The organism is Streptomyces sp. NPDC085460, assembly GCF_044541975.1.
GTDB lineage: Bacteria > Actinomycetota > Actinomycetes > Streptomycetales > Streptomycetaceae > Streptomyces.
Map to the genome: position 1 here is coordinate 453,463 of NZ_JBITTO010000008.1, position 43,584 is coordinate 497,046.

42 protein-coding genes and 1 pseudogene (1 of these 43 only partly in view) are annotated in these 43,584 nt (G+C 72.8%); 23 read left to right on the forward strand and 20 right to left on the reverse strand.

Features of this window, described 5'->3' with window-relative positions:
- Both ACIGHB_RS23235 and ACIGHB_RS23240 read left to right on the forward strand, forming a co-directional pair.
- On the forward strand, nt 1-410 hold the 3' portion of the coding sequence (locus tag ACIGHB_RS23235) for a hypothetical protein (RefSeq protein ID WP_399915561.1). It extends 964 nt beyond the left edge of the window; 410 of the gene's 1,374 nt are visible here — the last part of the coding sequence; the start codon falls outside the window, past its left edge; the stop codon is at nt 408-410.
- 106 nt (nt 411-516) lie between these two features.
- Nucleotides 517-1,563 carry a phosphotransferase gene (locus ACIGHB_RS23240; RefSeq protein WP_399915563.1) on the forward strand — a complete coding sequence of 349 codons (1,047 nt, stop codon included), beginning with the start codon at nt 517-519 and terminating at the stop codon, nt 1,561-1,563.
- On the opposite strand, the gene ACIGHB_RS23245 is transcribed toward ACIGHB_RS23240, so the two are convergent.
- From ACIGHB_RS23245 to ACIGHB_RS23290, 10 genes are all read right to left on the reverse strand, one after another.
- On the reverse strand, nt 1,560-2,597 hold the full coding sequence (locus ACIGHB_RS23245) for a glycosyltransferase (protein WP_399915565.1): 1,038 nt from the start codon (nt 2,595-2,597) through the stop codon (nt 1,560-1,562). The genes ACIGHB_RS23240 and ACIGHB_RS23245 overlap by 4 nt on opposite strands.
- Nucleotides 2,598-2,603: 6 nt before the next feature.
- Entirely contained in the window at nt 2,604-3,218 is a 615-nt protein-coding gene (locus ACIGHB_RS23250) for a hypothetical protein (protein WP_399915567.1), read from the reverse strand.
- Nucleotides 3,212-4,138 (reverse strand): PIG-L deacetylase family protein, encoded by a 927-nt coding sequence (locus tag ACIGHB_RS23255; protein WP_399915568.1) that lies wholly within the window; start codon nt 4,136-4,138, stop codon nt 3,212-3,214. The genes ACIGHB_RS23250 and ACIGHB_RS23255 overlap by 7 nt, the downstream gene beginning before the upstream one ends.
- The gene (locus tag ACIGHB_RS23260) at nt 4,135-4,866 is read right to left on the reverse strand and encodes a glycosyltransferase (protein ID WP_399915570.1); all 732 of its coding nucleotides are present in this window, start codon (nt 4,864-4,866) and stop codon (nt 4,135-4,137) included. The genes ACIGHB_RS23255 and ACIGHB_RS23260 overlap by 4 nt, the downstream gene beginning before the upstream one ends.
- On the reverse strand, nt 4,863-5,747 hold the full coding sequence (locus ACIGHB_RS23265) for a phosphotransferase enzyme family protein (RefSeq protein ID WP_399915572.1): 885 nt from the start codon (nt 5,745-5,747) through the stop codon (nt 4,863-4,865). The genes ACIGHB_RS23260 and ACIGHB_RS23265 overlap by 4 nt, the downstream gene beginning before the upstream one ends.
- Nucleotides 5,741-6,628, reverse strand: coding sequence for a glycosyltransferase family 8 protein (locus ACIGHB_RS23270; protein ID WP_399915574.1), 888 nt, complete (start codon nt 6,626-6,628; stop codon nt 5,741-5,743). The genes ACIGHB_RS23265 and ACIGHB_RS23270 overlap by 7 nt, the downstream gene beginning before the upstream one ends.
- A gap of 89 nt (nt 6,629-6,717) precedes the next feature.
- Complete coding sequence (locus tag ACIGHB_RS23275) at nt 6,718-6,912, reverse strand: hypothetical protein (protein WP_399915576.1); 195 nt, start codon at nt 6,910-6,912, stop codon at nt 6,718-6,720.
- The gene (locus tag ACIGHB_RS23280) at nt 6,909-7,355 is read right to left on the reverse strand and encodes a hypothetical protein (RefSeq protein WP_399915578.1); all 447 of its coding nucleotides are present in this window, start codon (nt 7,353-7,355) and stop codon (nt 6,909-6,911) included. The genes ACIGHB_RS23275 and ACIGHB_RS23280 overlap by 4 nt, the downstream gene beginning before the upstream one ends.
- Nucleotides 7,356-7,560: 205 nt before the next feature.
- Nucleotides 7,561-8,763, reverse strand: coding sequence for a helix-turn-helix domain-containing protein (locus ACIGHB_RS23285; RefSeq protein WP_399915580.1), 1,203 nt, complete (start codon nt 8,761-8,763; stop codon nt 7,561-7,563).
- Nucleotides 8,764-8,852: 89 nt separating this feature from the next.
- Nucleotides 8,853-9,512: an HAD-IA family hydrolase gene (locus tag ACIGHB_RS23290; protein WP_399915582.1), complete on the reverse strand. Its 660-nt coding sequence runs from the start codon at nt 9,510-9,512 to the stop codon at nt 8,853-8,855.
- A gap of 402 nt (nt 9,513-9,914) precedes the next feature.
- Between ACIGHB_RS23290 and ACIGHB_RS23295 the strand changes: the two genes are divergently transcribed.
- The 17 genes from ACIGHB_RS23295 (at nt 9,915) to ACIGHB_RS23375 (ending at nt 27,621) form a co-directional block, all read left to right on the forward strand.
- On the forward strand, nt 9,915-10,511 hold the full coding sequence (locus ACIGHB_RS23295; protein ID WP_399915584.1) for a hypothetical protein: 597 nt from the start codon (nt 9,915-9,917) through the stop codon (nt 10,509-10,511).
- Nucleotides 10,508-11,209 carry a hypothetical protein gene (locus tag ACIGHB_RS23300; RefSeq protein ID WP_399915586.1) on the forward strand — a complete coding sequence of 234 codons (702 nt, stop codon included), beginning with the start codon at nt 10,508-10,510 and terminating at the stop codon, nt 11,207-11,209. Before ACIGHB_RS23295 ends, ACIGHB_RS23300 begins: the two co-directional genes overlap by 4 nt.
- Before the next feature lie 1,358 nt (nt 11,210-12,567).
- A complete protein-coding gene (locus tag ACIGHB_RS23305) occupies nt 12,568-13,401 on the forward strand; it encodes a methyltransferase (RefSeq protein WP_360309528.1) in 834 nt (277 codons plus the stop codon).
- Nucleotides 13,402-13,453: 52 nt separating this feature from the next.
- Entirely contained in the window at nt 13,454-14,245 is a 792-nt protein-coding gene (locus ACIGHB_RS23310) for a hypothetical protein (protein ID WP_399915588.1), read from the forward strand.
- A 31-nt stretch (nt 14,246-14,276) separates the two neighbouring features.
- A complete protein-coding gene (locus ACIGHB_RS23315; protein ID WP_360309532.1) occupies nt 14,277-15,413 on the forward strand; it encodes a fatty acid desaturase in 1,137 nt (378 codons plus the stop codon).
- Nucleotides 15,410-16,849 carry a phosphoribosylamine--glycine ligase gene (gene purD, locus ACIGHB_RS23320; protein ID WP_399915591.1) on the forward strand — a complete coding sequence of 480 codons (1,440 nt, stop codon included), beginning with the start codon at nt 15,410-15,412 and terminating at the stop codon, nt 16,847-16,849. Before ACIGHB_RS23315 ends, purD begins: the two co-directional genes overlap by 4 nt.
- 7 nt (nt 16,850-16,856) lie before the next feature.
- Nucleotides 16,857-18,176 carry an acetyl-CoA carboxylase biotin carboxylase subunit family protein gene (locus ACIGHB_RS23325; RefSeq protein ID WP_399915593.1) on the forward strand — a complete coding sequence of 440 codons (1,320 nt, stop codon included), beginning with the start codon at nt 16,857-16,859 and terminating at the stop codon, nt 18,174-18,176.
- Nucleotides 18,177-18,214: 38 nt separating this feature from the next.
- Nucleotides 18,215-19,525 carry an aspartate aminotransferase family protein gene (locus ACIGHB_RS23330; protein WP_399915595.1) on the forward strand — a complete coding sequence of 437 codons (1,311 nt, stop codon included), beginning with the start codon at nt 18,215-18,217 and terminating at the stop codon, nt 19,523-19,525.
- Nucleotides 19,526-19,667: 142 nt separating this feature from the next.
- Nucleotides 19,668-20,903: an ATP-grasp domain-containing protein gene (locus ACIGHB_RS23335; RefSeq protein ID WP_399915597.1), complete on the forward strand. Its 1,236-nt coding sequence runs from the start codon at nt 19,668-19,670 to the stop codon at nt 20,901-20,903.
- Between the two features lie 64 nt (nt 20,904-20,967).
- Nucleotides 20,968-22,332: an MFS transporter gene (locus tag ACIGHB_RS23340; protein WP_399915599.1), complete on the forward strand. Its 1,365-nt coding sequence runs from the start codon at nt 20,968-20,970 to the stop codon at nt 22,330-22,332.
- A gap of 11 nt (nt 22,333-22,343) precedes the next feature.
- Nucleotides 22,344-23,579: an acetyl-CoA carboxylase biotin carboxylase subunit family protein gene (locus tag ACIGHB_RS23345; RefSeq protein ID WP_399915601.1), complete on the forward strand. Its 1,236-nt coding sequence runs from the start codon at nt 22,344-22,346 to the stop codon at nt 23,577-23,579.
- A 23-nt stretch (nt 23,580-23,602) separates the two neighbouring features.
- Nucleotides 23,603-23,926 (forward strand): hypothetical protein, encoded by a 324-nt coding sequence (locus tag ACIGHB_RS23350; protein ID WP_360309546.1) that lies wholly within the window; start codon nt 23,603-23,605, stop codon nt 23,924-23,926.
- 59 nt (nt 23,927-23,985) lie between these two features.
- Nucleotides 23,986-24,945 (forward strand): NAD(+) diphosphatase, encoded by a 960-nt coding sequence (gene nudC / locus ACIGHB_RS23355; protein ID WP_399915603.1) that lies wholly within the window; start codon nt 23,986-23,988, stop codon nt 24,943-24,945.
- Between the two features lie 16 nt (nt 24,946-24,961).
- Nucleotides 24,962-25,369: a rhodanese-like domain-containing protein gene (locus ACIGHB_RS23360; protein WP_399915605.1), complete on the forward strand. Its 408-nt coding sequence runs from the start codon at nt 24,962-24,964 to the stop codon at nt 25,367-25,369.
- 2 nt (nt 25,370-25,371) lie between these two features.
- On the forward strand, nt 25,372-26,529 hold the full coding sequence (locus tag ACIGHB_RS23365; protein ID WP_399915607.1) for a DUF6421 family protein: 1,158 nt from the start codon (nt 25,372-25,374) through the stop codon (nt 26,527-26,529).
- A gap of 51 nt (nt 26,530-26,580) precedes the next feature.
- On the forward strand, nt 26,581-27,108 hold the full coding sequence (locus ACIGHB_RS23370; protein ID WP_399915609.1) for a GPP34 family phosphoprotein: 528 nt from the start codon (nt 26,581-26,583) through the stop codon (nt 27,106-27,108).
- A 108-nt stretch (nt 27,109-27,216) separates the two neighbouring features.
- A complete protein-coding gene (locus tag ACIGHB_RS23375) occupies nt 27,217-27,621 on the forward strand; it encodes a BlaI/MecI/CopY family transcriptional regulator (RefSeq protein ID WP_360309556.1) in 405 nt (134 codons plus the stop codon).
- Nucleotides 27,622-27,675: 54 nt separating this feature from the next.
- On the opposite strand, the gene ACIGHB_RS23380 is transcribed toward ACIGHB_RS23375, so the two are convergent.
- The 4 genes and pseudogenes from ACIGHB_RS23380 to ACIGHB_RS23395 form a co-directional block, all read right to left on the reverse strand.
- The gene (locus tag ACIGHB_RS23380) at nt 27,676-28,698 is read right to left on the reverse strand and encodes a hemolysin family protein (protein ID WP_399915611.1); all 1,023 of its coding nucleotides are present in this window, start codon (nt 28,696-28,698) and stop codon (nt 27,676-27,678) included.
- Nucleotides 28,695-30,011 (reverse strand): hemolysin family protein, encoded by a 1,317-nt coding sequence (locus ACIGHB_RS23385; protein ID WP_399915613.1) that lies wholly within the window; start codon nt 30,009-30,011, stop codon nt 28,695-28,697. The genes ACIGHB_RS23380 and ACIGHB_RS23385 overlap by 4 nt, the downstream gene beginning before the upstream one ends.
- 344 nt (nt 30,012-30,355) lie before the next feature.
- A pseudogene (locus tag ACIGHB_RS23390) lies at nt 30,356-30,728 on the reverse strand (hypothetical protein); the annotation flags it as partial.
- A 102-nt stretch (nt 30,729-30,830) separates the two neighbouring features.
- Nucleotides 30,831-32,354: a serine hydrolase domain-containing protein gene (locus ACIGHB_RS23395; RefSeq protein ID WP_399915615.1), complete on the reverse strand. Its 1,524-nt coding sequence runs from the start codon at nt 32,352-32,354 to the stop codon at nt 30,831-30,833.
- A gap of 79 nt (nt 32,355-32,433) precedes the next feature.
- Here ACIGHB_RS23395 and ACIGHB_RS23400 point away from each other — a divergent pair, with 79 nt between their 5' ends.
- Nucleotides 32,434-33,075 (forward strand): TetR/AcrR family transcriptional regulator, encoded by a 642-nt coding sequence (locus tag ACIGHB_RS23400; protein WP_399915617.1) that lies wholly within the window; start codon nt 32,434-32,436, stop codon nt 33,073-33,075.
- A 63-nt stretch (nt 33,076-33,138) separates the two neighbouring features.
- On the opposite strand, the gene ACIGHB_RS23405 is transcribed toward ACIGHB_RS23400, so the two are convergent.
- The gene (locus ACIGHB_RS23405) at nt 33,139-34,239 is read right to left on the reverse strand and encodes an ABC transporter substrate-binding protein (protein ID WP_399915619.1); all 1,101 of its coding nucleotides are present in this window, start codon (nt 34,237-34,239) and stop codon (nt 33,139-33,141) included.
- Nucleotides 34,240-34,374: 135 nt separating this feature from the next.
- Here ACIGHB_RS23405 and ACIGHB_RS23410 point away from each other — a divergent pair, with 135 nt between their 5' ends.
- Nucleotides 34,375-35,553: a winged helix DNA-binding domain-containing protein gene (locus tag ACIGHB_RS23410; RefSeq protein ID WP_399915621.1), complete on the forward strand. Its 1,179-nt coding sequence runs from the start codon at nt 34,375-34,377 to the stop codon at nt 35,551-35,553.
- Between the two features lie 222 nt (nt 35,554-35,775).
- Nucleotides 35,776-36,696, forward strand: coding sequence for a factor-independent urate hydroxylase (pucL, locus tag ACIGHB_RS23415; protein ID WP_399915623.1), 921 nt, complete (start codon nt 35,776-35,778; stop codon nt 36,694-36,696).
- A gap of 21 nt (nt 36,697-36,717) precedes the next feature.
- Here pucL and crcB read toward each other — a convergent pair whose 3' ends face one another.
- On the reverse strand, nt 36,718-37,065 hold the full coding sequence (gene crcB / locus ACIGHB_RS23420) for a fluoride efflux transporter CrcB (protein ID WP_399915625.1): 348 nt from the start codon (nt 37,063-37,065) through the stop codon (nt 36,718-36,720).
- Nucleotides 37,062-37,484: a CrcB family protein gene (locus ACIGHB_RS23425; protein WP_360309582.1), complete on the reverse strand. Its 423-nt coding sequence runs from the start codon at nt 37,482-37,484 to the stop codon at nt 37,062-37,064. Before ACIGHB_RS23425 ends, crcB begins: the two co-directional genes overlap by 4 nt.
- 540 nt (nt 37,485-38,024) lie before the next feature.
- On the opposite strand from ACIGHB_RS23425, the gene ACIGHB_RS23430 reads away from it, so the two are divergent.
- Nucleotides 38,025-39,296, forward strand: a complete 1,272-nt coding sequence (locus ACIGHB_RS23430) for an IS701 family transposase (RefSeq protein ID WP_399915627.1) — start codon at nt 38,025-38,027, stop codon at nt 39,294-39,296.
- Nucleotides 39,297-39,437: 141 nt separating this feature from the next.
- On the opposite strand, the gene ACIGHB_RS23435 is transcribed toward ACIGHB_RS23430, so the two are convergent.
- From ACIGHB_RS23435 to ACIGHB_RS23445, 3 genes are all read right to left on the reverse strand, one after another.
- The gene (locus ACIGHB_RS23435) at nt 39,438-41,489 is read right to left on the reverse strand and encodes a helix-turn-helix domain-containing protein (protein ID WP_360309586.1); all 2,052 of its coding nucleotides are present in this window, start codon (nt 41,487-41,489) and stop codon (nt 39,438-39,440) included.
- Between the two features lie 157 nt (nt 41,490-41,646).
- Entirely contained in the window at nt 41,647-42,642 is a 996-nt protein-coding gene (locus ACIGHB_RS23440) for a BTAD domain-containing putative transcriptional regulator (RefSeq protein WP_399915629.1), read from the reverse strand.
- A 320-nt stretch (nt 42,643-42,962) separates the two neighbouring features.
- Nucleotides 42,963-43,430 (reverse strand): anthrone oxygenase family protein, encoded by a 468-nt coding sequence (locus ACIGHB_RS23445; protein WP_360309590.1) that lies wholly within the window; start codon nt 43,428-43,430, stop codon nt 42,963-42,965.
- Between the last annotated feature and the right edge of the window lie 154 nt (nt 43,431-43,584).

A 43,584-nucleotide genomic window follows, 5' to 3' on the forward strand; every position in this document is an offset into this window, starting at 1 on the left:
CACACACCACCGCGGCGAGCCTCATGGCTTTCACCGGCTCCGGCCATGCCACCGCCCGCCACCTGACCGAACGGCAGGGCCACAAGCGCTTCACCGGCTTCGAGCACGCGGCCAGCACGAGTGTGCGGGACGCCGACAACACGCTCCTGGGCACCGAGTACACCGGCACCGACCACGTCTTCCGCCTGAACGGCCCTCGCGTCGAGGCGTTCTCCGGCGTGGACCAGGCCCTCTTCCAGCTCCTCGCCAGAGGCGACATCGAGGAGTACCGCGCCGTCGTCCACGCCGGTCGCGACACCCGCCCCCGGCTCATCTTCGACAAGGACTGGGGAGGCCCTGTCTCCGTCCACGCCGACGGCTCCGTCTTCGCCCTGCGGTTGCTGCCGGGACAGGATTGGGAGCCCCGGTAGGTCCGGGGGCCGCCGTCGGGGCCGACTCACCTCGAAGCCCCGAGCTCTGCCGCTGTTCCGGTGATCCTCGTCCGCGTGGGTGCCCACCTCCCGTATCGTCGCCCAGGTGAGCGACGCGTATGCGGAGGGCAGGATCCAGGTCTCCACCGAGGATCTTGGCGAGCTGATCAAGGAGTTCGGCCTCGGCGAGATCGTGGCCAGGCGGCATCTGACCGACGGCCTGATGAATGTGAACTGGCGGCTGGACACCGCGGCAGGGGTCTTCGTGCTCAAGCGGGTCACGGACGTTCCGCTCGACCGGCTGCGCCGCAATCTCGCCACACTGCCCGCCCTCGCCAAGGCCGGTGTCCCTGTGGTTCCGCCCGTGGAGGCTCCTTCGGGTGGCGTCGTGGTCGAGGTGGGCGGGAGCGGGTATTGCCTGTTCCCCTGGGTGCGGGGAGCGCACGTTCGGGGGGTGGACCTTCCTCTTGCTCAGGTGAGACGGCTCGGAGCAGAGCTGGCCACGCTCCATCTGGCGCTGCGGCGGGCTGCTGGCAACGGAGTCCTGCCGACTCTCCCCGAAGCCATGACAGCGGACGTCGTCACGCCGGGGCGGGCGATGGAGAAGGCCGACCGACTCGCGGCGGCTGCGCGGGCTCGCGGTGTGGGTGACTCGTTCGACGCGGTCGCGCTCGACGCCCTCGCCAAGCGGCAGACCCTGCTCGACCGGTACGCGCCTCTGCGCCCTGAGGACGACGTACCCGCAGGACCTCACGGCTGGACGCACGGCGATTTCCAGTACAGGAACCTTCTCTGGGCCGACGGCGAGTTGGCCGCGGTCCTGGACTGGGACCGGCTGGCCGTCCGCCCGTACGCGGAAGAGGTCGTCCGCACGGCGCAGGTGCAGTTCGGGGTGCGGGGCGTCTTCGACCTGGAACGTGTATCGGCCTTCGTCAGGGGCTACCGGTCGGTGGTGCCGCTCGAACCGGATGAACTGCTCGACGCCGCGCGCCGACTGTGGTGGAAGCGGATGACGGACTTCTGGCAGCTGGAGTTCCACTACGACCGGAACGACCACTCCTGCGACGAGCTGTTCATCGCCGACGAGGCGCTTCTGCACTGGTGGACGGAGCGGCTCGACGAGGTGGAGCGAGCGTTCGGCGGGGCTTCCTAGATCCCCAGGTCCCGTAGCTCGGGCAGGCACGGACGGGCGAATCGCGCGGCGCGGATCCGGGCTCGCTCCCCCATGGCTCCGTGGTCGACGTCCCGAATCGCACGCACCCACGCCTCGGGGTCGGCGGTGACGGGCAGGACCACGCCTCCACCGCCGATGGCTTCGGGAATGCCGCCCCGGTCGGTCCCGATGGCCGGGACGCCGTGGAGAGCGGCCTCGACGATCACACGAGGGAAAGCGTCTTCGACGGTGGACGGGACCAGTAGCAGCCGATGGCTGCGGTACAGCGGCTCCATGTCGTAGACGCGAGGTATGTACGCGACGTTCGGGTAGGCCGCGAAGTCGGCCGAGGTGTCCCACCAGCCTTCGACGAGGGTGAAGCGCTGCTCCGGCATGCGGCGGATGAGCCGGTGCAGCAGCTCGGCTCCCTTGGCGGGGATGGGGTTGACCATGAGCACGGCGGCGGTGCGGGCGGTGTCCGTGTCCGCGGCGGGGCCGGGGCGTACGAACGGCGGGTACATGACGGCGAGGCGGGTGTCGGTCGCCGTGCGCGCACGGGTCCGGACGAACTCCGACACGGCCAGCCCGTAGTGGGGGCGGCCGGTGAGGACGCCCAGGCCGGTGGCGGAGACGGAGTGCAGCAGACCCGCTACCAGCGCCTTGGGCCGCGCCAGCACGACCAGCTCGGCCGAGCCTTCCTGCGACGTGAAGACGACATCGGGGCGTAGCCGTCCCAGCAGGCGGCGCAGCTCCGGCTCCAGCCGTTCCTGTGGAAGGGAGAGGCAGTCCATCCCCTGCCAGCGGTAGCTCAGCGTCTTGCCGCTCTCCTCGTACGGGCATCGCTGGGATGCCAGATGTGTGCGCATCTCTGCGAGCTGGTCGTCTCCGTTCCAGGGCGGCTCGTGCGAGCCGAGGTAGGTCACGTGCCATCCGGCGGCGGCGAGTTCCTCGGCGAGGAGCTGCTGGGTGACTTCGGCGCCTCCGATGAGGAACGGAGGCGTGGTGCGGCGCCAGGCGAAGAGTGCGGTGGGCATCGGCGGTCACCTCGTCCAGAAGCCGACGAGGGCCTCCACGGCCCGGGCGACTTCGTCCGGGCAGGTGTCGGCGGCCAGGACGGTGAGTTCTCGCGTCATGGGGTGCCGGGGCGTGTGGACGAAGTAGTCGCGAGCGTGGTGGAGGAAGCCGGGCTCGTGAAGGAAGTACTCGGATTCGGCGGCGGTGTGGCCGGCGGTCTTGCGGCGGAGGTGGAGCGTCTCGGCCGGTACGTCAAGGTAGAGAGTGTGGTCCGGGCGGAGGAACGGGAGCGTCTTGAGGCGGTCGCGGAGCTGGTGGTGGACGCCGTACCCGAGCAGGGCGTCCAGGGCGTAGGCGTGAGCGAGGAGGGTGTCCACGGAGCGGTCGAGGACGACGAACCGCCTGCCGCTCGCAGCGGCCTCGGCTACTCGGGCGGCCTCGATCTCCATGAACCGTTCGAAGGCGGCGAGCTGGGCAGCAGCGGAGTCCGTGCGGGCCGGCGGGATGTCGTCGCGGTGGGCGATGTGTCTGACGTAGCAGTCGGAGACGAAGGCCCGAGAACCGAGGGCGGTGCGCCGGAGGTGGCGTATCGCCGTGGACTTGCCGGCGTAGGAGGGTCCTTCCAGGGCGATGATCAGCACGCCGGCGCCTTCGTCCGGTAGAAGCGCTCGGCGTAGCGGCCGACCCCGTCGACGAGGTCGGCGGCCGTGGTGAAGGCGTGCCGGATCGGCCGGTACATCTTCCGGGCCGGATGCATCTGCGAGCCGTGCATCCGCAGGACGGTGACCTTGTCCAGGACGACGTCGGTGATGTCGACCAGCTCGGGTCTCATCGTCGCCCCCGTGCGCGTACGGAACAGGTGCTGGTCGCAGCCGGCGAGCGCGTACGTCGCCCAGAAGGCCAGGTCCTCCCAGAACCAGGTGCAGCCGAGGCGGACGGCGGCCTCGTGGACGAGGAGGTGGTCGGGGTGGCGGGTGACGGCGGCGGGCGCGAGGAGCTCGGCATCGGGGTGGGCCGCGACGACCCGGCGGAGTTCCTCCGTGACCTGTTCGAGTGCCCGCGGATCGTAGGGCCGGTACGGCGGCTCGGCGTTTTTGTGCCCGAGGAGCCGTCGACGGGCACCGAACGGCGCGAGCGCGGCGGCCCCCTCTCGGTCGCGCAGCTCGGAGACGGCGTGGATGGTGGGGTACGTGGTCTCCAGGGCGGGGTGGACGCTCCGGGACCGGGTGAAGACCGTGATCACGGTCAGCGGTCGCGGGCGGGCGAGGAACGCACCGGAGGCGGAGAGGGCGAAGTCGTCGTGGTGGGGTTCGATGACGAGGACCGGTCGGCCGGCGGAGGTGCGGGTCTCGATGTAGTACGGGACGCGGGTGTGGGGCGCCGTCACTTCCAGAACGTGGTGGTCGTGGGTCCGGTAGCGGGTGGCGAGCCGCCGGGTGTGCGTCTGATGGGCGCGGTGGAGGTCGTCGGGGAAGGTGTAGATGCCGTGGCCGTCCGGAACCGGCAGGTCGGCCGGAGACCGGGGCTGAGTTCGAACCTGCACAGGAGTCTCCTTCGTCATCGCACGGTCGTCTCGTACCAGTGGCGCCACATCCGGGGTGACCGGAGGCGCAGGCGGGCGGTCACCGGGTTCTGCCACCAGAGCATCCGGAGGCTCGACCACTGGTCATAGCGGCGGGTCGACGGGCGTACGCGCAGCTCGTCGAGGATGGCCACGGGCCGGTCGGTGGCCTGGCCGTGCGCGGTGAGGCGGGCGAAGAACTCCACGTCCTCGCTCATGAACAGGTCGTCCCGGTACCCGCCGACGTGGTGGAAGGCGTCGGCGGTGCAGAACTGGTTGACGCCCTGGGCTCCGCCGCGCCGGGTGCGGTGGTGGTCCCAGTAGGCGCACAGCAGGCGGGCGCCGAGCCGTTCTGGGGTGTAGAGCGGCGGGATGGCGCCGCCGACGGCCCCGGCGTCCATGGCGGCAGCGGCGGCGCCGACCGCCTCCAGGGGCAGAGCAACGTCCGCGTCGGTGAAGAAGAGCCGGCCGCTGCGAGCGGCGACGGCTCCGGTGTTGCGAACCCGGCCGATGTTGCGGACGGTCTCGGTGACGACGCGGACGCCGAAGGAGGCGGCCATGTCGGCGGTGGCGTCGGTGCTGGCGTTGTCGACGACGATCACCTCTCCGGTGCGGCCGGTGGTCTCCTCCCAGCGGGCGAGGGAGGAGAGGACGGAGGGCAGGTAGCGGGGCAGGTAGGCGGCCTCGTTGAAGGCCGGAATCACCACCGACAGGGCAGGGGGGGTCATCGGTACGTCCTTTCCGGGCGGGGTACGCGGAAGAGGTGTGGGGTCCGTCGGTTCAGCTCGTCCAGTCGGTCGGCCCACCGGGTGCGGTCGTCGCCGGTTTCCGAGTGGGCCCAGCAGCGCAGCGTGTGGAAGACGGCCCAGGCGGCCAGCTGGTGGTGGTTGAGGACGAGTGGATAGGCGTCGGTGACGGTGCGGGTCCGGGCGGAGGCGAAGGCACCGGTCATGACCAGGGTCTGGGCGACATCCGATTCGCGGGGTCCGATCGCGGCATCGGTGAAGTCGACCAGGTGCCGCACCGCCCGGGGGCCGGCGATCACGACGTTGTCCCCGTGCAGGTCGCCGTGGCACCACACCGGGGCCGCGGCAGGAGCATCTGTCACGGCTGCCAAGGCAGGGGCGATGCGGTCCAGGGCGCTTGGCGGGCAGCGTCGGCCGAGGGAGGTGACCTGCTCGTGGAGCGGCCGGCGGGGCGCCCACGGCTGCACGGGCGCCCGGTGAAGGCGGCCGAGCAGGCCGGCGAGATCCCGTAGCGCCCGCTCGTCGCTCAATCGCCCGGAGCGCACGGCGGCGCCGAGGGTGAGCGGGCCGAGGTCGGCGGTGACGAGAGCGGTGGCCTGGTGCCCGGGGACATGTCCGTACGCGAGGACGGTCGGTACGGGGACGTGGGGGCCTGCTGTTCTCATCGCCGCGGCCTCGCTGATCGCGTCGCGGCGGGCGGTGGCCGCGTACAGCTTGATCACCACGCTCCGGCCGTCGGCCAGGCCCGCCCGGTACACGACCGACCTCGACCGCGCGGACAGGCGATGTGCGGCACGGACCGGCACGCCGACCAGTCCGACGGCGGCCCGCAGCACTGCGGCGGGTACGTCGCCGTTCACCATGCACCCGCCGGCTCCGTACCGACGGCGCCCAACCGGCGGACGTGCCGGAGGGTGCGCGACATGTGCCGCCGGTACTCGGCCACGTCCTCGGTGCCGGGACAGTCGGCACGCCAAGGCTTCTCGGGCCCGACGAAGTGCACGAGGGCCGCGTTCCGGTCCGGCCTGAGCGACCGGGTGACGACTCGGCGCACCCAGTTCCCCCGTTCCAGGAAGCGGGAGGTCTCGAACCGGTTGAAGCCCGCGCCGACCGGCCGCACTCGGCCGGAGTGCAGAAGCCACAGGTTCAGGGCGTCCTGGTCGTTGTGGAGGATGTGGCGGCGTCCATGGACCAGTGCCTGCTCGACGCCTTTACGGACGGTGGGCAGGCGGCTGGTGTGCGTCCAGAGGACGCCTGCGTTGTAGTAGGGACGGCCGCGCAGCTGGGGCCAGCGTTCGGCGGCCCCGGGCAGAGCCGGGCACGCGCCGACGGCCGGATTGAACTCGTCGCGGACCGCACCGGTCTCGTCGGGCTCCAAGGGATCGAGCGGGTCGGAGATGTCTCCGCGCACGAGCACGTCCGCGTCCACGTAGATCAGGTACGGCCGGCGGACGAAGCCCGGCGTGAACTCGAACCGCAGGTACGTGGTGACGGTGATGTACGAGGCGTCCGCCATCCGGGAAGTGCGCATCGGGGAGCAGTGACGGAGGTCGAAGGAGCCGAAGCCGACCCGCTTGGCGAGGTCGGAGAGGAGGAGGGCCTGCGCCGGGGTCAGGTCGAGGGTGAGGACCCGCACGGCCCCACTGCGCCGGGCGGCCAAGGAGAGGCCGTCGGCCAGCCCCGCGAGGGTGGCGAGGCCGGGGACGAGGTAGTGCTGGTCGATGCAGAGTCCGAACGCGTACACAGGGGCTTCGCCTTTCGGGCGTGGTGCACGGGCAGGGCGGAGAAGCCGGCGACGAGCGGGGCAGGGAGGCCGGCTCCGAATCCGAGGGCTCACCGGTCGTCCCGGGCTCCGGACATGTCGAGGATTTCGAGGCTGTCGGGGTCGCCCGTCTCCCAGTCCGGGCCTCCTCCGGCCGGCGTCCGCAGCACCCACACGGTGCCGCTGTCACGAACGTCGGTGACGATCACCCGCCGCCCGTCGCCATCTCGGACGAGGTCGCCGACCCAGGGACGCCGGGCGCTCACGAGCCACCCTCGTCATGCCGGTCGGTCTGCGCGAACCAGCCGGAGGCCGCGTCCGCGATGTCCCGGCGGCGACGGACCTGGCCGGGGGTCCGGCGGCCCGTGGTGCGGTTCGACGCGTCCGCGAGGAACCCTCCCCGGTCGCGCAGCAGAACGCCGAGAGCCGCGAACTGGGCGGCGTCGGAGCCGACATGCGTCGGACCGCCGACGACAACGCCCCGGATCATCCCCGCGGAGAGGGCGGCCGTGACGGCCTGCCAACCCGGCCGTTCCATGAGCGGCCGGGCCGGGTCGGAGTCGGACCAGACACCGGCGACGTGCCAGTGCCGGGCATCGGCGTAGTAGCGGCCGCGCTCCTCGCCCTCGCTGAGGGCGGTGGAAGCAGCGGCGCAGGAGTAGACGGCCACGGGTACGTGCCCGAGGCCGCCGGACGGGTTGTTCGGCATGTCCTCAAGGCTGCTGGGCAGCGGCGTTCAGGCCCAGACACGGCCCGTCGCACCGGGCAGGCCCGGTGTCCGGGAGGGCTGCCACGTCCCATGGCATCGGGAGCGGGATCGCCCGAGGGTGTGCCACGCTCCATGGCGGTCGGGCCGGGGACACCTCCGCTCCTGCTACGGGGCGTGGTACTTCGGCCGGCCCCGGCCCCGTGCGTCAGCGGACGCCGAGCGGTACGCCGGCGGAGTTCGCCAGTCCTCGCAGCCGGCTGACGGACACCCCGGCGAGCCTGCTGATGATGACCCCGGGAAGCATCTGGTGGCGCACCCACCCGGGAGCCATCTCGCAGACGGCCTGAAGGGTGTCGGCCGCGGCCTCCCACCGACGGCATTCCACCTGCGTGAGGGCGACGTCCAGGCCGTAGCGGGCGCGGGTGGCCAGGGGGACGGCGTCGTCCAGACGGACCGTGTCCATCAGGCGCAGGGCTCCCGCCGTGTCGCCGAGGGCGACCGCGATGCTCATGGCCTGCGTGGCGGCGTACATCGGGCCGTACGGCTGGGCATGGGCCCCGCGGGCGTGTTCGTCTCCGATGCGGGCGGCGACGGCATGGGCCTGGGAGAGGTACTCGCGGGCGTCGTCGGCGTGGGCTCCGCCCCGGGAAGCTGCCACGGCCGCGTTCGTCACGAGTTGCCCGTAGACGCTGAGGCGGTCCGGGTCGTGCTCGCTCATCTTGGGTTCGATCCGGTCTGCCTGCGCAGCCGCGAGGAGGAACCCCTGCCGGGTGCGGCCGTCCCGGAGGTTGACCCACGCGGTGGTGGCGGCGAGATGGGCGTCGCGGAGGTCGTCCCCGGTCCGCACGGCGACCTGACGGCCGTACGTGAGGGCCGCGTACGCCAGATCCCGGGAGCCGAGCACGTTGGCGGCCATGCCGGCGGTCTGGAAGGTGTCGATCAGGACCCCGGCGGCGGCCTCCTTCTCGTCGAGGCCGGCGACGTCGAAGCGGGCCCGCGCCTCGGGAAGGAGCTGTCCGAGGAGCGTCCCCAGCTCGGCGTACCGCCCGCTCCAGTAGGCGGCGTCCGCGCGACGCAGGACCGCGCGAAGCTCGTTGACGCTGCCCGGCTCGACGTCGGCGGGAATGCCGATCGCGGCGTCGTGGGTGGCGGCGGAGACCATCCGCAACGCGGCCCGCTCGTCCCGGTCCATGGACCGACGGGGCGCCTGCTGCCCCAGCAGAACGGCGATGTCGGTACCGAGGGCGTCGGCGATCGACAGGAGTGACGGCAGCGACGCCGTCCCTCCGCGTTCGAGCTTCCTGACCACCCCGACGGAGACGCTTGCGGCCTCCGCCAGCTGCTCCTGCGTCATCCCGCCCCGCAGCGCCTTCAAACGTTCCGAGGTGGTGTACTCCGACCATTCCATGGTCCAGAACCTCCGCGTGGTGAGCCCCACACGGACAGTACTGGCCGCAGAGGGGACGCGGACGCCCTTTACCGGGACGGGAGTTGCCCTCAGGCGGCAAGAACCGCCGTGACCCCGAGCAGTGCTTCGAGCTCCTCCACGGCCGCATCCTCGTCCGTGACGTGGACGGTGGAGATACCCAACGCGGCGGCCGGCGGAAGGTTCACCGCGTGATCATCCACGAAGACACACCGCTCGGCAGGCAGCCCGATCCGCTCCAGCGCGAGCCGGTAGATCGCCGGATCCGGCTTGGCCAGCCCCTCCAGCTCGGACACGACGTGCACGTCGAAGAGATCCCAGATCCCCACGTGCTTGTACGGGTCGAACGGATCAAGCCCGAAGCTGTTGGACAGCAGCGCGAGCCGATGTCCGGCGTCCCGCGCGGCCCGCGCGAGCGCGACCATCCGCCGCGCCGGCGGAACGTCGGCCCACGCCCGCCCCATCAGGTTCACGGGGTCCACATGCTCCCCCAGCAGCGCCGCCGTCCCCGCGTTCCACTCGGCCTGCCCGATCTCCCCGATCTCCAGCGCGGCGTACAGCCGCCGTCCCTCCGGATGATCGTTGAGCGTCGCCCGCCAGGCCCCGGGCTCCAGCCCCTCCGACACGCACCAGGCCCGGTGGACCTCGATGGGACTGGCGGTGAGCACACCGGCGAAATCCAGGATCAGCCCCAGCCGTTCGTCCCCGTCAGCCCCGCTCCCGCACACCATCCGGCGTTCGCCCCTTCCGAAATCGGACTCGTACGGGGACGCTACCGCGCCTCGCCCGGCCAGAGCACAGGCGGCGGAGCCAACCAGGAGGCGCGCTCCGCTGCTGGGCTCGGCGGTGTTCAGGTACCAGCCGAGAGCCGGGTAAGGGCACCACCAATACCTGAGCGAAGCCGCCCCGTTGACGCCCGCCCCCTCCGAGCGGGCGAGCCAGCCGCTCGCCATACCCTCCACCGCCCGGATGACTGCTCGGGCATCCAGCCGACCCAGTCGCCCAGTCATACGGCCCGCGGTACGCCACAGCCCCGGGCAAAAGCCCCCCGAGCTCCCAGCACTCTCAGTGATGAGCGGTTACGGTGAGACACTTGCAGATCGTCTTGGATCACGTCCTACCGGAGGTTGACCTTGCTTCGCCTCAGCGCACTCGCCGTCGCCGCCGCCCTCTTCCTCGACCCCACCCCCGCACAAGCCATGGACGGGCCGGAGGAGCTGACCGTGATGTCGAACGAGCAGTACGAGGAGATGCTCAGCAGCCAGGGGCGGCCCACCGCACCGCGTGTCGCGGCGCCTCGTACCGACAGAGCCGAAGGCGCCCTGGCTGCCCCGGGCTGGGCCGCCGTGAAGTTCAACAGCAAGGACCGGCGGGGGCGGGCCGTCCCAACCCGCGTCGGAAACAGCGAACTGGGCTGGAAGCATTTCTCCGGTCCGCACAACATCACGAACCCCGATGTCGCCAAGAAGATCATCGGCGGCACCAGCAACCCGACGACGAGCAGGGACCAGCCGCACAGGCTCATCTACGACGGTGCCCTCGTGGCAACGGGCGGGCTGCTCAATCCGCCCCGCAAGATCGCCAACATTCGCATCATCGTCCAAGACCACTGGCAGACGGCAGACAGGCGATACTCGCTCAGCGACAGAAACGCCAAGATCGGTGTCATCACGGCGTACTGCCGCAACGTCCCCCGAAACCGCTGCCCTGACAAGGTCAACCAGGCATGACCGAGGAGCTGTCACCGGAGTGGGACGACGAAGGACTGGCGGACCTGCACCGCATCCTGATGTGGCAGCTGCTCCGCTTCACGTCATCGCCGCTCTCGGACACCACCGGCGCCAGGCTCGTCCGCGGTGTCCTGATGCCGCCGGAGCAACGAGGCATCACCCGTGTCGTGCTCTGGGACGGCCACCGGCTGGAGGGCTCCTCGGCATACGACGTGCCACTGGTCCACCCGCAGGGCGACAACATCCCCTGGCCCCATCTCGTCGCAGCCTTCCGGCGGGTGCTCGTCCGTCCTCCCGCGCCCGACAGCATCGACCCCGCGGGCGTCCCGCTCGCCGATGCCCGCCGGCACGTGCTCGCCGCCCTCGACCACGTCGCGTTCGAGCTCGGGGACGCCCTCCACGCCGCGGTCTCCATGCTTCAACCCCCTGATGCCCCGGAAGAGGGCAGCCGTCTGCGACTGGACGGCTTCCTCCTGCGAGATCGCGCCACCGCACGCCTGTACGTCACCACACCCGACATTGCCGATCGTCTCGGACTCGACGTCTCCCTCCACGACGACGATGGACGCGTGCGCGCCGGCAACACCGCTCTCATGGCCGCGCTGCCCTCACTCGTCCCCGACGAACTCGACAGCAACCGCTCCTCCTCTCAGGACACCTACGCCCCCGCCGGCGTCTACGACTTCACCCACTGGTGACACACCCGCAAGAACGCCTAGCCGTCCCGAAAACGCCCGAAGTCTTCGGGAGCGGCAAGCGACTGAGTACGTCCGCGCAGGTCAGAGCCACCCCACTCCCCCATCCACCAAGTGCCTTCTAAGCACTTGGCCGCAGGTTCGAGTCCTGCCGGGGGCGCACAGCGGGACCCCTCCTTCGGGAGGGGTCTTTTTGCTGGTCAGGGGCGGATTTCGGCCGCAGGGGGCGGCGGGGGCTCGGGTGGCTTGATCCGTCCGGCCGGGATCGGGTGGCTTGATCCGTCCGGCCGGGAGCGGTCGGAGGCGGCCTTCGGCGGCTGGTTCTCCTGAGCCAGGTGAGCCGGGTCGTGCGGCGCGCCCGCGGTCCGAGGCGGCCGGGCCGCGGGGCGGCGGCGCGTCCGAGCGGGGCACCTCCGCCGGAAGCGTGCCGGCGGGCGAGTCGGTGCGAGAGTCGATCGGCGGTTCGTACGGGATGCCGACGGTGGTGCACGCGTTCCACTCGGGCGGGGCTCCGGCGGGGTGTGACCGGAGGGAGATCGATCGGGCAGTCGGCGGGGTCGTAGGCGGACGCCCTCATCGCCGTCCGCGGCCTACCGGTCGTCGGTGACAGCGGGCCGGCTGGATCGAGCCGCCGCACGCGCGCCGCGGGGCGGTCGGTTCCGGCCGTGTCGCCTCGCCCGGCCCGAAACGCCCGGCTTGACGAGGGTATCGGGCGGATATGCGGGCGGAATAATCAATTCCAGCGGCAACTCGGCCTCGGAGCAGGAGAATTGCCGGTTCACAGGTGGTTGACGGACCCCATTGCCGATCATTAACTTGTCCGGGGTCGCGCACACCATGCCCGGCCACTCTCATCGAAATACTGCTCCAATCCCGCCGAGGATCATCCCTTCCTCGGCGGGTCCGAATACGGTTCACCCGCCAGCCGGAGGCAGTACGTTGTTGGAACACCCGATACCGGGTGGGTATGTGATCGCGGCGAGCGATCCCCCCACCCTCTTCGCTCTTCTTCGCCTCTCCAGTGCCCCACTGGTCCCCGCTGCCTCTGCAGCGGCCTTCGACGTGAACCGGTAGGCGGCCTTCTGACAGTCGTCCCAGGAGACGGCTTCTCTCTCTTTTCGGATCATTCGCGCGCCTTGGCGTCCGCGGTGACACAGGCGGTCCATGCCTGTGGATCTCCGTGCGCCCGAGGCGTGAAATCGCCATGCGCTGAACCGGGTTGTTCGCCTTTCCCCTGACCCGGTGCCGGTGATTTCCGCGAACCGATCCGACTCGTTCACCCTTCCCTGCCCGGAAACGCCGTCGACGACGGCGCTTTCCCCGAGGCCGGTCCATGAAGAGTCGAAAGGTCTACGGCTGAGATGACCCATGCCCCCACGAATGTGCTGACCCGGAAGCGCGTCCTGCCCGTCGGCGGAAACGGTTCGCTCTGGGCCGCCCGCCCCGCGTACGGAATCTTCGAGTTCCGCGGCCGGCAGCTGCGGATCGAGGTCGCGGACCCGACGGAGGTGCTGTTCCCCACCGACTGCGGGCTGAGCCTGGTGGCCGCCCTCGACGGCGAGCACGGCCTGGACCTCCAGGGCGTCACCGCGCTCGACCTCGGCTGCGGGTCCGGCCTCTACACGGTCGCCCTGCTCGCCGCCGGCGCCGCCCACGTGACCGCGCTGGACATCAACGCGGCCTCGGAGGCCGAGACCACGGCCAACGTCGAGCGCAACGGCCTCGACCTCGGCCGGCTCACCTGCGTCACCGCCGACCTCGCCGCGTACACGCCGGCCCGGAAGTTCGACCTGGTGGTCACCAATCCGCCGCACCTGCCGTACGACCCCAGCTACGCCACCGACAACGGCCTCGAAACCGCGCTGGTCGCGGGCCGGAACGGCCGCGCGCTGTACGACGCGGTCGTGGCGCGCGTCGACGACCTCCTCGCCCCCGGCGGCCGAATGATCATGGCTCATTCCTCGCTGGCCGATGTACCGCGCACGATCGCGGAACTGGAAATGCGCGGATACGCGTGGCGCACCCTCGAAATGTGCGAGATGGACATCCCCCTGCTGGCATATGCCGAGCACAAGGAGACGATGCTCGGTCTCCTCGAAGCGCAGCGAGAGCTCGGCAGCGCCGACTTCGAGGGTGAGCGTTTCACCGTGCACGCGCTGGAGTTCCGCCGGGCTTCCGACGCCGACGAGCGCTGACCGCCCTCGGCACACCGCACACCCGCACGCATCACCTCACGAGGGGAATGAGATGAACGCCGAGTCAAGCGCGTTGCGCGTCGACGCGTCCGAGGTCAGCAGTCTGCTCGCCCGCCATTTCGCGAAGGAGTTCGACGCCGACCGGATGGCCGCGCTGCGCGCGCAATTCGACGCCGAGCACATCGTGCCGCTCCGGCAGTTGTGTCCGCCGGAACTCTTCGGGCCGATCAAGGACGAGGCATGCGCGATCATGGACCGCTACGGCGTCACCCATGATCTCGTCTTCGAAATCACCGACAACACCCCGCGCAGCATGACCACCGTCGGACAACCGGTGATCAAGGACGAAGGACCGCTGATCGACGCGTTCTACTTCGCCCCCGAACTCATCGCATTCGTCGGTGACGTCGTCGGCGAGCAGGTGCATTCCTGTCCCTACGCGGGCGAGCACTACGTGATCAGCCGGCTCGGAAAGTCGGGCGACACCCACGGCTGGCACTGGGACGACTTCACCTACGGGATCATCCTCGTCCTGGAGGCGCCGCACTACACCGAGGGCGGATTCGTCCAGGCCGTGCCCAACACCTCCTGGGACAAGGACAATCCGGACGTCTACGGCGCCCTCATCAGCAGCCAGGTCCGCTCCTACGCACTGGAGCCCGGCGACGCCTACGTCGTGAAGACGAACACCACCATGCACCGCGTGCACCCGATCCGCGGCGAGGGCCGGCGCACCATCGTCAACATGACCCTGGCCAGCACCGACGACCTGACCAGGCCCATGACGCACGAGACGAACGACACCCTCTTCGGTGGCGTCCGGGACCCTCGAAGTGCCGGCTGAGCCGCCCCGGCCACCCGCCGGGGAACCGCCGATGCGACCACGGGAGACGATGCGCGGCCTGCCGCGCCCCCTCCAGCCCTTCCTGACCTGGGTGACCGGCGTCCCGCTCGCCGGCGACGCGCTGCGGGTCCGCTGGCGTCCCACGCTGGCCCTGATCGCCGGCGTCGTCCAGACCGCCGCGGGCATCGCCGCCGGCGCGTACGGCCTCACCCGGCCGTGGTACGTCCTGGTCCCGCTGGTCCTGCTGTCCTGGCCGACCATCGCCGGCGGCATGCGGCGCCTCGACGTAGTGGTCGTCCACCAGACGCTGCACCGGATGTTCACCGCCTCCACCGGCGGCAACCGGGTCGTCAGCGAGATCGTCACCACGCTGCTGTGGCGCCCGCCGTACGACGGCAACCGCCAGGAACACCTCACCCACCACGCCTTCCCCTGCTCCCTCAAGGACGGCGACACGGTCTACCTCCAGAGCACCGGGGCGCGCCCCGGCATGACCCGTCAGGAGTTCCGCCGCTATCTGCTGGGGGCCGTGTTCTCCCCGCGCCACCACTGGGGCTTCCTCTCCAGTCGGCTCCGGGGGAACTTCCTCAGCAGGTCGCCGCTGTACCGGATGACCATGGCGTACGCGTACCTCGCCGGCACCGTCGCGTTCGTGGCGCTCACCGGCTGGTGGTTGCAGTGGCTGCTGTTCTGGTTCCTGCCCGCCACCTTCTTCTTCCAGAACCAGACCCTGCTCTACACGCTCAGCGAGCACCGCTGGTGGCTCCACGACAACGCCGAGCGGCTCACCAAGGCCCAGCGCGACCAGCTGACCTTCGGCCGGTTCTGCGGCGCACCCGTCCCGGACACCACCGGCGCGGGCGCCCTCGGGCGCTGGGGCGCCTGGACCGGTTGGTGGCTGCGGATGGTGCTGCTCTACGCGCCGTACCGGATGTGGGTCCTGGTCGGCGACACCGTGCAGCACGACCTGCACCACGTACGCCCCAAGGTCGACTGGGCGAACTCCTCCTGGATCCGCAACGACGACCTGGCGGCCGGCAACGCCGACCGCTACTTCGAGGCGTGGGGCGGCCTGCTCACCCACGTGTACGTCGGGAACAGCGTCCGCGACTGGACCGCCGTGCCCTCCGCGCCGATCGCCGCGACCAAGGCGGGGGTGACCCCATGACACCGGTGTCCGACAAGGTCCTCGTGATCGACGGCACGGGACGCGGCCACGCGATCTGCGAGCTGTTCACCCGCACCAACCCGGACGTCACCGTGTACTACGGTCCCGGCTGCGACGTGATCGACCATCCGCGCATCGTCCCGGCCGGGTCCGTCAGCCTGGCCGACCCGGCCACCGCCGTCGACTTCCTGGCCACCCACCCCGTCGAGTTCGTCTTCGTCTCCCACATCGACGCCCTCTCGCAGGGCTACGTGGAGGCGCTGCGGGCGGCCGGGCACCGGGTCGTCGGCCCCACGGCGGCCGCGGCGGCCCTGGAGTCGAGCAAGACCCGCGGCAAGGAGTTCTGCCGTGACCACGGCATCCCGGTTCCCGAGTTCGAGGTGTTCACCGACGTCGCCAAGGCGAAGGAGTTCCTGGGCTCGGTGCCGTACCGGTGCGTCGTCAAGACCGACGGGCTGACCCCGGACGGCGACGGCTCGGTGGTCTGCGACACGGCCGCCGAGGCCATCGCCGCCGTCGACAGGTTCGCCGCCGAAGCGGCCGAGGCGGCGGCCGGCGGGTCGTCCGACGGGCTGCGGCTGGTCGTCGAGGAGCGCCTGACCGGCCGGGAGATCTCGGTGTTCGCCCTCCTCGACGGCGACAGCGCGCTCCTCTTCCCGACCGCGATGGACTACAAGCGCACCCTGGAGGGTGACGCCGGCAAGAACTGCGACGGCATGGGGTCCGTCGCCCCGCACCCCGACGACAGCCCCGGCCTGCGCGAGGAGCTGCGGGCGGCGCTCGTCGACCCCCTGCTGCGCGGACTGCGGGCGGACGGCCTCGACTTCACCGGCTTCGTCTACATCGGGGCCATGCTGACCCCTCGCGGCCCGGTCGTCATCGAGATCAACGCGCGCTTCGGGGACTCCGAGGCGCAGGTGGTGCTGCCCGGCGTCCGGAGCGACTTCCTGGACCTGTGCCGGGCCGTGCTCGCCCGCGACCTGGGCGGCCGGCGGCTCGACACCGACGGGCTCGCCCGGTGCTCGGTCGCGCTGGTGCAGGGCTGCCTGGACCCCGCGGACCCCGACGCCCTCATCGGCTGGCCCTTCGGCCCCTTCGCCGCCGGCCAGCCGGTACGCGGCATGGCGCCGGCCGGTCCCGCCGGTCCCGCCGGTCCCGCCGGTCCCGCCGAGACACAAGGCCCGGACGGCGCCGACGACACCCTGGTGTTCTGCGCCAACATCCGCCGCGACGCGGCCGGCACCCCCCGGACCAGCGGCGGCCGGGTGCTCCACGTCGTCGGCGCGGGCCACACCCTCGACCGGGCCCGCCGGCTGGCCTACGACCGCATCGAGCACGTCGGATTCCCCGGCATGCGCTACCGCACCGACATCGGGGCCGGACTCGCCCCGGCGCCCGCCGCCGGCCCGGCCCCGCGGGCCCGCACCAGGAAGTGAGAACGCCATGCCACGCAGAAAAGCGTTCGTCCTCTTCGAGCTGATGAACGCCATGCTGTACACCGCGCGGGCGGCGAAGGCCCGGGGCTTCGCCATCGTCGCCCTCAACCACAACCCGCTCTGCGCGACCGGCCCGTTCGCGGTGGAGGAGGGCCTCGTCGACGAGGTCGTCACCCTCGCCTCCTGGAGCGACCCGGCCGCGCTCGACCGCGTGCTGAAGGACGTGGCGAGCCGGTACGAGGTCGTCGGCACGCACAGCATGTTCGAACCGACGCTGCCCCACCAGGCGGCCCTGCGGCAGCTCGCCGGACTGCCGACCACCGACCCGGACACCCTGACGGGCATCCTCGACAAGACCCGGGTCCGCCGGACGCTGTACGACGCGGGGCTCTCCGCCCTGCGCGGCGTCCCGCTGGAGGAGGCCCTGGACTGGGACGGCTGGCGGTTCGCCGGTCCGGCCGTCCTCAAGCCGGCCAACGGCACCGGCAGCGCCCTCTGCTTCGAGGTCGCGTCGATGGCCGAACTCCGCGAGGCGGCGGCCCGGGTCCGTACCGCCGACGTCGTCAACCCGCTGATGCGCGCGTACATCCGGGCGCACGGCGGCTTCGTCCTGGAGGAGAAGGCCGCGGGCGAACTCCTGTCGGTCGAGTCCGTGGTGCACCGCGGCGAGGTCGGCTTCGTGACCCTCACCGGGCGGTACGTGCTCGCCTCCGACCCGGTGGTCGAGCAGGGCATGCAGACGCCGTACCACCACCCCCACCTGGAGCGGATCGTCGCCGCCTCCCGGGCGGTCCACACCTGCCTGGGCTTCCACCACGGCGGCACCCACCTGGAGTTCATGGTCGCCGAGGACGGCACCCCCGAACTCATCGACTTCAACCCGCGCCCCGCCGGCTTCGCGTCCCCGGTGTCCATAGGCGAGGCGTACGGGCTCGACTACGCCGAGGTCCTCGTCGACGTCGGCTGCGGCGTCGCACCGGACCTGGGCTTCACCGCGCGGCCGCCCCGGTACGCCGTCGAGATGGTGGTGCTGCCCCCGCCGGGCGCCACCGAGTTCCGCACCATCGAGTTCCCCGAGGGCGCCCTCGCCGCCCGGGCCACCAAGGCCCCCGGGGAACGGCTCAGCGGCCGGGCCGACCAGCTCGACGCCGTCGGCATGTTCATCGTCACCGCGGCCACGGCCCCCGAGGCGCACCGCCTCGGCCTCGCGGCGCGGCGCGAGGTCGTCGTCAACGGGGTCCGCCTCGGCGACAACCCCCACAACCTCGTCGCCTTCTCCGAGCACATCGGCCGGGACCTGCCCGCGCCGGCCGGACGGCGGTCGTGACCGGACCCGAGACAGCCGGACCCCAGAGAGAGGGAACCATGACCCAGGGCCACGGCCTGGCCGAGGTGTTCGACGACCGTGAGTCGGCGGTCCGTTCGTACGTACGGTCCTTCCCGGCCACCTTCGAGACCGGCCACCAGGAGTTCCTGGTGAGCACGGACGGGACCCGCTACCTCGACTTCCTCGCCGGCGCGGGCGCGCTGAACTACGGCCACAACCCCGGCTTCGCGAAGCGCGCCCTCATCGCCCACCTGGAGCGCGACGGGCTCACCCACGCGCTCGACCTGGCCACCACCGCCAAGCGGGACTTCCTGGAGGTCTTCGCCGCGCACGTGCTCCGGCCGCGCGGCCTCGACCACAAGGTGCAGTTCTGCAGCCCGTCGGGGACCAACGCGGTCGAGGCCGCGCTGAAGGTCGCCCGGCTGGTCACCGGCCGCACCAACGTCATCGCCTTCGGCGGCGGCTTCCACGGCATGAGCACGGGCGCGCTCGCCGCGGTCGGCGCCGGCTTCTACAAGCAGGGGCTGCGCCCCACCCTGGGTGGAGTGACCCACGTCCCCTACCCGGACTCCCCGATGGGGCCGTTCGACAGCCTGGACCTGCTGGACCGGCTGGTGGGCGACCCCAGCTCCGGCGTGGAGAAGCCGGCGGCGGTGCTCCTGGAGACCGTCCAGTGCGAGGGCGGGGTGTACGTGGCTCCCGACGCCTTCCTGGCCGGCCTGCGGAAGTGGTGCGACACCCACCGGGTGCTCCTGATCGTCGACGACATCCAGGTCGGCTGCGGCCGTACCGGCGCGTTCTTCTCCTTCGAGCGGGCGGGCGTCGAGCCGGACCTGATCACGCTCTCCAAGTCGATCAGCGGCTTCGGGCTGCCGATGGCCCTGCTCCTGCTGAAGCCCGAGTACGACATCTGGAAGCCGGGCCAGCACAGCGGCACCTTCCGCGGCAACCAGCTCGCGTTCGTCGCCGCCGCCGAGGCGATCCGCGCCCACTGGGCGGACGGCGCGGACCCGGCCTTCGCCGCCGAGGTGCGCCGCAAGGGGGAGCTCGTCACCGACTTCCTCCGGCGGGAGGCGGTCGCGCGCTTCGGCGCGCGGGTGCGCGGCCGCGGGCTGATCCTCGGCCTCGACCTGAGCGACTCGGGCATCGCCGGCGCGAAGGTCTCCCGGCGCTGCTTCGAACGCGGACTGATCGTGGAGACCTGCGGCCGGGACAGCGAGGTGGTCAAGATCCTGCCGCCGCTGACCGTCGCGGACATCAGCCTGGTCCAGGGCCTGGAGATCATCGTCGAGGCCCTCTACGACGAGGCGGAAGGCGCCCGCCGCACGCCGGTCGCGGCCACCTCATGACGCGCGGCCTCACGAGCGGCGCCACGCGCGGCCTCACGAGCGGCGCCGCACGCGCGCCACACACGACCTCACCAGCGACCTCACCAGCGATCTCATCAGCGACCTCACGGGTGACCTCTTGACGAGCGAAGGAAGTGCCGACGTGGACAGGCCCGACACCATCCTGATCATCGGTGGCCGGCTGGAGGCCCTCCAGAAGGCCAAGGAACTCGGCCTGCGGGTCGTCTTCCTCCAGCACAAGGAGCGGCTGCTGCCCGGCCAGGCCGAGACGGCGGACGTCCTCCTCCTGGTGGACTACCTCGACTGGGACGTGACCCGCCCCATGGTCCTGGCCGCGCACGAGGCGTACGGCTTCACCGCCGTCATGACCCTCGTCGAGCAGGCCACCGAACTGGCCGGACGCATCAACGACATGCTGGGACTCGGCGGCACCTCCTTCGAGGTGGCCCGGCGCTTCCACGACAAGCTGCGGATGCGCGAATGGCTCCACGACACCGGCTTCGAGTCGGTGGGCTGCGCCGAGGTCGCCTCGGCCCAGGACGTCCGCGACTTCGCCGGGCGGTACGGCTTCCCGGTGATCGTCAAGCCGCTGGACGGCACGGCCAGCCGGGGCATCGCCGTGATCCGCGGACCGGAGGAGACCGACGACGCCTGGGCGGAGCTGACCGGGCTGCGCGGCCGCGCCGACCTGCCGATGGCGACGTTCTACCCCGTGGACCGCTTCATCGCCGAGGAGTACATCGACGGCGTCGAGTACAGCGCCGAGAGCTTCTCCTTCGACGGCCACCACGTCGTCGTCTCGATCACCGACAAGTTCCACGAGGGCTGCGTCGAGATGGGCCACGCCCTGCCGGCGATCCTCGCCGAGGACGTCGAGACCACCATCGTCGAGCACGTGGTCGGCTTCCTGACGGCCATGGGCCTGAAGGACGGCGTCGGCCACACCGAGATCAAGCTCTCCTCCAAGGGCCCCCGGATCATCGAGGGCCACGACCGGGTGGCCGGCGACCGGCTGCTCGACTTCATGGCCGTCACCCACGGCTTCGACATGGAGCGGTACGCCTCCGGCTGGCCGCTGCGACGCCTGCCCGCGCTCACCGGCCGGCCGGAGCCGGTCCTCGGCTCGGCGACCAAGTGGGTGAACGGGCGGCCGGGGATCGTCGAGGCCGTCGAGGGCGTCGAGGAACTCCGCGCGGAGGAGGGGGTGTTCGGCGTGGACGTGCACATCGCGCCCGGTGACGAGATCGAGCCGATGGCGGACAACTTCGGCCGGCACGTCCAGGTGCTGGTGACCGCCGACACCACCCAGGCGGCCATCGCGCGCATCGACGAGCTGATCGGCCGGGTCCGGATCGTCACCCGGCCCGCCGCGGACTGAGCCCGGCCCCCGCCCCCGCGCGCATCCACGAGCGACACGAGCGACACGAGAGAGAGTCGGGACAGTGGCAACCACCCTCGCACCCGAGACGGTCTGGCAGAGACTCGGCATCCCACGGCTGACGGGAAACGGCCGGTTCGTCTCCGCGAGCCTCATCGACAGCCTCGGCACCGGGCTGATCATGGCGTTCACCCTGGTCTACTTCGCCAGAACGACCTCGGTCTCCGTCACCGCGATCGGCGCGGCGATGACCCTCGCGCGGTTGCTCGCGCTGCCCGCGTCGCTCGTCGTCGGCCCGCTGATCGACCGGTTCACCCCCCGCCGTACGGCGGCGTGGGGCAACCTCGTGTCGGTCGTCGGCTACCTCGGCTTCCTGGCGGCCCAGTCCGTCTGGCAGATCGTCGTGGTCGTCTTCCTGGTGCAGGTGGGCCACACGACGTACTGGACGTCCAGCAGCGGCCTGGTGGTGCTGGCCTCACCGGAGGACCGGCGCACCAGCTGGTTCGGGTTCATGACGGCCCTGCGGAACACGGCGATGGCGATCGGCGGCGCGCTGGCCGCCTTCGCCTTCGCGCTGGGCGAGGGGACCGCCCTGAACGCCATCGTGATCGGCAACGCGGCCAGTTACATCCTGGCGGCGACCCTGCTGTTCCTGTGGCGGCCGCCGTACCAGGAACAGCCGGCCGACGAGACCGACCGGGAGCCGGCCGACGAGACCGTCCGGGAGGCGGCGGACAAGACCGACCGGGAGCAGGCCGACAAGACCGTCCCGGAGGCGCGGGACGGGGGCGGCCAGGAGGCACCCCGCCCCCGGGCGGGCTACGCCACGGTCCTGCGGGACGTCTCGTACTCCCTGCTGATCGGCGTCAACGCCACGCTCGTCTTCGGCCAGATGCTCATCAAGGTGCTCCTCGCGATCTACATCGTCGACGCCCTGAAACTGCCCGCCTGGACGGCCGGCGCCCTCATCGTGGTCAACGCGGTCCTGGTCTCCCTCACCCAGACCCTCGTCTCCAAGCGGACCGAGAAGGCCCGGATGACCCGGGCCATCATGCTGGCCTCGGTCCTCAACGCGGCGGCCTTCGGCCTGTTCGCGGTCCTGTACGTCACGCCCGACGCCGTCACGTACGCCGGACTGTTCCTCGCGATGGCGGTCTTCACGCTCGCCGAGGTCATCGCGTTCCCCGCCGTCGAGACCCTCAGCGTCTCGATGGCCCCCCGCCACATCCGCGGCCGCTATCTGGCCACCTACCAGCTGTCCTGGACCGTCGGCGAGATCGCCGCGCCAGGTCTGCTCACCTTCCTGCTGGCCCGCGGCGAGGTCCTGCCGATGCTCTTCCTGCTCGGGCTGAGCCTGGTGGCGATCCCGCTGCTGCTGGCGCTGGAACGGCGAGCCCACACCACAACGACGATCGGAGAGCGCGCATGAGGACAGTCGCCGTGATATCGACCCGCGGCTTCGGGGTGTTCCGCCACGATCTGCTGGTCGAGCCGGACCAGGTCAGGTTCGTCGGCATCTTCTCGGAGCAGGACAGCCTCAACGTCTCGGAGACCGAGCGGGCCTACTTCCACCGCATCCACGTGGTGCCGTGCGGCCTCGCCGACCCCTCGTACACCGAGTCGTCGATCGTCGACCCGGCGGCCACCCGGGCGATCGTCCGCGAGCTGGCGGCGGAGACCGGCCCCGCCGACCTCACCCTGCACTGCTTCGACGAGCGGAACCTGCTGCTCACCGCCGAACTGCGGGAGGAGCTCGGCCTCGTCGGCCCCACCTACGAGCAGCTGCTGCCCTACCGCGACAAGTGCCTGATGAAGGAGAAGCTGGCCGGCACCGGGCTGCGGGTGCCCCGGTTCGGGCTCCTCGACCCGAAGGCGTTCGCCGAGGACCGGGCGGCGGTGCTGGACGCCATCGTCGCCGACGTCGGCCTCCCCTTCGTCCTCAAGCCGGTCGACGCCGCCTCCGCCGACGGCGTGTACAAGATCTTCGAGCCGGAGGAGTTCCACGCCCTCCCGCGCGACCTCGGCCGCGGCTACGAGTACGAGGAGCACATCGACGGCACCATGTTCAGCGTCAACCTGGTCGTCCAGGACGGCAGGACCGTCTTCGGCGGGGTCACCGAGTACCTGGTCAACTCGACCGAGGTGCAGCGCGGCCGGGTGAACGCCGACATCAACCTGATCGAGTCCGACCCGCGCGTGCCGCGCATGATCGCCTTCGCCGAGACGGTCCTCGACGCGCTCGGCAAGCTGGACGGCGCCAGCCACCTGGAGCTGTTCCACACCAAGGACGACGAGCTGGTCTTCCTGGAGGTCGGCGCACGCTTCAAGGGCCTCGCCGGGCTCGCCGCCATGCAGCAGAACTACGCCGTCGCGCTGCTCAACCTGGCCTTCGAGATCGAGGCGGGCCTGCCGAGCCACCCCTGGGACCAGGAGCAGATGTACTGCTTCGACGCCGTGCTGCCCAAGCGCCCCGGGATCGTCTCCGAGCTCGTGCTCCCCGACGTGGAGAGCGAGGTCGAGATGAAGTGGAAGGTACGGGTGGGAGAGGAGATCGGGCAGGGCGCCTCGCTCATCGACAACGGCGGCACCTTCCTGGTGCGCAACCACGACTACGAGACCCTCTACCGGGACTTCGAACGACTCGCCTCGTACGAGCCCATCCGCTACGAGAACTGACGCCGCGGAGGGGTGCGACCGTCGTGCTGCGCAGACAACGTGAAGACGTCGACGTCGAGTCGGTCCGGTCCTCGGTGAAACGCATCATCGAATCGGACCGGTACGACGGCTGGCTGATCGAGCTGCCGGACCACGTCCTGGTGCAGCTCGCAGCGCCGCTGGAGATGCTCGGGTTCCAGCACCACCTCACACCACGCCAGGACGTTCTGCTGGTCAGAGCCGCGCGGGTGGTGTGGGACGCTGTCGCCGGCCTCCTGGACGACTGCCCGGACGATCTGGCCGCCGAGTTCGCACGGCTCGGCGCCGCCCTCGTGGACCGTTCCGCCGTGGCGCGCGGCCAGGGGTGAGCCGACCACCTCGGCCTCAGCCCCGACCCCGGCTGGGCAGCAACGACGGGAGCTTCACCGTGCACTACTCCGGACTCGCACTCGACCGCGCCGGCGACCGGCGCTCCGACGCCGCGTGGATCACCTCGCTCGCCACGCGGCCGGGCACCCGCGTCGTACCGCTCTGGCGCGACCGGTGCCTGGTGCGCGACGGCTCGCCGGTGACCCCCTCGGGGGCGGTGGCGCACGCCCTGCTCGACGCGGCCCCCGAGCCGGTGCTCCTGGGCCTGGACGGCGACACCGCGGTCCTCGCCGCCGACCTCTCGGAGCTGTCCGAGGACGAGGCGCTCGCCCTGGCGGGCGCGGACGCGGTCCAGGACGTACGCGCCCTGGTGCCGACCGTCGGCGCCGACGAGGCGGGGCTCCTCGCGTACGCCCGGGGCCTGACGCACTGGAACCGCAACCAGCGGTTCTGCGGCGCCTGCGGTGGAGCCGCCGAGAGCCGCGACGGCGGCCATCTGCGGGTCTGCCGCGCCTGCGGCAAGCTGCTCTTCCCCCGGATCGAACCGGCGGTGATCGTCCTGGTGGAGCACGCCGGCGACGCCCGGCGCTGCCTGCTGGGCCGGCACGCCGGGTCCGGCTCGGGGTCCTTCAGCACCCTGGCGGGCTTCGTCGAGATCGGCGAGAGCCTGGAGGACGCCGTGCGGCGCGAGATCTTCGAGGAGGCCGGCGTCGTGGTGAAGGACGTCGCCTACCAGGGCTCCCAGGCATGGCCGTTCCCGGCGGGGCTGATGGTCGGCTTCCGCGCCCAGGCCGTCTCGGAGACCACGGCGGTCGACGGCGCGGAAGTGGTGGAGGCCCGCTGGTTCACCGCCGCCGAACTGCGCGCACACATCGAGGCCGGGCACGGCTACCGGCCGGACTCCATCGGAAAGCTCCTCATCGAGGGCTGGATTGCGGAGAACACCCATGAGAACACCGACGAGAACACAGCCCGGCAGGCCGGAGGAGGCCCGGAGCGGAGCCCGGCCGGAGGGTGACGGGAACGGGGGCGGGGTGACCGGCTCCCGCGTCCTGGGAATTCCCGCGGCCGACCCCGAGGCGGCGCTCCGGTACTTCCTCCGGGCCCGGCTGGCCTGCGAGACCGATCCCTACGACGTCCACCACGATCTCGCCGCGGGCGTCGGGGGGTTCGTCCTGGCCGACGCCCGCAGGACGGCCGCGTACGAGGAGGAGTGCCTGCCCGGCGCGCTCTCCCTGCCCCACGCCGAGCTGACGGAATCCGTGCTGCGCGGGCTCGACCCCGCGCCGGTCTACGTCACCTACGGCTGGGGCCCGGCCTGCAACGCGGGCTCCAGGGCCGCCGCGGCACTCGCGGCGGCCGGATTCCGGGTCAAGGAGTTGATCGGCGGCCTGGAGTACTGGAAACGGCAGGACTATCCCACGACGACAAGGGGTCGGTAGCGGTGTCGAACGAGATCAAGCTGGTCATCGACGAGGTCAACGAAATACGCCGGCGGATGGCCAAGGGGACCGATGTCACCGACCCCGCGTTCCTCGCGGATCTGCGCGGCCGGCTGGAGTCCTCCGAGCACCTGCGCCACCAGCCGGTCGTGCAGGCGTTCATGGCCGACCTCCGGGCCGACACCCGGACCTCCGGCGAGGCGGGAGCCGGCGAAGGGGCGGACGCCGCGCCGCCGCGACTGCTCCGGACCAAGGAGCACATCAACACCGAGCGCGACCACCATCTGTTCTCGCTCTTCAACGCCTCGTACTTCCCCCGGCTCTCGCTGGACTACCTGACGTACGACACGCTGCCGACCGATCCGCACCTCGCCCGGCGGTACGGCAGCAACACCATGCCGGTCAACATCACCGCCTGCTCGGACGGCTTCAACTCCCGTGTGGTCGTGGCCCTGTTCCCGGAGAACCACATCGACGGCCGGCAGGACCCCGACGACCTGATCTTCTACTTCATCAACAAGTTCGTGGAGCGCCACAACCGCATCACGCGCACGATGATCGACGAGGTCATGGCGCCCGGCAGCTTCCCGCTCATCCAGGGCGCCGACGACGACGTCATCGAGGCGGCCTCCTCCTGGTGGGTCCGGCTGCACGAATACCACCACCGGCAGGGCGACATGCCCATCCCGGACTACCTGCACGCGAAGAAGCTCAAGCCGCTCGCCGGGCTCGAAGAGCTCCGCGTCGACGTCTCCTCCATGCTGGTGTGCCTGCGCGACCCCGAACTCCCCGCCGACCGGGCCCGCGCCGCGTACGAGTACATCCTGGCCGAGCGCCTGCTGCGCTACGCCGTCGAGGGCATTCCGCGCCCCAACTACGACGCCGTCGCCTCCCAGTTGCTCTTCAACTACCTGTCGGAGCACGGCGGCATCGCCCTGCGGGACGAGCGCATCCATCTGCTGCCGGGGCTGCCCGAGGTGCTGGAACGTTTCCTCGGAGAGATCGAGGCCATCGAGAAGCGCATCCACACCGAGCCGCTGGCCGACGTCCGCGCCGGTCTGCTGGAGTTCACCAACCGCTGCACCGACTACGACGAGGAGGCGGGGGACTACCGGCACATCCCGTTCTTCGCCGAGGTCAAGCAGCGGCTCGGGGTCTGACCGGCGGTGTCCCCACCAGCGGGAAGACCCCGGTCCCTGCCGGCGGAGCTGGTGCTGACGGCGAGCGGCGGCCCGTGGCGCTCGTCGTGGCGGCAGACGGAACTCGGCTTCGCCACGGTCGGTGCGGCGCTCCACGAACTCGCGGCCGCCGGACGGATCACCGTCTCGGCCGGGGCGGTCCTGGCCCGGAGCGCGGAGCGCTGTCCCGACCCCGTGGCGGACCTGTTCCTCGAACGCCTGCTGCTCGCCGAGCGGGCCCGCCGCCCCCGGGACTGGGTCGAGCGGCTCGGCCCGGAGCTCCTCGGCCTGGCCCGGGCGGAGCTGGTCGCCGAGGGCCTGCTGGTCCCGGCCGAGCGGCGGGTGCTGGGCCTTTTCCCCGTACGGGAGTACCTGCGCACCGGGACGGGCGCGGAGGGGGCGTGCGACGAGAGGGTGGCCGCCCTGCTGCGGGCGATCGGCCACCCCGCCCCGCCCGCCGGTCCACCGGACCCGGGCCCGGACCCCGTCGCGGACCCGATCACGGCCGCGGTGGCGACCGCGATGTCGGCGGCCCGGTACGTCCTGTCCTTCCCCGGCTGATCTTGCCGGCCTCCCCCTGTTCTCCGCACGGCCGGGAAACACGACGTGGTCAGTACGATGAACCGCGCTCGCGGCGGCACGCGCGGAGAACAGGGGGAGGCCGAGGGCATGTCGGAACACAGGGGTGACGGCCGCACGGCTCCGCGCCGGCGGAGACAGGGAGAGCTGGAGGCGCAGGTGCTGGCCGCGCTGCGGACGGCACCGGGGCCGGTGGCCGCCGGATGGGTGCGGGAGCGGGTCGGCGGTGACCTGGCCTATACGACGGTGGTGACCATCCTGACCCGGCTGCACGTGAAGGGGGCGGTCGCGCGGGAGCGTTCGGGGCGGTCGTTCCGGTGGACGGCCGTCGCGGACGAGGCGGGGCTGGCCGCGCTGCGGATGCGGCGGGTGCTGGATTCCGAGGCCGATCGCGAGGCCGTCCTCACGAGCTTCGTGAGCACGCTCTCGCCGGGGGACGAACGCCTGTTGCGCGACCTGCTGGAGGTTGCCGAGCCTTCGGAGGCGGAGGACTAGGCCCCTCTGAGCGGTGGGGGCCCGGGCACGTGACGTGCCCGGGACCCCGCGGGATCAGGCCGCCGCCTGCGGTCCCATGATCCGGACCAGGAGGTCGTCCAGGCTGACCAGGCCGGCCAGTTCGCCCTCGGCGCCGCGTACGAGGGCGAGGGAGGCGCGGCGCCTGCGGAGCTGTTCGATCGCGCCGGAGACCGTCTCCGTGACGGCGAGTTCGGGCACCGGGCGGGCGAGGTCGCGGGCGGTGACGTCCCTGCCCCGGGTGCGGGCGACGAGGGCGTCCCGGGTGTGGACCGAGCCGAGGATGTGGTCGCCGTCGCGGACGAGGAGGCGGGAGCGGTCGGCCTCGGAGGCGCGGGCGAGGACCGCGTCGAGACCGGCGTCGGCGGGGACGGAGACGATGGCGTCCGCCGGGGTCCGGAGCACGCCGACCGGGGTCTGCGGCTCGGTGAGGGAGCGGGTGATGAGCTGGGAGTCGGTCCTGTTGATGAGGCCGAGGCGTGCGGACTCCGCGACCAGGTGGGTGAGCTGCTCGCGGTTGTGGACGGCGGTGAGTTCGTCGCGGGGCTGGACCCGGCACATGCGGACGAGCGCGTTGCTGACCTTGTTGAGCACCCAGATCAGCGGGCGTACGGCCTTGACCACGGCCCGGAAGGGCGGGGTGAGCAGCATGGCGGAGCGTTCGGGGTGGGCGATGGCCCAGGACTTGGGTGCCATCTCGCCGAGGACCATGTGGAGGAAGACCACGACGATCATGGCGACGGCGAAGGCGATGGCGTAGCTGAGGGTGCTCGGCAGGCCGAGTCTCACGAGCAGCGGGTCGAGTTCGTGGGAGATGGCGGGCTTGGAGATGGCGCCGAGGCCGAGGGTGCACAGGGTGATGCCGAGTTGCGCGCCGGCCAGCATCAGGGACAGTTCGCGCATGCCCGCGAGGGCGGCCTTGGCGCCGCGCCTGCCGTCCGCGACCGCCTTCTCGACGCGGTGGCGCTTGGCGGCGACGAGGGCGAACTCGGCGGCGACGAAGAAGCCGCTGCCGACGAGGAGCAGGACGGTGACGAACAGGGCCAGGGGGAAGCTCATGCCTGGGTCTCCTCGGCGGCGGGCGGGGCGAAGACGAGCCGGACGCGGCCGGGGACGTGCCGGTCGAGGCTGAGGACCTCGATGCGGACGTCGTCGACGGTGAGGCCGTCGCCGATGGTCGGGAAGCGGCCGAGGCGGTCGATGATGAGGCCGGCGACGGTGTCGTAGTCGTCGTCGCCCGGGAGGGCGATGCCGGTGGCGTCCTCGATCTCGTCGAGGCGGCGGCCCGCGTCGACCCGCCAGCCGTCGCCGTCCGGGACGGCGACGGCGACGACCGTGTCGGTCTCGTCGGCGATGTCGCCGACGAGTTCCTCGGCGATGTCCTCGTAGGTGACGATGCCGGCGACGCCGCCGTGCTCGTCGAGGACGACGGCGAACTCGTCGTCCGCCTCCCGCATCCGCGCCACCGCCTGGGGCAGCGGCAGCGTGTCGGGCAGCAGCAGCGGCGCGCGGTCGGCGTGTCCCGCGGTGACGGTGTCGAAGCGGTCGGCGGGCAGCCGGGCGAGGTCGCGTACGCCGAGGACGCCGGCGACGTCGTCGGGGTGGTCGCCGAGGACGGGGTAGTTGGAGTGGCCGTGGCGGGCGATCAGCTCGACCGCCTCGGTGAGGGTGGCGTCCTTGCGGACGAAGACGGCGTCGGCGCGCGGCACCATCACCTCGTCCAGGGTCCGTTCGGAGAATTCGAGGGCGTGGTCGAGGAGCTCGGCGGTGTCGGCGGGCAACTGGCCCTGTTCGTGGGACTCGCCGATGAGGTGGCTGAGCTCTTCGAGGGTCGCGCCGTGGTGCAGTTCCTCGACCGGTTCGATGCCGGCCTTCCTCAGCAGCCTGTTGGCGGCGCCGTCGAAGACGCGGACGACCGGGCCGACGACCTTCAGGTAGAGGAGGGTGGAGGAGGCCAGCGACTTGGCGAGCCGCTCGGGGACGGCGAGCGCGAGGTTCTTCGGCGCGAGTTCGCCCAGGACCATCTGGAGCACGGTCGCGATCACGAAGGCGAGGACGACCGAGATCGCGGACACCGCCCCGTCGGAGAGCCCCGTCCCGTCCAGCGCGGGCTCGAGCAGGGCGGAGACGGACGGTTCGGCGAGGAAGCCGACGACGAGTCCGGTGACGGTGATGCCGAGCTGGGCTCCGGAGAGCATGAAGGAGAGGCGTTCGAGGACGTTCAGCGCGCGGGCCGCCCGCTTGTCGCCGGACTCGGCCTCGCGGGCGAGCGCGAGGCGGTCGGCGGCGACGTAGGCGAACTCCTGGGCGACGAAGTACCCGGTGCCGGCGGTCAGGACGAGGACGGCCAGCAGGCCGAGAGCGGCGTTCATCGGCTGTCGTACCCCTTCGGGGGGACGGGACGCGTCGTTCTGGCGGACAAGCAGGGGCTCCTTCGTGAGGCGGTGGGCCGGGGGCGCGGGGCCACGGGCCGTGCGGCGGGCGGGACGGTCGTCGGTCTGTGCTCGGTCGGCGGGTACGGGGGCGCGCGCCGGGCGGCGCGGGCGCGGCGGGGAGGCGGGATCCGGGCGGCTCACACGATGGCGGGACCCACCGGCTCCTCCAGGACGTCCTCCATCGTCACGTGGCCGAGGACGGTGCCGGGCCCGCCGGTGCCGGCCGCGAGGTGGCTGCCGGCGGCGCGCAGGGCGGTGAGGGTGTCGTCGAGCGGGGTGTCGGCGACGACCTTGGCGACGGCCGGCGGCCGGGAGATCGCCCGGTTCTTCGGCACGAGCTCTGCTACGACCATGAGGACCACGGTGGAGAGCGCCACGCCGAGGACGGTGGCGGCGGACGGGGCCGCCGCGCCGAGGCCGATCGCCTCCAGCGGGCCGCGCAGCGGCGCGGCCAGGGACGGCCCGGCGAGCATGCCGATCACCAGGGAGGTGACGGTGATACAGGCGAAGGCGAGTGCGAGTGCGAGCAGAAGGAGCAGTACCTCGGTCCAGCTCGCCGCGTTCGACGGTGGTGAGGGAGAACTCGGCCGCGACGAAGACGGCACCGTGCCACCCCCGCTCCCCGGCTCGACGCGTCGGGGCAGGCGGTGGCACGGCTCGTACTGGGAGGCTCACCCATTGCGGGTCGCTCACTCCTTCTCGTCCTGGGATGCGGATCCGGGCGGGATCGGGCCGGTGGGGACACGGCCTACTACATCACTGTAAAGGAAGGGCGACCCCGGATCGAGGGACCGCCTCTCCCCGCGTCCGGACGCAACCGGCCCCGAGGCGCAGAGCGATGACGGCGACCCCGGCGGCGCTCGCCGCGCACAGGGCCGTGAACGAGTCGGGCGTCCAGGTCCACAGCGCGCCGGGCCCCATAAGGGCGAGCGCCCCTCCCAGGGCGGCCGGGGGGACGGCGCCGGCGAGGCACCACAGGACGGTGGGGACGCGGCTGCGGCGCGCGCCCCCGCGCCGCGGCAGGCGGAAGGAGTGGACCGCCTCCGCGAGGAGGACGAGGGCCAGGGCGGTGACGCCCCAGACCGTCGCGTGGTAGGCCGCGGCGGAGGGCGGCTCGGTGGCGGTTCCTCCGGCGAGGAGGCGGGCCGCACGGAATCCGACGTCCATCACGGCGGCGTCGTGCAGGAGGCCGTGCAGGTTCTGCTGGAGGACGAGGGCGAGGTCCTGGTCGGGCAGGAGGAAGATCATGGCGGAGTAGCCGGGGGTGGCGCCGGTGTGCCAGACGGCGGTGTCGAGCGGGGGCTCCAGGCCGCCAACGCGCCAGCCGAGTCCGTATCCGGTGGCGGCTCCGGAGGGGTCGAGCCGGCCCGTCCGCCGCATGAGGCGGACGGACTCGGGGGTCAGGACCGCCGCCCCTCCTGCGGCCGGCTTCCCCGACCGCAGCTGGAGGGAGGCGAAGGCGGCGAGGTCGTGCAGGTCGCCGCCGGTGTAGCCGTAGGCGGCGCCGTCGTCGTCCACCCCGTCCACGATGGCGGACGGCACGCCCCACAGGAGCTGGTGGCCGGGCGGGAGGTTCCGCTCGCGGGCGGACGCCCGGTCGGCGATCGCCCCGTCCATGCCGGCGGGCCGCAGGACGCTCTCCCTGAGCTGTTCGGCGAAGCGCCGGCCGGTGACGGCCTCGGCCAGGGCCGCCAGGACGAGGTAGTTGGCGCTGCTGTAGGCGTACGTGGTGCCGGGCCGGCCGAGGGGACGTACGCCGGCCAGTGCGGCGAGCCGGCCGAGCGCGCCGGGGCAGTCGGCGTCGACGCAGTCGGCGACCTCGAAGGTCGCCGACTCCGGTATGCCCGCGGTCTGCTGCAGCAGATGACGGACCGTGACCCGGCCGGCGTGCTCGGGGCCGCCGAAGCGGAACGCCGGCAGACGGTCGGCGACGCGGTCGTCGAGCCGGAGCCGTCCGTCCTGCACGAGCGTCATCACGGCGGTGGCGGCGATCGGTTTGGCCACCGATCCCCACAGGAACGGGGTGTCGTCCGTGACCGCCTCGCCGTTCCCGTCCGTGCCCCAGGACCGCGTGTGGACCGGCCCGTCGGGGCCGACCACGGCGTAGGCGAGTCCGGGCGTACGGGTGGCCCGCATGCGCTCGCGCACGGAGGCGTCCAGCGCCGCGAAACGTTCCGCCGGGACGGGTGCGGGCGTCGCCGCCGACGCCTCCCCTAAGGGCGACAGGGCGAGCAGGAGGGCGGCCGCCGTGGCGGCGGCGCGTCGGATCAGGCGGGGCATCAGGGCCTCGTTCCTCAGGGGGCGCGAAAGATAACCGTATGGCGATACGGTTATAACCGTACGCTGGTACGGTCATCAAGTGCCGCGCATCGCCGACCACGAACAACGCCGCCGTCAGATCGCCGACGCCGTCGTCCGCCTGATCTCCGATCACGGACTCGACGCCGTCACCGTCGCCCGGACGGCCGCCGCCGCCGGCATGTCCGTCGGGCTGGTGCAGCACTACTTCCGCACCAAGGACGAGATGCTGCTCCACGCCTTCCGCGAGGTCTCGGCCCGCATCCGCGCCCGCGTCGACGAGCGGATCAGGGACGGCGTCGCCCACGAACAGCCCCTCGCGCGGGTCATGGCCGACGTGATGACCGAGTACATCCCCCTGGACGAGGCCCGCCGCGCCGAGTACCGCGTGGCCCGCGCCTTCGCCGGCCGCGCCCTCGACGCCCCCGCCCTGGCCGAGGTCGACACCGTCGGCGCCCGGCAGCTGCGCGAGGACATCGCCCTCGCCGTCCACAACGGCAAGGAGTGCGGCGAGGTCGACGGGAGCCTGGACCCGCAGGCCGCCGCCGTGCGCCTCGCCGCCGTGATGGAGGGGCTCGCGCTCCAGGTCTACCGCGAGCCCGAGGGCGCCGCGCGCGAGACCGTCACCCGGTGCGTGGAGCCCCTGCTCACGGCCGAGATCGCCGTCGTCTTCACCGGCGAGTGCCGCCAGTACACGTCATGAGCGGCGGGCGGGGCGCCGCCGTCGAACCGGAGCCCGAGGCGCCGGAGCGACGGGCGGAGGGGGTCAGGCGGGGGCGGCGGTGTGGAGGGTGCGGAAGCGGGTGGGGGCGGCCGGGTCGCGGTCGGCGACCTGGACGGGGGGCCAGGCCCACTGCCGAACCGGGGCGCCGGCGGGGCGGGTGAAGCGGATGGTGCCCCGGCTGCCCTCCACGGTCAGGCGGGGCCAGGAGCCGGCGATGGCCTCGCGGTCCGTGCCGTGGGCGCGGAGGGTCTCGGCGAGGACGGCGATCGTGTCGTAGCCCTCGAAGGCCACGAAGGAGGGGGCGGCGGCGAGGCGGGCGCGGAGGGCGGCCTCGACGCGGGCGCCCAGGGGGCTCTGGCGCTCGGGGAGGTAGCGGAGGAACGGGATCGCGGCGCCTTCCTCGCCCAGCAGCGCCGCCCATGCGGCGAACTCCGGCTGCCCGGCCGGCGCCCCGATGAGGAGGCCCGCGAGGCGGGGGTCACGGCGCGCCGCCCTGACGATCGGGACCGCGGGGTCCGGGAAGCCGGTCAGGAGCAGCAGGGCCGTCGCGCCGTCGGCGGCGGCCAGCGCGTCGCAGAGCGCCTCGGGCGGCAGGGCGTGCGCGTCGAGTGCCGTGACCGTGCCGCCGCGCGACGCCAGACGGTCGCGGAGGACGCCCGTGCCGGCCGCCCAGTAGAGGCTCGGTTCGGCGGCGACCGCGACGCGGGTGTGACCGGCGGCGAGGAGGAAGTCGGCGTAGACGCGCCAGCCGTGGGACTGCGCGGGGGCCAGCCGCGCGACCCGGTCCGTCGGCTGCCCGGTGAGCGCGTCGAGCACCGCGGAAGAGCAGAGGAACGGCACGCCGAGGGCGTCGGCCCGCTCGGCCGCCGCGCGGGCGGCGACGCTGTGGTACTCGCCGGCGAGGGCCGCCACGCCGAGCCCGGCCAGCTCCTCCACGGCCGACGCGGCCCGCCGCGGGTCGGCGGCGGTGTCCCGGACCACCAGGTCGAGCGGCCTGCCGTCGATCCCGCCGGCCGCGTTGGCCTCCTCGACGGCCAGTTCGAGACCGGCGAGCAGCTGCCGCCCGGCCTCCGTCCAGCCGGGGCGGGTCAGCGGGGCGAGGGCGCCGATCCGGACGGGGGGTGGGGGCGTCGTCGTGCTCATCGGCGGGCGTCTCCGGGGGGTGTTACGTACGGTTCCGCCCCATTCTTCGTACGGAAGCGGACGTACGGCCTCGCGGCACGCCGCCGTCCCGACGGGCCGCGTCCGTTGTCGGACCCCCGCGTCACAATCGGAGCCATGACCGCGACCGCGCCGCCGCCGCCCGCACTCACCGCCCGCGCCCTCAACCGGGCCACCCTGGCACGCCAGTTGCTGCTGGCCAGGGAGCCGGTCGGTGTCGAGGAGGCGGTGCGCCGGGTGGTGGCGCTCCAGGCGCAGCAGCCGGGTTCGCCGTACGTGGCGCTGTGGAACCGCGTGGCGGGCTTCGACCCGGCCGGACTCGACGCCGCCGTGGAGGGGTTCCGGCTGGTCCGCTCGACGCTGATGCGGATCACCCTGCACCTCGTCCACGCCGAGGACTACCGGCCGTTCCGGGAGGCGGTCGAGCCGACGCTGCGCGGCAGCCGGCTGCGCGACCGGAGGTTCACCGACACCGGGATCACGCCGGACGACGCGGACACGCTGCTGCCCGATCTCCTCGCGTACGCGTCCGGGCCCCGCACCGGGGAGGAACTGCGGGCACGCGCCGAGGAGTCCTGGGGCGGCGGGAGCCTCACCCCCGCTGCCGGGCGGATGCTGCGGCAGTACGCGCCGCTGTGGCACGTGCCGAGCGGCCCGCCGTGGCAGTACGCGGTCTCCCCCGGTTTCGTCGCGTCGGGACCCGAGCCGGTGCGGACCGGTCCCGAGGCGGCCGCCGGGGGCCTGGACACGCTGGCCCGCCGCTATCTCGCGGGCTTCGGGCCCGCGTCGGCGGCGGACCTGGCCCAGTTCGGCCTGGTCCAGCGCGGCCGGGCCCGCGCGGCGCTCGACGCGCTCGTCCGGGACGGCGCGGCCGAGGTCCTGGCGGGCCCGGACGGCGCGGTCCTGTACGACCTGCCGGGGGCGGTCCGCCCGGACGGGGACACGCCGGCGCCGCCGCGCCTGATGGCGATGTGGGACAGCACGCTGCTGGCGTACGCGGACCGGAGCCGGATCGTCCCGGCCGCGTACCGCAAGCACGTCATACGGATCAACGGCGACGTGCTGCCGACCCTGCTCGTCGACGGGTACGTGGCCGGGGCCTGGCGGCCGGTCGGCGGCGGGATCGAGGCGGCCGCCTTCCACCCGCTGACGGCCGCCGACTGGGCCGGGCTCGCGGCCGAGGCGGCGGCGCTGGGCCGGCTTCTGGCCGACCGCGATCCGCGCGTGTACGCGCGGTACGACCACTGGTGGGCGAAGGGCCTGCCCGCGGCCGAGACCCGCGTGCTGCCGTACTGAGCCGCCGGGCCGGCGCGGCGGCCCGCGCCGCTCACCCATTGCCAGCCACCTGGAAGGCACTTATCTTCGAGCCACAACCTACGGACCGGGATGCGAGTCAGTCCCGGGGCGGTCCGCCGTTCACGGGCCGGACGGCGGGGAGCGCACCACCGCGGGACGCGGGCGCGCTGGACGCCGGGCGTACGGGATACCCGTATCCGCGTACCCGCAGGAGTGAGCTGCATGAGCAAGCACGTTCTGGCCCAGAACCAGTACGGCAAGGCCGAGAACCGCATCGTCCGGATCGCCCGCCGGGGCGGCGAGGACGGCGCCTGGCACGAGATCCGTGACCTGAACGTGTCGGTGGCGCTGCGGGGCGAGTACCGCGACGTGCACCTGACCGGCGACAACGGCAACTGCCTGCCGACCGACACCACCAAGAACACGGTCTACGCCTTCGCCAAGGAGCACGGCATCGCCTCCCCCGAGGCGTTCGCGATCCTCCTCGCGAAGCACTTCGTGACCTCCCAGACGGTGATCCGCGAGGCGCAGATCCGCGTCGAGGAGTTCGCCTGGGAGCGGATCCCGGTGCCGACCCGCAAGGAGCAGCACTCCTTCGTCCGCAAGGGCCAGGAGGTGCGCACCGCGCAGGTCACGTACAGCGAGACGACCGGCCTCCAGGTGCTGTCCGGGCTGAAGGACCTCACCGTGATGAACTCGACCAACTCCGAGTTCCACGGCTTCATCAAGGACGAGTACACGACGCTCCAGGAGGCGTACGACCGGATCCTGGCCACCAAGGTCACCGCCCGCTGGGCGCATTCGGCCACGGCGGCGGCGGACCCGGAGCACGACTGGGACCGCTCGTACGAGAAGGCCCGCCGCCACATGCTGGAGGCGTTCGCGGAGACGTACAGCTACTCGCTCCAGCAGACCCTGCACGCGATGGCCTGCCGGGTCCTCGACCACGTGCCGTCCGTCAACGAGGTGCGGCTCAACCTGCCGAACAAGCACCACTTCCTGGTGGACCTGGAGCCCTTCGGCCTGAAGAACGAGAACGAGGTGTACTTCGCGGCCGACCGCATGTACGGCCTCATCGAGGGCACCGTCCACCGCGACGGCGTCCAGCCGGTGATCGCCACCTCCGACTGGATCACCGCCTGACCGGGGCCGGCCGGCTCCCGGTCAGCGGCCGGCCGCCACTCCGAGCCAGACGGCTCCGAGCCCGGCGGCCAGGCTGACCAGCACGTAGAGGACGGCGCGGAGCCTCGCGCCGTCCTCGTACAGCCTCAGCGTCTCGTAGGAGAACGTCGAGTACGTGGTGAGGGCGCCGCACAGACCGGTGCCGAGGAGCAGTTGCGCCCGCGCCGAGGCGACGCCCGCGAGCAGGCCGAGGACGAAGGACCCGGCGACGTTCACGGCGAGGGTGCCCCAGGGGAAGCCGGGCCCGAAGCGGGCCCTCGCGGCGAGCTCCGCCCACCAGCGCAGCGGCGCGCCGACGGCCGCGCCGACGACCACGAGCAGCCAGTTCACGACGGCTCCGCCCGGTCGCGTACGAGGCTCCGCGCGGCGGCGGTCCCGGCCCAGACCGCGGCCAGGGCGGTGACGAGCGTCCCGCCGAGGCAGAGCAGCCCGAGCGCGGTGCGCCCGGTGGCCAGCAGCCGCTGGGTGTCGAGGGCGTACGTCGAGAAGGTCGTGAACCCGCCGCAGAACCCGGTGCCCAGGAAGGGCCGCAGCAGGGGGTTCGGCGCGGGGCGCGCGCGGACCTCGGTGAGCAGCACCATGAGCACTCCGAGCAGGGCGCAGCCGGAGGCGTTCACGAGGAGCACCGTCCACGGGAACCGGCCGTCCGGGGTGGGCCACAGGAGCGTGGCCCCGTACCGCGCGGCAGCGCCGAGCGCGCCGCCGGCGGAGACCACCAGGGCGACCGGCAGCAGACCGCGCGATGTCACGGCCTCAGGGTACGGGGAGGCCGTCGGGGTCCGACGGCCGCTCGGGTACGGGGCCGCCGTCGGCTTCGGCGGCTCCGCGGGTACGGGGCCGCCGTCGGGTCCGACGGCCGCTCGGGTACGGGGCCGCCGTCGGGGCGAGGCGCACGGGCGGGGTCCCCGGCCTGGGGCATTAACCGGGCGCCCGTGTCGCCTCGCTCTGCGATGGTCCGGCGACGGAGCGCGACGGGTCAAAGCCCGTCCGGCGAGTCTGTCAGTTCCTCCGGAGGGAGGCCGGAAGTGGTCGGTGGGGTGGCTCCGGGGCGGGGGTGGCCGGCCCACCACACCCGGCCCCCGGAGGTGTGGGGCGGTCCTCCCTGACGCGATCCGTACGCCGCTCGGGGGTCCGAAGGCGCAGGTCAGGGGCGGGACGGTGGTCCGGCCACCATCCGACGGCCGAATCGGGTGCCGGGTCCACCTCGCCGCGCGGGGGGTGTCCGGGCGACGGTGATGGGGCAGCGGAAGCCGGCTGCGCATCCTTCGGGCAGGACGGGCAGGAGTGTCGTGAGTACATCCGTCGCAATCAAGTACGGGACCGCCGCCGCGGCCACCGCGCTGACCGTGCCGCGGCCCCGGGTCCGCGCCGTGCCGAGGGCCGCCGCGCCGCGCCCCGGCGAGGACGTCTTCAGCGAGCTGTCCACCGCGCTCTTCTCCGGCTTCGCCCGCCGCGACCAGCGGCTGAAGGCCGAGCAGTACCTGCACGGGCTGCTCACCGCGCAGGGCCGCAAGTCGATCCGGAACATCGCCGCGCAGATCGGCGGCCCCGCCGCCGAGCAGAGCCTGCACCACTTCATCTCCAGCTCCACCTGGGACTGGCAGCCGATGCGGGCCCAGCTCGGGCGCTTCCTGGAGCGCGGCGGGCACCCGCAGGCGTGGGTGGTGCGCCCGATGCCGATCCCGAAGGCCGGCGAGCACTCGGTGGGCGTGGACCGGCGCTTCGACCCGGAGCGCGGCCAGGTCTTCCAGGGGCAGCAGGCGTTCGGCGTGTGGTTCGCCGGCGAGGAGCTCAGCGCGCCGGTCAACTGGCGGCTGTTCCTTCCGGACCCGTGGGTGAAGGACCGGACGCGGCGCGACCGCGCGGAGGTTCCCGTCGAGGCCGGCGAGGAGACGCTGGAGGAGTGCGCGGTCGCCGCCGCCCTCGACACCGCCCGCTGGACGGACATCACCCGCAAGCCGGTGCTGCTGGACATACGCGGCGGCGCGGGCCGGGCGGCGCTGACCCGGCTGGCCGCCGCCGGAGTGCCGGTGGTGGCGCGGATCGGGGCCGGTTCCCGGCTGGCGATCGCGGACCGCTCGCTGCCCGGTTTCGGCGCGGGCCCGCTGCCGGCGGCGCAGATACTGGAGTCCCTCAAGGGCCTGCGCAGGCCGGTGAGCTGGGTGGACACCGTCGGCGGCGCGCGGACCTCGCGCACCTCGCTGGCCACGGCCGTCCGGGTCGCGCTGCCGTCCCCCGGCGGGGAGCGGATGCGGCCGCTGATGCTGCTCGGCGAGTGGGACGACCCGCGGCGGGGTCCGGCCCGGGTGTGGATCAGCGATCTGACGCAGGCGACGGTCGGTTCGCTGCTGCGGCTGACGAAGCTGGCGCAGCGGGTGGAGCGGGACTTCGCGGCGGTCGGCGAGGAGGCGGGGCTGCGGGACTTCGTGGGCCGCTCCTACAAGGGCTGGCACCGGCACATCACGCTGGCCTCGGCCGCGCACACGGCGACCGTGCTCGGCTCCGCCTGGGAGGCGTCGGGGTACGGCGCGGGCTACGGCACCCGCCGCGCGGCCGGCTGACACCGCGTCGGCCGGGACCGCGTCGGCTGACACCGCGCCGGCTGACACCGCGCCGGCCGGCACCGCGTCGGGGCCCGTCCCCCGGGCACGGCCCCGCGCGTCCGTGCCCGGGATCCCGGCGTACGCGCGCGTGGGCGGGGATCAGTCCGCCGGGGGCGCCGGGGGCCGGGGCGGGGCGGTGGCGGCGCGGCGGCGGGCCAGCACCTCGCGGGTGCGCTGGAGCCGCAGGGCGAGCTGGACCTCAAGGACCTGGCCAGGCTTCTGCCATTCGGGGCCGAGGAGTTCGCCGATGCGCTCCAGCCGGCGGGAGACCGTGTTGGGGTGGACGTGCAGGGCCTCGGCCGCGTTGGTGGGACTGGCGCCGGAGGCGAAGTACGCCTCCAGGGTGCGGGTCAGATCGGTGAGCCGCTCGGCGTCGTAGTCGAGGACGGGACCGATCGCGTTCTCCACGAAGCCGTCCACGTCGTGGTCGTCGGAGAGCAGCATGCCGAGGAAGCCGAGGTCGGCGGCGGCCGCGGCGGAGCCCGTACCGCCGAGCGCGCTCATCGCGTCCAGGCAGCGCAGCGCCTCGGCGTAGAGCGGGCCGACGGCGTCGGGGCTGCCGCCGGGTCCGGCGGCGGCGACCGAGACGGGGTGGCCGAGGAGCGGGGCGAGCTCCTCGGAGACGGCCGCGGCGGCGGCGGAGGCGTCCACGCCGGGGAGCAGCAGCACGATGCAGCCGCCCTGCACGGTCTTGAGGCCGGAGAGCCGGTACGCGTACGAGGACGCCCAGACCACGGCCCTGCCCTGCTCGCCGCCCTCCGGCCGGGCGACCACGAGGACGTGCGGCTTGCGCAGGTCCACGCCGAGGCGGCGGGCGCGCAGGGCGCTCTGCTGCGGGGCGTGCGGCGGGTCGGCGATGAGGTCGTCGAGGAGTTCGTCGCGGACGGGGCCCTCGGCGACGGCGGTGGAGCGCTGCATGAGGAGGAGCAGGGCGACGGACTGGGCGACGAGTTCGAGGAGGCGCTCGTCCTCCTCGGTGAGGCCGCCCTCGGCGCGGACCACCAGGCCGCCGAGGTCCTCGGAGCCGGCGATGACGGGGGCGACCCAGACGGCGTCGGCGGCGAGGACGGGCCGGCGCAGGGCGTGGGCGTCGAGCGACGCCTTGGCGACGGCGTCCTCGTCGAGACCGGGGAAGTCGCCGCTGGCGGCGAGGCGGCGGCCGCCGGGGTCGCAGACCATCACGGTGGCGTCGAGGGCGTCGCCCGCGGCCTTGGCGACGTGCGGGAGGTCGCCGCCGGCGAGGACCAGGTTCATGATCCGGCCGTGGGCCTCGCTGGTGTGCCGCATGCGGGTGAGGCTGGTGCGCACGCGCGCGCTGTCCCGTTCCAGTTCGAGGAGTTCGGCGCGGGTGCGGTCGAGGAGTCCGGCCTTCTCGACGGCGAGGGCGGCCAGGTCGGCGAGGGCGCCGAGCAGGGCGACCTCCTGGGGGGTGTGCTCGCGGACCCGGCGGTCGGCTCCGAAGAGGGCGCCGATGACAGAGTCGCCGCTGCGCAGCGGTACGGCGACGATGGCGCGGAGCCCTTCGGCGCGGACGGCCTCGTCGCCGGGGTCGACGACCTCGGCGTCGTCGAGGGCGGCGGCCGGGTCGGGGGCCGCGCCGCTGGTGAAGCGCTCGTCGGCCGGGTAGTCGGGGGTCCAGACGGGTTCGCCGGTGCGCTGGACGACGCCGCCGAGGCAGTTGCCGCTGCCGATCCGCAGCCCCACGCTGAGGCCGGGTCCGCCGGTGCCGCCGGTGTCGCCGCCGGTGCGGGAGCCCTCGGTGATGCGGATGTAGCAGGCGCCCTGGGGGCCGCGGAGGGTCACGTACGCCATGTCGAGGCCGAGGAGGCGGCGGGCGCGGCGGGTGACGATGCGGAGCAGGCCGTCCAGGTCGTAGCTGAGCGTCAGGTCGCGGGCGGTGTCGGTGAGGACGGCGAGGGAGGCACCGCTGTGGTCGGCCCGGGAGCGGTCGGCGGCGCGCTCGGCGTGGAGGGTGCGGGCGAGGGCGACGGCCCGCTCCAGCCGGGCGAGCCCGGCCTCGTCGAGTCCGGCGATGCGGGCCTCGTCGAGGAGGGTCTCGAACTGGCCGGGCAGGGCCTGGCCCGCGAGCAGCTCCAGGACCGCGAGCAGCGTGTCGGCGCCCGCCCCTCCGTCCGCGCCGTGCGTGTCCATGGCCCCCACCCCCGTCATAGAGCTTAAATCGGGCACCTCGGAGGAAACCCGTCCTGGCGGCCGAAACTAATTCGGTCCCGGGAGTGGGTCAACGGTGACGTGCGGCACTTCGTTCCCCACGGCTCCGGTTCCCCCCGAGAGGTCTACCGACGCTCCGTCAGACGGCGACGGCCACGCCCTTGGTGGCGGTGTCGGCGCGGACGGACCTGAGCTGGGCGGGGATGCGCGGCAGGGCGGGGCCGTACCAGGTGACGGCCGGTGCCGCGTCGGTGCGCGCGGGGGCCGTGGCGACGGGGGCGTACCCGTGGCCGAAGGCGGCGTCGGCGGGGTGCGGGGCCGTGCGGCCGGTGCCCACGCGCGTGTGGCGGACGGCGAGGACCGAGTGCTGGAGCCGGCGGAGCCGCGCGGAGGGCTCCGTGCCGGTCTCGCGGTGGAGGACCGCGCGCAGCCGTTCGTAGACGGCGAGGGCCTCGTCGTGGCGGCCGCAGCGGAGCAGGGTGACCATGAGGTGGGCCTGGAGCGGTTCGTCGGTGGCGTAGCGGGCGGCGAGTCCGGGGAGTTCGGAGAGGATCTCCTCGTGGCGGCCGAGGGCGAGCTGGGCCTCGACCCACTGGTCGAGGACGCTGAGGCGGGCGGTCTCCAGGCGTTCGATCTCGCGGCGGAGGCGGGGGCCCGCGGCCACGCCCGCGTAGGGCTCGCCGCGCCAGAGGGCGAGGGCCTCGCCGAGCCGGAGCGAGGCGCGGGGCAGGTCGCCGACGTCCATGGCGCGGTAGCCGGCGCCCGCCGCGCGCTCGAACTGCCCGATGTCGTGGACGCCGACGCCGGTGTCGAGCCGGTAGCCGCCGGGGAGCGAGACGAGGACCGCGTCGGCGGTGCGCCGCTCGGTCCAGGCGCCGGGCGCGCCGTCGTCCTCGGCGTCCTGCAGGGCGCGCGCGATGAGCGTGCGCAGCTCGGCTATGTGGGCCGCGAGTTCGGTACGGGCCCCGCGGGGGGCGCCGGACGGCCAGAGCTCCTCGGTGAGGACGGTGACGGGGACGACCTGGCCGGCGAAGGCGGTGAGCAGGGCGAGCACCTGGCGTGGCGCGGCCGCGGTCGGGGTGATCGATACCCCGCCCTCGCGGACCGACAGTCCCCCCAGGATGTGGACGTCCACTATGCCCCCTCGGTGTCTGCGCACGCGGATCCTCGGGTTGATTAAAAAAAGACCCCCCTGGTCATGTCAATAAGAAACCGGAAGGTATGGAATCCGGATCCCGGAAATCGGGGTGATTCACCCTCTTTGCCAGGATATAAGGACGGCGAGTTCCCGCCAGGGGCCGGAAGTCGATGCGTGCCAGCAGCATGTTTCGGACTAGGTAGTTTGGTTTTGAAGGGACCCTGTGGATGCGGAGACGGCGATCTTCGACGAGATCACGCCACCTGGGAGGGCAAGCCGACCTCTCGGTCTGTTTTCACCGCCGGGCCGGGGTCCGCTCAGCCGACGGCGGCGGCCGTCAGCAGACCGAAGGCCGCGACGATCAGGGCCGTACGGATCCGGTGGTAGGCGTTCCAGCGCGGTTCGAAGGCGGCGCGGGTGGCGGCCGGGTCCTCGTCGGGGCCCTCGGCGGCGGCGAGCGCGTCGTTGAGGGGGACGTTGCCGACCACGGTGACCAGGTGGTTGAGGACCGCGCAGACGAAGCCGGCGAGGACGAGCCAGCGCTGCGCGTCCGTCCGGCCGTCCACCGGCACCAGATAGGCGGCGAGCGGGAGGGCGGCGGCCGCGACGAAGACGGTCATGAAGACCGCCCTGGGCACCGCCTCGTTCACCCGGCGCATCGCGGTGACGAACGCGGCGTCGGTGAGGCGGCCCAGGGCGGGCATGATCCCGGTGAGGAAGATGACGAAGAAACCGGCGTAGAGGCCGGTGCTTCCGACGGCGAGGGCGAGCAGCAGGGTGGCCATGGGGCCATGATGCCGCCCCCGCGGCGGAGCCGCCCGTTCCCCCCGGGGGGGGGGGGCGGGCGGGCGGGGGGGGGGCCCCCGCGCGCCGGGGGGGGCCGGGGGGGGGGGGGGGGGGGACCCCCCCCCCGCCCGCGGGGCGGCCCCGCCCCCGGCC

What these genes read in the sequence shown, in the direction of transcription:
- ACIGHB_RS23395 (WP_399915615.1), bottom strand. Translation starts at nt 32,354, where the DNA reads ATGCCCCGCCTGATCCGACGCGCCGCCGCCACGGCGGCCGCCCTCCTG.
- ACIGHB_RS23290 (WP_399915582.1), bottom strand. Translation starts at nt 9,512, where the DNA reads ATGGTGTGCGGGAGCGGGGCTGACGGGGACGAACGGCTGGGGCTGATC.
- ACIGHB_RS23280 (WP_399915578.1), bottom strand. Translation starts at nt 7,355, where the DNA reads ATGCCGAACAACCCGTCCGGCGGCCTCGGGCACGTACCCGTGGCCGTC.
- ACIGHB_RS23375 (WP_360309556.1), top strand. Translation starts at nt 27,217, where the DNA reads ATGTCGGAACACAGGGGTGACGGCCGCACGGCTCCGCGCCGGCGGAGA.
- ACIGHB_RS23435 (WP_360309586.1), bottom strand. Translation starts at nt 41,489, where the DNA reads ATGGACACGCACGGCGCGGACGGAGGGGCGGGCGCCGACACGCTGCTC.
- ACIGHB_RS23260 (WP_399915570.1), bottom strand. Translation starts at nt 4,866, where the DNA reads ATGACCCCCCCTGCCCTGTCGGTGGTGATTCCGGCCTTCAACGAGGCC.
- ACIGHB_RS23255 (WP_399915568.1), bottom strand. Translation starts at nt 4,138, where the DNA reads ATGACGAAGGAGACTCCTGTGCAGGTTCGAACTCAGCCCCGGTCTCCG.
- ACIGHB_RS23245 (WP_399915565.1), bottom strand. Translation starts at nt 2,597, where the DNA reads ATGCCCACCGCACTCTTCGCCTGGCGCCGCACCACGCCTCCGTTCCTC.
- ACIGHB_RS23325 (WP_399915593.1), top strand. Translation starts at nt 16,857, where the DNA reads ATGCCACGCAGAAAAGCGTTCGTCCTCTTCGAGCTGATGAACGCCATG.
- purD (WP_399915591.1), top strand. Translation starts at nt 15,410, where the DNA reads ATGACACCGGTGTCCGACAAGGTCCTCGTGATCGACGGCACGGGACGC.
- ACIGHB_RS23445 (WP_360309590.1), bottom strand. Translation starts at nt 43,430, where the DNA reads ATGGCCACCCTGCTGCTCGCCCTCGCCGTCGGAAGCACCGGCCTCTAC.
- ACIGHB_RS23405 (WP_399915619.1), bottom strand. Translation starts at nt 34,239, where the DNA reads ATGAGCACGACGACGCCCCCACCCCCCGTCCGGATCGGCGCCCTCGCC.
- ACIGHB_RS23300 (WP_399915586.1), top strand. Translation starts at nt 10,508, where the DNA reads ATGACCGAGGAGCTGTCACCGGAGTGGGACGACGAAGGACTGGCGGAC.
- ACIGHB_RS23305 (WP_360309528.1), top strand. Translation starts at nt 12,568, where the DNA reads ATGACCCATGCCCCCACGAATGTGCTGACCCGGAAGCGCGTCCTGCCC.
- ACIGHB_RS23410 (WP_399915621.1), top strand. Translation starts at nt 34,375, where the DNA reads ATGACCGCGACCGCGCCGCCGCCGCCCGCACTCACCGCCCGCGCCCTC.
- ACIGHB_RS23380 (WP_399915611.1), bottom strand. Translation starts at nt 28,698, where the DNA reads ATGAGCTTCCCCCTGGCCCTGTTCGTCACCGTCCTGCTCCTCGTCGGC.
- ACIGHB_RS23385 (WP_399915613.1), bottom strand. Translation starts at nt 30,011, where the DNA reads ATGAACGCCGCTCTCGGCCTGCTGGCCGTCCTCGTCCTGACCGCCGGC.
- ACIGHB_RS23310 (WP_399915588.1), top strand. Translation starts at nt 13,454, where the DNA reads ATGAACGCCGAGTCAAGCGCGTTGCGCGTCGACGCGTCCGAGGTCAGC.
- ACIGHB_RS23265 (WP_399915572.1), bottom strand. Translation starts at nt 5,747, where the DNA reads ATGGTGAACGGCGACGTACCCGCCGCAGTGCTGCGGGCCGCCGTCGGA.
- ACIGHB_RS23285 (WP_399915580.1), bottom strand. Translation starts at nt 8,763, where the DNA reads ATGGAATGGTCGGAGTACACCACCTCGGAACGTTTGAAGGCGCTGCGG.
- ACIGHB_RS23330 (WP_399915595.1), top strand. Translation starts at nt 18,215, where the DNA reads ATGACCCAGGGCCACGGCCTGGCCGAGGTGTTCGACGACCGTGAGTCG.
- ACIGHB_RS23315 (WP_360309532.1), top strand. Translation starts at nt 14,277, where the DNA reads ATGCGACCACGGGAGACGATGCGCGGCCTGCCGCGCCCCCTCCAGCCC.
- pucL (WP_399915623.1), top strand. Translation starts at nt 35,776, where the DNA reads ATGAGCAAGCACGTTCTGGCCCAGAACCAGTACGGCAAGGCCGAGAAC.